The 55,077-nt window shown below is 70.6% G+C and carries 57 protein-coding genes (2 of these 57 only partly in view); 34 read left to right on the top strand and 23 right to left on the bottom strand.

The features are described from left to right. Both ACQEVJ_RS09075 and ACQEVJ_RS09080 read right to left on the bottom strand, forming a co-directional pair. Positions 1-1,615, bottom strand: partial view of an MFS transporter gene (locus ACQEVJ_RS09075; protein WP_433099109.1) — the 5' portion only. It extends 2 nt beyond the left edge of the window; only the first 1,615 of its 1,617 coding nucleotides appear in the window; its start codon is at positions 1,613-1,615; its stop codon straddles the left edge of the window (only 1 of its three bases is visible, at position 1). Between the two features lie 37 nt (positions 1,616-1,652). Continuing rightward, entirely contained in the window at positions 1,653-2,606 is a 954-nt protein-coding gene (locus tag ACQEVJ_RS09080) for a DNA polymerase domain-containing protein (protein WP_433099112.1), read from the bottom strand. A gap of 177 nt (positions 2,607-2,783) precedes the next feature. On the opposite strand from ACQEVJ_RS09080, the gene ACQEVJ_RS09085 reads away from it, so the two are divergent. The 5 genes from ACQEVJ_RS09085 (at position 2,784) to ACQEVJ_RS09105 (ending at position 7,193) form a co-directional block, all read left to right on the top strand. Next, a complete protein-coding gene (locus tag ACQEVJ_RS09085; protein WP_433099115.1) occupies positions 2,784-3,596 on the top strand; it encodes a methyltransferase domain-containing protein in 813 nt (270 codons plus the stop codon). Between the two features lie 158 nt (positions 3,597-3,754). Then, entirely contained in the window at positions 3,755-4,690 is a 936-nt protein-coding gene (locus ACQEVJ_RS09090) for a ribose-phosphate diphosphokinase (protein WP_433099116.1), read from the top strand. Between the two features lie 45 nt (positions 4,691-4,735). Further along, on the top strand, positions 4,736-5,449 hold the full coding sequence (locus tag ACQEVJ_RS09095) for a hypothetical protein (RefSeq protein WP_433099118.1): 714 nt from the start codon (positions 4,736-4,738) through the stop codon (positions 5,447-5,449). Between the two features lies 1 nt (position 5,450). Then, positions 5,451-6,575, top strand: coding sequence for a CapA family protein (locus ACQEVJ_RS09100; protein WP_433099121.1), 1,125 nt, complete (start codon positions 5,451-5,453; stop codon positions 6,573-6,575). 12 nt (positions 6,576-6,587) lie between these two features. Then, entirely contained in the window at positions 6,588-7,193 is a 606-nt protein-coding gene (locus tag ACQEVJ_RS09105; RefSeq protein ID WP_433099123.1) for a CBS domain-containing protein, read from the top strand. A gap of 10 nt (positions 7,194-7,203) precedes the next feature. On the opposite strand, the gene ACQEVJ_RS09110 is transcribed toward ACQEVJ_RS09105, so the two are convergent. Continuing rightward, entirely contained in the window at positions 7,204-7,656 is a 453-nt protein-coding gene (locus tag ACQEVJ_RS09110; protein ID WP_433099125.1) for a MarR family winged helix-turn-helix transcriptional regulator, read from the bottom strand. Positions 7,657-7,751: 95 nt separating this feature from the next. On the opposite strand from ACQEVJ_RS09110, the gene ACQEVJ_RS09115 reads away from it, so the two are divergent. From ACQEVJ_RS09115 to ACQEVJ_RS09125, 3 genes are read left to right on the top strand one after another with little or no spacing between them, the layout of a single operon-like run. Then, complete coding sequence (locus tag ACQEVJ_RS09115; RefSeq protein ID WP_433099127.1) at positions 7,752-8,522, top strand: pirin family protein; 771 nt, start codon at positions 7,752-7,754, stop codon at positions 8,520-8,522. A 23-nt stretch (positions 8,523-8,545) separates the two neighbouring features. Continuing rightward, positions 8,546-8,881, top strand: a complete 336-nt coding sequence (locus ACQEVJ_RS09120) for a GNAT family N-acetyltransferase (RefSeq protein ID WP_433099129.1) — start codon at positions 8,546-8,548, stop codon at positions 8,879-8,881. Then, positions 8,878-9,855: a pirin family protein gene (locus tag ACQEVJ_RS09125; RefSeq protein WP_433099132.1), complete on the top strand. Its 978-nt coding sequence runs from the start codon at positions 8,878-8,880 to the stop codon at positions 9,853-9,855. The genes ACQEVJ_RS09120 and ACQEVJ_RS09125 overlap by 4 nt, the downstream gene beginning before the upstream one ends. Here ACQEVJ_RS09125 and ACQEVJ_RS09130 read toward each other — a convergent pair. Continuing rightward, on the bottom strand, positions 9,848-11,311 hold the full coding sequence (locus tag ACQEVJ_RS09130) for an MFS transporter (protein WP_433099134.1): 1,464 nt from the start codon (positions 11,309-11,311) through the stop codon (positions 9,848-9,850). The genes ACQEVJ_RS09125 and ACQEVJ_RS09130 overlap by 8 nt on opposite strands. A gap of 118 nt (positions 11,312-11,429) precedes the next feature. Here ACQEVJ_RS09130 and ACQEVJ_RS09135 point away from each other — a divergent pair, with 118 nt between their 5' ends. Together ACQEVJ_RS09135 and ACQEVJ_RS09140 are read left to right on the top strand one after the other, a co-directional pair. Further along, a complete protein-coding gene (locus ACQEVJ_RS09135) occupies positions 11,430-12,353 on the top strand; it encodes an SDR family oxidoreductase (protein WP_433099137.1) in 924 nt (307 codons plus the stop codon). 1 nt (position 12,354) lies between these two features. Then, the gene (locus ACQEVJ_RS09140) at positions 12,355-13,200 is read left to right on the top strand and encodes a MaoC/PaaZ C-terminal domain-containing protein (RefSeq protein WP_433099139.1); all 846 of its coding nucleotides are present in this window, start codon (positions 12,355-12,357) and stop codon (positions 13,198-13,200) included. 2 nt (positions 13,201-13,202) lie between these two features. Here ACQEVJ_RS09140 and ACQEVJ_RS09145 read toward each other — a convergent pair whose 3' ends face one another. Further along, on the bottom strand, positions 13,203-13,853 hold the full coding sequence (locus ACQEVJ_RS09145; RefSeq protein ID WP_433099141.1) for a TetR/AcrR family transcriptional regulator: 651 nt from the start codon (positions 13,851-13,853) through the stop codon (positions 13,203-13,205). 141 nt (positions 13,854-13,994) lie between these two features. On the opposite strand from ACQEVJ_RS09145, the gene ACQEVJ_RS09150 reads away from it, so the two are divergent. The 4 genes from ACQEVJ_RS09150 (at position 13,995) to ACQEVJ_RS09165 (ending at position 20,151) form a co-directional block, all read left to right on the top strand. Next, a complete protein-coding gene (locus ACQEVJ_RS09150) occupies positions 13,995-15,164 on the top strand; it encodes an acyl-CoA dehydrogenase family protein (protein ID WP_433099143.1) in 1,170 nt (389 codons plus the stop codon). Between the two features lie 2 nt (positions 15,165-15,166). Then, on the top strand, positions 15,167-17,278 hold the full coding sequence (locus tag ACQEVJ_RS09155) for an acetate--CoA ligase family protein (protein ID WP_433099145.1): 2,112 nt from the start codon (positions 15,167-15,169) through the stop codon (positions 17,276-17,278). Positions 17,279-17,629: 351 nt separating this feature from the next. Continuing rightward, positions 17,630-18,058, top strand: coding sequence for a cellulose binding domain-containing protein (locus ACQEVJ_RS09160; protein WP_433099147.1), 429 nt, complete (start codon positions 17,630-17,632; stop codon positions 18,056-18,058). Positions 18,059-18,729: 671 nt separating this feature from the next. After that, positions 18,730-20,151 carry a recombinase family protein gene (locus tag ACQEVJ_RS09165; RefSeq protein ID WP_433099149.1) on the top strand — a complete coding sequence of 474 codons (1,422 nt, stop codon included), beginning with the start codon at positions 18,730-18,732 and terminating at the stop codon, positions 20,149-20,151. A 335-nt stretch (positions 20,152-20,486) separates the two neighbouring features. Here the strand turns inward: ACQEVJ_RS09165 and ACQEVJ_RS09170 are convergent, their stop codons facing one another. Continuing rightward, positions 20,487-21,473, bottom strand: a complete 987-nt coding sequence (locus tag ACQEVJ_RS09170; RefSeq protein WP_433099151.1) for an NAD-dependent epimerase/dehydratase family protein — start codon at positions 21,471-21,473, stop codon at positions 20,487-20,489. Between the two features lie 196 nt (positions 21,474-21,669). Here ACQEVJ_RS09170 and ACQEVJ_RS09175 point away from each other — a divergent pair, with 196 nt between their 5' ends. Together ACQEVJ_RS09175 and ACQEVJ_RS09180 are read left to right on the top strand one after the other, a co-directional pair. Beyond that, the gene (locus tag ACQEVJ_RS09175) at positions 21,670-22,101 is read left to right on the top strand and encodes a MarR family winged helix-turn-helix transcriptional regulator (protein ID WP_433099153.1); all 432 of its coding nucleotides are present in this window, start codon (positions 21,670-21,672) and stop codon (positions 22,099-22,101) included. Between the two features lie 151 nt (positions 22,102-22,252). Next, complete coding sequence (locus ACQEVJ_RS09180) at positions 22,253-22,453, top strand: GntR family transcriptional regulator (protein ID WP_433112616.1); 201 nt, start codon at positions 22,253-22,255, stop codon at positions 22,451-22,453. 331 nt (positions 22,454-22,784) lie between these two features. Here ACQEVJ_RS09180 and ACQEVJ_RS09185 read toward each other — a convergent pair whose 3' ends face one another. Together ACQEVJ_RS09185 and ACQEVJ_RS09190 are read right to left on the bottom strand one after the other, a co-directional pair. Continuing rightward, positions 22,785-23,186 (bottom strand): DUF3592 domain-containing protein, encoded by a 402-nt coding sequence (locus ACQEVJ_RS09185; RefSeq protein ID WP_433099155.1) that lies wholly within the window; start codon positions 23,184-23,186, stop codon positions 22,785-22,787. 629 nt (positions 23,187-23,815) lie between these two features. Then, complete coding sequence (locus tag ACQEVJ_RS09190; protein WP_433099157.1) at positions 23,816-24,430, bottom strand: TetR/AcrR family transcriptional regulator; 615 nt, start codon at positions 24,428-24,430, stop codon at positions 23,816-23,818. A 119-nt stretch (positions 24,431-24,549) separates the two neighbouring features. Here ACQEVJ_RS09190 and ACQEVJ_RS09195 point away from each other — a divergent pair, with 119 nt between their 5' ends. Together ACQEVJ_RS09195 and ACQEVJ_RS09200 are read left to right on the top strand one after the other, a co-directional pair. After that, on the top strand, positions 24,550-25,464 hold the full coding sequence (locus tag ACQEVJ_RS09195; protein ID WP_433099159.1) for an NmrA/HSCARG family protein: 915 nt from the start codon (positions 24,550-24,552) through the stop codon (positions 25,462-25,464). Continuing rightward, positions 25,461-26,327: a TIGR03620 family F420-dependent LLM class oxidoreductase gene (locus ACQEVJ_RS09200; RefSeq protein ID WP_433099161.1), complete on the top strand. Its 867-nt coding sequence runs from the start codon at positions 25,461-25,463 to the stop codon at positions 26,325-26,327. Before ACQEVJ_RS09195 ends, ACQEVJ_RS09200 begins: the two co-directional genes overlap by 4 nt. Positions 26,328-26,885: 558 nt before the next feature. On the opposite strand, the gene ACQEVJ_RS09205 is transcribed toward ACQEVJ_RS09200, so the two are convergent. The 3 genes from ACQEVJ_RS09205 to ACQEVJ_RS09215 form a co-directional block, all read right to left on the bottom strand. After that, entirely contained in the window at positions 26,886-27,302 is a 417-nt protein-coding gene (locus ACQEVJ_RS09205; RefSeq protein WP_433099163.1) for a PIN domain-containing protein, read from the bottom strand. Further along, on the bottom strand, positions 27,278-27,589 hold the full coding sequence (locus tag ACQEVJ_RS09210) for a hypothetical protein (RefSeq protein WP_433099165.1): 312 nt from the start codon (positions 27,587-27,589) through the stop codon (positions 27,278-27,280). Before ACQEVJ_RS09210 ends, ACQEVJ_RS09205 begins: the two co-directional genes overlap by 25 nt. Positions 27,590-27,811: 222 nt before the next feature. Next, positions 27,812-28,471, bottom strand: a complete 660-nt coding sequence (locus ACQEVJ_RS09215) for a hypothetical protein (protein WP_433099167.1) — start codon at positions 28,469-28,471, stop codon at positions 27,812-27,814. A gap of 41 nt (positions 28,472-28,512) precedes the next feature. Here ACQEVJ_RS09215 and ACQEVJ_RS09220 point away from each other — a divergent pair, with 41 nt between their 5' ends. Beyond that, positions 28,513-28,707 carry a MerR family DNA-binding transcriptional regulator gene (locus ACQEVJ_RS09220; RefSeq protein ID WP_433099169.1) on the top strand — a complete coding sequence of 65 codons (195 nt, stop codon included), beginning with the start codon at positions 28,513-28,515 and terminating at the stop codon, positions 28,705-28,707. Here the strand turns inward: ACQEVJ_RS09220 and ACQEVJ_RS09225 are convergent. The 4 genes from ACQEVJ_RS09225 to ACQEVJ_RS09240 all read right to left on the bottom strand — a co-directional run bounded on the left by ACQEVJ_RS09225 (position 28,619) and on the right by ACQEVJ_RS09240 (position 31,998). Next, complete coding sequence (locus tag ACQEVJ_RS09225) at positions 28,619-29,629, bottom strand: hypothetical protein (protein WP_433099171.1); 1,011 nt, start codon at positions 29,627-29,629, stop codon at positions 28,619-28,621. The genes ACQEVJ_RS09220 and ACQEVJ_RS09225 overlap by 89 nt on opposite strands. A 237-nt stretch (positions 29,630-29,866) precedes the next feature. Further along, on the bottom strand, positions 29,867-30,994 hold the full coding sequence (locus tag ACQEVJ_RS09230; RefSeq protein ID WP_433099173.1) for a thiolase C-terminal domain-containing protein: 1,128 nt from the start codon (positions 30,992-30,994) through the stop codon (positions 29,867-29,869). After that, complete coding sequence (locus tag ACQEVJ_RS09235) at positions 30,991-31,410, bottom strand: Zn-ribbon domain-containing OB-fold protein (RefSeq protein WP_433099175.1); 420 nt, start codon at positions 31,408-31,410, stop codon at positions 30,991-30,993. Before ACQEVJ_RS09235 ends, ACQEVJ_RS09230 begins: the two co-directional genes overlap by 4 nt. Before the next feature lie 75 nt (positions 31,411-31,485). Further along, positions 31,486-31,998, bottom strand: a complete 513-nt coding sequence (locus ACQEVJ_RS09240) for a VOC family protein (RefSeq protein WP_433099177.1) — start codon at positions 31,996-31,998, stop codon at positions 31,486-31,488. 177 nt (positions 31,999-32,175) lie between these two features. Here ACQEVJ_RS09240 and ACQEVJ_RS09245 point away from each other — a divergent pair, with 177 nt between their 5' ends. After that, positions 32,176-33,498: an MFS transporter gene (locus ACQEVJ_RS09245; RefSeq protein WP_433099179.1), complete on the top strand. Its 1,323-nt coding sequence runs from the start codon at positions 32,176-32,178 to the stop codon at positions 33,496-33,498. 3 nt (positions 33,499-33,501) lie between these two features. Here the strand turns inward: ACQEVJ_RS09245 and ACQEVJ_RS09250 are convergent, their stop codons facing one another. Beyond that, positions 33,502-34,137, bottom strand: a complete 636-nt coding sequence (locus ACQEVJ_RS09250) for a TetR/AcrR family transcriptional regulator (protein WP_433099181.1) — start codon at positions 34,135-34,137, stop codon at positions 33,502-33,504. Between the two features lie 72 nt (positions 34,138-34,209). On the opposite strand from ACQEVJ_RS09250, the gene ACQEVJ_RS09255 reads away from it, so the two are divergent. From ACQEVJ_RS09255 to ACQEVJ_RS09295, 9 genes are all read left to right on the top strand, one after another. Continuing rightward, positions 34,210-35,193: an ATP-binding cassette domain-containing protein gene (locus tag ACQEVJ_RS09255; RefSeq protein ID WP_433099183.1), complete on the top strand. Its 984-nt coding sequence runs from the start codon at positions 34,210-34,212 to the stop codon at positions 35,191-35,193. Further along, positions 35,193-36,047, top strand: a complete 855-nt coding sequence (locus tag ACQEVJ_RS09260; RefSeq protein WP_433099185.1) for an ABC transporter permease — start codon at positions 35,193-35,195, stop codon at positions 36,045-36,047. The genes ACQEVJ_RS09255 and ACQEVJ_RS09260 overlap by 1 nt, the downstream gene beginning before the upstream one ends. Before the next feature lie 177 nt (positions 36,048-36,224). Further along, on the top strand, positions 36,225-37,340 hold the full coding sequence (locus ACQEVJ_RS09265; RefSeq protein ID WP_433099187.1) for a polyprenyl synthetase family protein: 1,116 nt from the start codon (positions 36,225-36,227) through the stop codon (positions 37,338-37,340). A 264-nt stretch (positions 37,341-37,604) separates the two neighbouring features. Beyond that, positions 37,605-38,978: a family 2B encapsulin nanocompartment shell protein gene (locus ACQEVJ_RS09270; RefSeq protein ID WP_433112619.1), complete on the top strand. Its 1,374-nt coding sequence runs from the start codon at positions 37,605-37,607 to the stop codon at positions 38,976-38,978. After that, positions 38,978-41,254: a terpene synthase family protein gene (locus ACQEVJ_RS09275; RefSeq protein WP_433099189.1), complete on the top strand. Its 2,277-nt coding sequence runs from the start codon at positions 38,978-38,980 to the stop codon at positions 41,252-41,254. Before ACQEVJ_RS09270 ends, ACQEVJ_RS09275 begins: the two co-directional genes overlap by 1 nt. Next, positions 41,251-42,582, top strand: a complete 1,332-nt coding sequence (locus ACQEVJ_RS09280; protein ID WP_433099191.1) for a family 2B encapsulin nanocompartment shell protein — start codon at positions 41,251-41,253, stop codon at positions 42,580-42,582. The genes ACQEVJ_RS09275 and ACQEVJ_RS09280 overlap by 4 nt, the downstream gene beginning before the upstream one ends. Before the next feature lie 165 nt (positions 42,583-42,747). Then, positions 42,748-43,554 (top strand): IclR family transcriptional regulator, encoded by an 807-nt coding sequence (locus ACQEVJ_RS09285; RefSeq protein WP_433099192.1) that lies wholly within the window; start codon positions 42,748-42,750, stop codon positions 43,552-43,554. A gap of 111 nt (positions 43,555-43,665) precedes the next feature. Further along, positions 43,666-44,187 (top strand): hypothetical protein, encoded by a 522-nt coding sequence (locus tag ACQEVJ_RS09290; protein WP_433099194.1) that lies wholly within the window; start codon positions 43,666-43,668, stop codon positions 44,185-44,187. 110 nt (positions 44,188-44,297) lie between these two features. Continuing rightward, on the top strand, positions 44,298-45,152 hold the full coding sequence (locus ACQEVJ_RS09295; RefSeq protein ID WP_433099196.1) for a sulfotransferase family protein: 855 nt from the start codon (positions 44,298-44,300) through the stop codon (positions 45,150-45,152). Between the two features lie 7 nt (positions 45,153-45,159). On the opposite strand, the gene ACQEVJ_RS09300 is transcribed toward ACQEVJ_RS09295, so the two are convergent. Beyond that, positions 45,160-45,357 (bottom strand): hypothetical protein, encoded by a 198-nt coding sequence (locus ACQEVJ_RS09300; protein WP_433099198.1) that lies wholly within the window; start codon positions 45,355-45,357, stop codon positions 45,160-45,162. A gap of 461 nt (positions 45,358-45,818) precedes the next feature. Between ACQEVJ_RS09300 and ACQEVJ_RS09305 the strand changes: the two genes are divergently transcribed. Then, positions 45,819-46,451, top strand: coding sequence for a LysE family translocator (locus ACQEVJ_RS09305; RefSeq protein WP_433099200.1), 633 nt, complete (start codon positions 45,819-45,821; stop codon positions 46,449-46,451). Here ACQEVJ_RS09305 and ACQEVJ_RS09310 read toward each other — a convergent pair. Next, the gene (locus tag ACQEVJ_RS09310) at positions 46,411-47,823 is read right to left on the bottom strand and encodes a condensation domain-containing protein (RefSeq protein ID WP_433099202.1); all 1,413 of its coding nucleotides are present in this window, start codon (positions 47,821-47,823) and stop codon (positions 46,411-46,413) included. The genes ACQEVJ_RS09305 and ACQEVJ_RS09310 overlap by 41 nt on opposite strands. Before the next feature lie 324 nt (positions 47,824-48,147). Here ACQEVJ_RS09310 and ACQEVJ_RS09315 point away from each other — a divergent pair, with 324 nt between their 5' ends. The 4 genes from ACQEVJ_RS09315 (at position 48,148) to ACQEVJ_RS09330 (ending at position 51,086) form a co-directional block, all read left to right on the top strand. Continuing rightward, complete coding sequence (locus tag ACQEVJ_RS09315; protein WP_433099204.1) at positions 48,148-49,062, top strand: DNA-3-methyladenine glycosylase family protein; 915 nt, start codon at positions 48,148-48,150, stop codon at positions 49,060-49,062. Positions 49,063-49,550: 488 nt separating this feature from the next. Further along, a complete protein-coding gene (locus ACQEVJ_RS09320) occupies positions 49,551-50,114 on the top strand; it encodes a hypothetical protein (RefSeq protein ID WP_433099206.1) in 564 nt (187 codons plus the stop codon). Between the two features lie 142 nt (positions 50,115-50,256). Further along, positions 50,257-50,748 carry a VOC family protein gene (locus tag ACQEVJ_RS09325; RefSeq protein WP_433099208.1) on the top strand — a complete coding sequence of 164 codons (492 nt, stop codon included), beginning with the start codon at positions 50,257-50,259 and terminating at the stop codon, positions 50,746-50,748. A gap of 59 nt (positions 50,749-50,807) precedes the next feature. Continuing rightward, positions 50,808-51,086, top strand: coding sequence for a MerR family DNA-binding transcriptional regulator (locus ACQEVJ_RS09330; protein ID WP_433099210.1), 279 nt, complete (start codon positions 50,808-50,810; stop codon positions 51,084-51,086). A 25-nt stretch (positions 51,087-51,111) separates the two neighbouring features. On the opposite strand, the gene ACQEVJ_RS09335 is transcribed toward ACQEVJ_RS09330, so the two are convergent. The 5 genes from ACQEVJ_RS09335 to ACQEVJ_RS09355 form a co-directional block, all read right to left on the bottom strand. After that, positions 51,112-52,344 carry an FAD-dependent oxidoreductase gene (locus ACQEVJ_RS09335; protein WP_433099212.1) on the bottom strand — a complete coding sequence of 411 codons (1,233 nt, stop codon included), beginning with the start codon at positions 52,342-52,344 and terminating at the stop codon, positions 51,112-51,114. 122 nt (positions 52,345-52,466) lie between these two features. Continuing rightward, positions 52,467-53,102, bottom strand: a complete 636-nt coding sequence (locus tag ACQEVJ_RS09340) for a GNAT family N-acetyltransferase (protein ID WP_433099214.1) — start codon at positions 53,100-53,102, stop codon at positions 52,467-52,469. A 95-nt stretch (positions 53,103-53,197) separates the two neighbouring features. Beyond that, positions 53,198-53,512 (bottom strand): hypothetical protein, encoded by a 315-nt coding sequence (locus ACQEVJ_RS09345; protein WP_433099216.1) that lies wholly within the window; start codon positions 53,510-53,512, stop codon positions 53,198-53,200. Between the two features lie 169 nt (positions 53,513-53,681). Beyond that, entirely contained in the window at positions 53,682-54,236 is a 555-nt protein-coding gene (locus ACQEVJ_RS09350) for a GNAT family N-acetyltransferase (RefSeq protein ID WP_433099218.1), read from the bottom strand. Positions 54,237-54,714: 478 nt separating this feature from the next. Further along, positions 54,715-55,077, bottom strand: partial view of an amino acid adenylation domain-containing protein gene (locus ACQEVJ_RS09355; protein WP_433099220.1) — the final stretch only. It continues 2,511 nt past the right edge of the window; the window shows 363 of its 2,874 coding nt (coding positions 2,512-2,874); its start codon lies beyond the right edge, outside the window; the stop codon is at positions 54,715-54,717.

Below are 55,077 nucleotides of genomic sequence, written 5' to 3' on the forward strand. Positions count from 1 at the left end.
ACATGTCCGGGTCGCGACCTCCAGTATCCGGCCCGCCCGCCGCGACCCGCTCCGGTGACTCGTCCCTGACGGCCGGTGTGCGGGGGAGCAGGAAGGTGACACCGACTCCGGCCAGCAGCGCCAGCGCCGTGATGAACGTGACCCTGCGGGTCGCCTCGGCGGCGGCCTCGACCGCCGCCGCGTGGATCACCGGGTCGCGGAGGGCGGGGATGGCGGCGCCGGCGCTCTCCTCGACCGCGCGCGCCGCACTCGTGCGGACCTGCTCGGGCCGGTCGGCGAGCCCGCGCTCGACGGCCGAGCCGAGCCCGGCCACCAGCACCCCGCCCAGGATGGCGACCCCCAGCGCCGCGCCGAGCTGGCGGACCGTGCTCTGGAGTGCGGACGCGCCGCCGGAAAGGCGCGCCGGCACGTCGGCCATGAGGACGCCGGTGAGCTGCGCGGTGGCGAAGCCGATGCCCGCGCCGTAGAGGAGCAGCCACGGCACGGGCCGCAAGGCGGTCATGTCCGGCGCGAGGGAAAAGCCGATTCCGGCCGCGCCGACGGCCTCCATGCCCAGGCCGATCCGCACGATGGTCCGCGGGGACAGCGTCTTCGACAGCGGGGGGACCAGCCCGCCCGCGAAGAAGGTGCCGAGGGCCAGCGCGGCGATGACGAGGCCGGCCCGGAAGGCGGTGTAGTCGAGCGCGGACTGCAGGAAGAGCGGCAGCACGAGGATCATGCCGAACTCGCCGAGCGCCACGATCACCGCCGCCATCGAGCCGTAGCGGAAGCTCGGCAGCTCGAACAGCGTCAGGTCGACGAGCACGGGCCGGCCGGCGCGCTCGCGCCGCCGTTCGCGCACGACGAGGGCGACCAGCGCGAGGATGCCGACGCCGAAGGCGAACGGCACGGGGGAGATGCTCTCGAACCGCAGGCCGAAGAGGTCCGCGGTCCGCCGCGGCTCCAGCCAGCCGTACTTCTGGCCCTCGATCAGCGCGAAGACGACGCCGGTCGTGCCGAGTACGGCGAGGACGAGCCCGGCCAGGTCGCCACCCGCCGCGTGACCGTCCCGCGACTCGGGCACTCGCAGCGAGCCGAGCAGGAGCAGCGCGCCGATGGGCAGGTTGATCCAGAACGCGGCCCGCCAGCCGTGCTCGGTGACCAGCCAGCCCCCCACCAGTGGGCCGACGGCGGCCATGCCGCCGATGATGGACCCCCACACCGCGAAGGCGATCACCCGCTGACGGCCCACGTAGACGCGGTTGATGATCGCGAGGGTCATCGGGACGGCCATCGCCGCCCCCACGCCCTGCACGGCCCGTACGCCGATGAGCATGGGCCCGTTCACCGACGTCGCCGCCAGCACGCTCGCCAGCAGGAAGACCGCGACACCCAGGGCGAACAGGCGGCGCCTGCCGTACCGGTCGCCGGCCCTCCCGAACGGGATGAGCAGCGCCGCGAACATCAGCGAGTAGATCGAGTTGACCCACTCCACGTCGGTGGCGCCGAGGCCCAGGTCGGCGATGATCGCGGGCACCGCCACGTTCACGATCGTCGCGTCGATGACGACCATCGACACGCCCGTGGCGAGCACGACGAGGGGGATCCAGCTTTGGCGCGATGTTGGCGACGGCATGTCGCGAACTATAGCAACAGCATGTCGCCAACCTGCCTCACGAGGTGGCGCGACGGGCGCGGGCGCGGCGCTTGCCCTCGTGCATGGCCTGGACGCGGGCGACAGGGATCGTGTGGCCTTCCTCGATCAGGTCGCGGGGGAGTCGCTGGGGCTCCGGCATGAGCGCTGCCCAGGGGTCGCCGTCCCGCAGCAGCCCCGCCGCCGTGTGCACGGTGAAGTCGCCGGCGGTGATCCGGTCCAGGTCGTCCCAGGCCACCGGGAACGACACGGGAACGCCGGGCCGTACGCGCGGGCTGTAGGCCGCCACCACGGTCGCCCCGCCGGACCGGGTCGAGTCGATGAACACCCTGTCCCCGCGGTCCTCCCGGATGAACGCCGTCGTGGCGAGGGCGGGGTCGAGGCGTTCTGCGTGTACGCCGAGCGCGCGGGTGGCCGCGGCGACGTCCTCCGTCGTGTGCGCCTCCAGCGGCACGAACACGTGCAGGCCCTTGGCGCCGCTGGTCTTCACCGCCCCCGACAGGCCGGCGTCGGCCAGCGCCCGGCCGACCAGGCGGGCGGCGGCGACGGCCTGAGGGAACGCCTCGGCCGACGGCGGGTCGATGTCGAGCACGAGATGGGTGGGCCGGTCCCACTCCCCGGCGTGGACGAGGGCGGGGTGATACTCCACCGCCCTCTGGTTGGCGAACCACAGCAGCGTGCGCCGGTCGTCGCACAGGGCGTACGACACCCGCCGCTGTGACGACTCGGCCCAGAGGGTGACCGTCCGCACGAAATCCGGGGCGTAGGAGGGCACGTTCTTCTGCATGAACGGCGCCTGGCCCTGCCGCACCCGCACCACGGACAGCGGCCGGTCGCGCAGCACCGGGATGACACGGTCGTGGACGGCGTCCAGGTAGTCGACCAGGTCGCGCTTGGTCGCGCCCGCGCCGTCGAACAGGGGTTGGTCGAGGTTGGTCAGCGTGACTCCGTCGCGCGCCTCATCGCTGGTCATCCGATCAACATGCCCCCGCTCGGGCCGGAGAATCAACCTCCAGCGGGGCCGGGTAGTCGCGCAGGCCGGCGAACTGGTGGGCCTCGCAAGCGCCGCGCCGCCTGCGTCGAATTCCGGATATCTCAAATTGTGAAACATAATTGCTCAAATCGCGAGACGCGTGGAATCGTAACCGGCATGGCAAACGAAACGGCCGTCTACACCCACGGCCACCACGAGTCCGTCCTGCGCTCCCACCGCTGGCGCACGGCCGCCAACTCGGCTGCGTACCTGCTGGGCGCGCTGAAGCCCCACATGCGGATCCTCGACGTCGGCTGCGGTCCGGGCACGATCACCGCGGACCTGGCCGAACTGGTGCCGCAGGGCGAGGTGATCGGCCTCGACACCGAGCCCGGCATCCTGGAGCAGGCGCGCCGCGAAGTGGAGGGGCGCGGCCTGGGCAACGTGAGCTTCGCGACCGGCGACGTGCACGCACTCGGCTACCCCGATGCCTCCTTCTGCGTGGTGCACGCCCATCAGGTGCTCCAGCACGTCGGCGACCCGGTGGGCGCGCTGCGCGAGATGCGGCGGGTGACCAAGCCGGGCGGGATCGTCGCGGTGCGCGACTCCGACTACGCCGGCTTCGTGTGGTATCCGCTGATCCCGGCCCTGGACGACTGGCTGGACCTCTACCGCAGGGTGGCCCGCGCCAACGGCGGCGAGCCCGACGCCGGGCGCCGCCTGCGTGCCTGGGCCAGGGAGGCGGGGTTCACCGAGATCACCTCGTCGTCGTCCACCTGGTGCTACGCCACCCCGGAGGAGCGGGAGTGGTGGGGCGGGCTGTGGGCCGACCGCACGGTGCAGTCCTCCTACGCGGACCGCGCGGTCGAGGGCGGCCACGCCACGCGGGACGACCTGCGGCGCATCGCCGACGGCTGGCGGGAGTGGGCCGCGAGCGAGGACGGCTGGTTCAGCGTCCCGCACGGCGAGATCCTCTGCCGCGTCACCTGACGCGCGAACACGCGGGGAACGACCCCCAGACCCCCAGACCCCGAGACCCGCAGATTCCCGGACCCGGGTCGTGCCGCGCTTGCCGCCGGCGCCCACGGGGGACGGTGCCAGTGGGGCGCTTGAGGGGGACTTGAGGGGGGACTTGAGGGGGAACAGCCATGACGCTGCGGATCGTGGCCGGGACGGCCAACCGCCCGCTCGCCGCCGCCGTCGCGGCCGCGCTGGACCAGGAGCCGTCCGTCCCGGTGGCCGAGCGGTTCCCGGACGGCGAGTCGCGGCCGGTCGTCACCGGTGTCCGGGGCGCGGACGTCTACCTGGTCCAGCCCACCGGGCCGCCCGTCGACGAGCACGTCGTGGAGGCGCTGCTGCTCGCCGACGCCTGCCGGCGGGGCGGCGCGGCCCGGCTGACGGCGGTGGTGCCGTACGTGGGGTACGCCCGGCAGGACCGGCGCCGCCGCGAGGGGGAGGCGATCGGGCTGCGGGTGGTGGTGGCCGCGCTCGCCTCGGCCGGGGTCGAGCGCCTGATCGCGGTCGATCCGCACACGGCCGCGCTGGAGGCGGTGTGCCCGATGCCGGTGGAGACGCTGACGGCCGTGCCCGCCCTCGCCCGCGCCGCCGGGCGCGGCGTGCCGGAGGAGGCGGTGGTGGTCGCGCCCGACCTCGGCGCGGTCAAGCTCGCCCGCCACTACGCCCGCCTGCTGGCGCGGCCCGTCGCGCTGGTCCGCAAGACGCGGCTGACCGGAGCGGACGTGCGGGCCGAGCAGGTCTTCGGCGACGTGACCGGCCGCCCCGCGCTGGTCGTGGACGACATGATCAGCACGGGTGGGACGATCGAGGCGGCCGTCGAGGCCCTGCTCGGGCAGGGGGCGACGCCGCCGTTCGCCGTCGCCGCGACGCACGGCCTGTTCGCCGGGGACGCGCGGGAGCGGCTGCGCCGCACGGAGATCCGCAGCCTGGTCGTCACCGACACCCTGCCGCAGGACGGGGCGGCCCTGCCGTCGCTGGAGGTGTGCCCGGTCGCCCCGCTGCTGGCCGAGGCGATCGGCCGCCTCCACCGGGACGAGGGCGTGGACGACCTGCTGGCCCACACCTGACACGCCGCCCGGTGGCGACGGGCGGCCAGGGGGGAGGATGGGAGTGTGACGCCCAGGACGCGGAGCCGTACGGCGGCGGACAGGGACCTGACCCGCCTGCCGGACCGCGCGCGCCGTCTCGTCGAGACCCTGGGCGGCCGGTTCTCCCGTGAGATGGGCATCGACGCCGACCGGGGGGACCGCGAGGTCGAGCGGTGGCTGCTCGCGGCGACGCTGTTCGGCACCCGGATCTCCGCCGGGATCGCCGTACGGACCTACCGGGCGATGGCCGAGGCGGGGGTGCGCGGGCTCTCCGACGTCGAAGGCCGCACCTGGGAGGAACTGGTCGAGATCCTCGACCGCGGCGGCTACGCCCGTTACGACTACCGGACGGCGACGCGGCTGCTCCGCCTGGCCGAGGCGGTGGGCGGCGAGGTCGGCGCCCTGCGCGGGGGCGGCCTGGACGAGACCCGCGCCGCGCTCGACGCGCTGCCCGGCTGGGGCCCGGTGACGGTCGCGCTGTTCCTGCGCGAGCTGCGCGGTGTCTGGCCGGGGGTGGACCCGCCGCCGGACGACCGGGCGGTGGAGGCCGGGCGGCACGCCGGGCTGCTCGGCGCGGGACACCACCCCCTTGAGCGGCTGCGGGAGATCGCCGGCGAGGCGGGGCTGGACGTGCGCGATCTCGAAACCGCTCTCGTCCGCCTGTGGCTGGCCCACCACAAGGACTTCCCTCACTGTCCGGGCGGCGCCCGCTGCGCCACGCTGACCGAGGAGGAGTGAGATGCGGTCGGCGGCGGGGGACCCGGTGACGCTGTTCCTGTGCGGCGACGTGATGCTGGGCCGCGGGGTCGACCAGATCCTCCAGCATCCCGGCGATCCCGTGCTGGAGGAGCCGTACGCCCGGGATGCCCGCGCGTACGTCGAGCTGGCGGAGGAGGCGAACGGCCCGATCCCGCGGCCGGCCGGCTACTCCTGGCCCTGGGGCGACGCCCTGGAGGTGCTGGACGAGGCCGCGCCCGACGTACGCGTGCTGAACCTGGAGACGAGCGTCACCCGCAGCCGCGACTTCGCGCCGGGCAAGGAAGTGCACTATCGGATGAACCCGGCCAATATCCCCGTCCTGGCCGCGGCCCGGCCCGACGTGTGCGTGCTTGCCAACAACCACGTGCTCGACTTCGGCGTACGCGGGCTCACGGAGACGCTGGACGCGCTGGCGGGGGCGGGACTCGATTATGCGGGCGCGGGACGGGACGAGGACGAGGCGCGGCGGCCCGCGGTCGTGGCGCTCCCCGGCGGCGGGCGGGTCCTGGTGTTCGCGGTCGCGATGCCGTCCAGCGGCGTCCCCGGCGAATGGGCGGCGGCCCGTGACCGGCCCGGGGTGGCCTTCCTGCCCGGGCCGTCCCGCGAGGCCGCGGCGGAGACGGTCCACCGTGTCCGGCAGGCCAAGCGGCCGGGGGACATCGCAGTCGTCTCCGTCCACTGGGGGTCCAACTGGGGCTACGAGGTCGAGGACGACCAGGTCGAGTTCGCCCACGCGCTGGTCGAGGGCGGCGTCGATCTCGTCCACGGCCACTCCTCCCACCATCCCCGTCCGGTCGAGGTGTACCGGGACCGGCTGATCCTCTACGGCTGCGGGGACTTCATCGACGACTACGAGGGCATCGCCGGTTACGAGGAGTACCGCGACGACCTGCGGCTGCTGTACTTCGCGACGGCCGAGGCGGCGTCGGGGCGGCTGCTTGAGCTGCGGATGGCGCCGATGCGGGCCGTACGCATGCGGCTGCGGCACGCCTGCGGCGAAGACCGCGAGTGGCTGCGGGCGACGCTCGACGGGATCAGCCGGGAGTTCGGCGCGCGGGTCGCCCCGGCGCCCGGCGGCACGCTCGCCCTCGCACCGGCCGCGTAGGAGGTGGTCACGATGCTGGTCCACGAGATCATGACGACGCCGGTGGTGACGGTCCGGCGCACGGCGACGATCAAGCAGGCCGTCCGCCTGCTGTACGAGCAGGACATCACGGCCGCGCCGGTGGTCGCCACGGACGGACGGATGGTCGGCATCGTCAGCGAGATGGACCTGCTGCGCGGCGAGTTCGGGGCCAACCCCCGGGCCTTCCTGCGCCCCGAGGCCCCGCCCACCGGCAGGACGCCCGCACTCGTCGAGGAGGTCATGACGCCGCGCGTCGCCACTGTCGGGGACGGCGCCGACACCATGGATCTGGTCGAACTGATGATCACGACGGGGGTGAAGAGCGTCCCCGTCCTGCGCGACGACGAACTCGTGGGGATCGTCAGCCGCCGCGACCTGATGGGCCTGCTGGCCCAGGGGGACGAGCGGATCCGCGACGACGTGCTCGCGGCGCTGCGCGACTGCGCCGACACGGCGTCCTTCGGCGCGGCCGTGCGGGACGGCGTCGTCGAACTGTACGGCCCCGGCGACGAGCGGTCGGCCCGCATCGCCGAGCTGGTCGCCAGGACCGTCCCCGGGGTGGCCGACGTCGTCTTCCCCGAGGGATTGGTGAGCTAGGGTCGCGTCCCTAGTCGAGCCGGTCGAGCACGTCTGCTGCGAGCCGTTCGAGCGCGGCGACCTGTTCGCGGGTGAGGCCGGCGAAGAACAGGCGGCGCACGGTCTCCACGTGTCCGGGGGCCGCGGCGGTGATGGCCCGGCGGCCCTCCTCGCTGATCACGACGTACGCGCCGCGGCCGTCGTCCGCGCACTCCTCCCGCCTGACGAGCCCCCGGCGCTGCATCCGGGTCAGGTGGTGGGACAGCCGGCTCTGCTCCCACTGGAGGTCGCGCTGCAGCTCGTACGGCCGCAGCCGCCCCTCCTCCCTGTCGGTGAGCTGCACGAGGACCTCGTAGTCCGCCAGGGACAGACCCGAGTCCGCCTGGAGCTGCCGGTTGAGCCGGGCCGTGAGGCGGCCCTGCATGCGCACGTACGCCCGCCAGGCGCGCTGCTCGTCCGCGTCGAGCCACCGTGGGCTGTCCATGTCCCCAGGCTAGCGGGAATCAATGACTCGTCATGTATGTTGTGGGGCACCAGTAGATGACGCATCATCTACATGGCGACGAGGAAAGGGCACCCATGACCACGACCAGGCTGACCCCTCGTGTGGACGTCCGCCGGGCGGGCGAGCGCTTCGCCACCCGCATCTCCTGGCTGGATTCCAAGCATTCGTTCTCGTTCGGCGGCCACTACGACGCCGGCAACACCCACCACGGCCTGCTGCTGGTCAACAACGACGACGTCGTCCACCCGGGCACCGGCTTCGAGACCCACCCGCACCGCGACATGGAGATCGTCACCTGGGTGCTCCAGGGTTCCCTGGTCCACCAGGACTCCGAGGGCCACTCCGGCGTCATCTACCCGGGCCTGGCCCAGCGCATGAGCGCCGGCACCGGCATCCTGCACTCGGAGAAGAACGACTCCTGGCGGCTGACCGGCGGCGACACCCACGACGAGGCCGTGCACTTCGTCCAGATGTGGGTGGTCCCCGACGAGCCCGGCATCACCCCCGGCTACGAGCAGCTGGAGATCGAGAACGATCTGCTGGCCGGCGGCCTGGTGCCGGTCGCCAGCGGCATGGACAAGCACGCCGGAGAGGCGGCCATCCGGATCAAGAACCGGTACGCCGCGCTGTACGCCGCCCGTCTTCAGCCGGGCCAGAGCGTGGAGCTGCCCGAGGCGCCGTTCCTGCACCTGTTCGTACCCCGGGGGACCGTCGCCCTGGAGGGTGCGGGCACTCTGGAGACCGGTGACGCGGTGCGCTTCACCGCCACCGGCGGGCAGAAGGTCACCGCGACGGAGCCCGCCGAGATCCTCGTGTGGGAGATGCACGCGACGATCGCCGCCTGACGACGATTTTGGAAGGAATCCCGATGGAACAGACAGAACCGCAGGTCGCCGACAACCCGGCCGAGAGCCGCTTCGAGATCACCCTCGACGGCGCCATCGCCGGTTTCGCCGAATACCGGCTCAAGGGGCCGACGATCTCCTTCACCCACACCGAGATCGACCCGGCCTTCGAAGGCCGGGGCCTCGGCTCGACGCTGGTCCGGGCGGCGCTCGACGCCGCCCGGGACGCCGGGCTGTCGGTCCTGCCGTTCTGCCCGTTCGTGCAGAGGTACATCGAGCGGCACCCGGAGTACCTCGACCTGGTGCCGGCCGACCGGCGGGCCCGGTTCTCCCTCGACGGCGGGGAGGCGGCCGAGTGAGCGGCGGGCCCCTCAACCACGGGGAGCCGGCGTTGTACGGCTGCACGGTCGCGACCGAGGCGGAGCCGGAGAGCGTGCTCCTGCCCGGCCACGACGTGCCGCTCGGCCGCTACACGACCGTGCGCAGGCTGCTCCCGCAGCGCCCGCGCCGGATGGTCGGCGCGTGGTGCTTCGTGGACCACTTCGGACCCGACGACGTGAGCGGCCGGCCGGGCATGCAGGTGCCGCCGCACCCCCACACCGGCCTGCAGACGGTCACGTGGCTCGCCGAGGGCGAGATCCTGCACCGCGACAGCCTCGGCAACGTCCAGGCGATCGTGCCCGGGCAGCTCAATCTGATGACCGCCGCCCACGGGATCGCCCATTCCGAGCAGTCGCCGCCGGAGCACCCGCCGGGCATGCACGGGCTGCAGCTGTGGGTCGCGCTGCCGGAGGAGGCGCGGCACGGCGAGGCGCGGTTCGAGCACCACGCCGCGCTGCCCGTGCTGTGCGACGGGGACGTCACCGTGACCGTCGTGGTGGGCGAGGCCGGGCCGCTGCGCTCGCCCGCCCGCGTGCACACCCCGCTGCTCGGGGCCGAGGTGCTGTTCGCCGGCCCAGGGGAACACCGGCTGCCGGTCGATCCCGCGTACGAGACGGCGGTGCTGGCCATGTCGGGCACGGCCGACGTGGCCGGGGTCGCGCTCGAGCCGGGCTCGCTGCTCTATCTCGGGCAGGGCCGTACGGCGGTGCCGATGGAGACGGCCGGCCCGGCCCGGCTGTTCGTGCTGGGTGGCACGCCGTTCGAGGAGCCCCTGGTGATGTGGTGGAACTTCGTCGGCCGTTCGCACGAGGAGATCGCGCGGGCACGCGACGAATGGATGCGTGGCGACCGCTTCGGCGTCGTCCCGGGCGGGGAGCGGCCGCTCCCCGCGCCCGAGATGCCGACCGTGCGGCTGAAGGCCCGCGACCGGCACGGCCGCGTCCTCAGCTGACGGGCGAGCCCGCCCGCCTTCTGGTGAAGCAGGTGAAGACGGCGAGCGCGGAGACGACGGTCATGCAGGCCAGCGCCCAGCGGTAGCCGGTGACGAGCTGCTCGACCGCCGCAGGTGAGACGTGGGACAGCGTTCCCGCGAAGACGGCGTCGTGCAGCCCGGCCGGCAGCGGCACCGTGATGATCGACAGGACCAGCGCGGTGCCGACCACCACCCCGGTGTTCTGCAGCATCAGGCGCATGGCGTTGACGATCCCCAGCCGGTGCGACGGCACCCCGTCCAGGATCGCGGTGGTGTTGGAGGGCAGGAACATGCCCGAGCCGACGCCGATCAGCACGAGGGCGGCCGTGAGCGCCGCCGGCGACACGTCGGGGGAGATCAGCCACAGCAGGACGGCCAGGCCCGCCGTCGTCAGCGAGGTCGCGGCGACCGCCACCGTGCGCGGACCCAGGCGGCGCAGCAGGAAGCCCGACGCGACCGACGCCGCCATCGCCGCGATCGAGAGCGGCAGCACCTTCACCGCCGCATGCACCGGGTCCTCCCCGCGGACGGCCTGGAAGAACAGCGACACGAGGAGCACCACCCCGACCCGCGCGGTCGAGTTGAGGAACGACGCCAGCGTCCCGAGGGCGAACGTGAGATCGCGGAACATCCGGATGTCCACCGCCGGATGACGGGCCCGCAGCTCCCGCACGACGAACAGCGGGAGCGTCACCGCGAACACGACGAGGCCGGACACCACCATCGGATGGCCCCAGCCGAGCCTGGTCACCTCCGACAGCGCGAGCAGCAGGCCGCCGAGACAGGCGAGCACGAGCGCGTTGCCGGACAGGTCGAGCCCCCGGTCGCGGCCCTGCGGCGGTCCCGGACGGAGGGCCACCGCGCCCCAGACCAGGCACGCGATGCCGAGGGGCACGTTGTACCAGAACACCCAGCGCCAGCCGAGGTGCTCGGTGAACAGGCCGCCGAGCGCCGGGCCGGCGAGCTGGGCGATGGAGAACGACGCGGTGTAGACGCCCATCCCCTCGCCGAGCCGCGACTTGGGGAAGGCGTCGGTCACCAGCGCGGCGCTGTTGGTCAGCAGCATGGCACCGCCCGCCGCCTGCACCACCCGCAGCGCCACGATGACCCACGCGTCCGGGGCGAATCCGGCCAGCAGGCTGGCGACGGTGTAGGTGGCAAGGCCGCCGAGGTACATCGCCCGCCGCCCGAACAGGTCGGCGAGCCGGCCGAACACCACCATGAGCACGGTCGTCGTGAGCTGGAAGGCGAGCAGGATCCAGCTCGCGGCGTCCGCGCTCGCGTGCGTCTGCCGTACGACCTGGGGGAGCGCCACGTTGAGCGCGCTGCCGCCGAGCGCGGTCAGGACACTGGCCATGCTCACGACCGACAGCGTCCGCCAGGCGCGGCGCAGCCGCTCCCGCTCGCCGGGGTCAGCCGCGATGGTCTGCGGCACGGCCGTCATCGTGCGGCGAGCTGGATCATGACCGGCTCCTCCCTACCGAATTCTAGATTCCATTACTAGAATCCCGTTCACACGAGGTCGGGTCAAGGCCGGGTCAAGGGAGCTGCGCATGGGCGGAATCGTGGAAGGCCGTGTCGTGATCGTCACCGGTGCCGCGCGAGGCATCGGGCGGGGACACGCGCTGGAGTTCGCGCGTCAGGGCGCCAAGGTCGTCGTCAACGACCTGGGCGCCGAGGTCGACGGCACCGGGTCGTCCACCGGCGCCGCGGGCGAGGTGGTCGAGGAGATCAGGGCCATGGGCGGCGAGGCCGTGGTCGACGGCGAGGACGTCTCCGACTTCGACGGCGCGCGGCGCATGGTCGAAAGGGCCGTGGAGACCTTCGGCGACCTGCACGTGCTGGTCAACAACGCGGGCATCCTGCGCGACCGGATGCTCGTCAACATGTCGGCGGACGAGTGGGACGCGGTCATCCGGGTGCACCTGCGCGGCACCTTCGCCCCGCTGCGGCACGCCGCCGCCTACTGGAGGTCCAGGTCCAAGGCGGGCGAGGCGGTGGACGCCCGGGTGATCAACACCACGTCGTCGTCCGGTATCTACGGCAACGCGGGCCAGGGAAACTACGGCGCGGCCAAGGCGGGGATCGCGTCGCTGACGATCATCGCGGCCAAGGAGCTGGCGCGTTACGGCGTGACGGTCAACGCGGTCGCCCCCGCCGCGCTCACGCGGATGACCGAGAACCTCATCCCGGGCGGGCGGCGGCCCGCCGAGGGCGGGTTCGATCCGGCGGCGCCGGACAACATCGCGCCGCTGGTGGTGTGGCTGGCGAGCGTCCAGTCGCGGGGGATCACGGGCCGGGTCTTCAACGTGCGCGGCGGGCACATCAGCGTGGCCGAGGGCTGGCACGCGGGGCCCGGCGTGGACAAGGGCGCCCGGTGGGAGCCGGCCGAGCTGGGCGACGCGATCCCCGCCCTGGTGGAGAAGGCCGCGCCGAACGCCCTCACCAGCGGGCGCATCCCGGACGGGGAGGAGTGACATGCCGCTCGACCACAGTCTGATCGGCGTGGAGAGCGCGCCACACGAGCGGTCGTGGACGTCCGCCGACACCCTGCTGTACGCGCTGGGCGTCGGGGCGGGAACCGAGGAGCTCGCCTTCACCACGGAGAACTCGGCGGGGGTCCGGCAGCGGGTGCTGCCGACCTTCGCGGTGCTGGCCGCCCAGGCCCCCACCGGGCGGCGGCTCGGCGACTTCGACCCGGCCATGCTCGTGCACGCCGAGCAGGCCTTCGAACTGCACTGCGAGCTGCCGCCCGCCGGCCGTGTGCGGACGACCTCGACGGTGACCGGCATCTACGACAAGGGCTCGGGGGCGCTGGTGACGACCGAGGCCAGGGCGGCGGACGCGGAGAGCGGCGAGTTGCTGATCACGAGCCGTAGCTCGGTGTTCATCCGGGGCGAGGGCGGCTTCGGCGGCGAGCGCGGCCCACGCGACGAGTGGGCCGAGCCCGGCAGGCCGCCGGACCACACAGTGACCTACGAGACCCGCCAGGACCAGGCGCTGCTTTACCGCCTGTCCGGAGACCGCAACCCGCTGCACTCCGACCCCGCCTTCGCCGCCCGCGCCGGTTTCGACCGGCCGATCCTGCACGGGCTGTGCACGTACGGGATCAGCGGGCGGGCGCTGCTGCACGCGGTGGCGGGGTCCGACCCGGCCCGGTTCGCGGCCATGTCGGGACGGTTCAGCAAACCGGTCTACCCGGGCGAGGCGCTGACCGTGTCGATCTGGACGTCCCACGACGGTGCGACGGCCCTGTTCCGCACGGCGAAGGAGGACGGCACCGTCGTGATCGACCGGGGCAGGGCCGCCTTCCGTCCCGCCTGACGTCACACGGCGCCGGCGTCTCCGGCCGGGGCGTCGTGGGTGGCCAGGGGGTCGCCGAAGCGGCGGATCAGCGCGATCGCCGCCTCGACGACCTCCCCGGCCTCCTCCTCGGTCTCGCTCGTCGCGACCTCGCGGCCGGCCTCACCGATCACGCTGGTGAGGACCGAGACCGTGAGGCGGTCGGTCGGCGTGTTCGCCGCGCCGAGCAGGACGGCGTTCTGCCGGACCCACTCCCGGCCGCGGGTGCGCCGCATCAGCTCGAACCCCGGCGGGCCGTCGCCGTCCATGAACAGCCGGGCCAGGTCGCGCCGCTGCCAGGACCCTTCGAGGAACGCCCTGGCCCCCGCGATGAACAGCTCGACGGGGTCCTTCACGCCCGCCTGCTTCGCCGTGGCGACGCTGGACGCGGCGGCCTCCTCGTGGGCGGCCTGGTGCTCCTCCCACAGCGCGAGGAACAGCTCGGTCTTGCCCCCGAAGTGGTGGTAGAGGCTGCCGACGCTGGAGCCCGCGCGCTCGACGACGTCCGCGACGTTGGCGTCGGCGAAGCCGTGCTCGGAGAAGACCTCGCGGGCGGCCTGAAGCATGCTCTTACGCGTCTGGGCGGTGCGGCTCCACTCCCACGAGCCGCTCCTTCCGCCGGGCTTGCGTGCCATCTGGGCTCCTCGTTTCCAGGGACGACGCCATCGTAGCCGGTCGAATTCTAGAAAGTGATTCCAAGCCTCTTGACACCAACCTGGCGCGGAACCAGGCTGGAGCCGATTCCTAGAGAGCAATTCTAGAAAAGAGTCGCGTCGATGGACTTCTCCCTGAGCCCAGAGGAACTGCAGATCCGTGACACCATCCGCGCGTTCGTGGAGCGGGAGGTCATGCCGCTCGAACCCGAGGTGCTGCGCAGCGAGCGCGGCGACGGCCCGGGGCTCGATCCCGAGGTCCTGAGTGACCTGCGGCTCAAGGCGAAGAAGATGGGCTTCTGGGGCATCAACACCCCCGAGGAGTACGGCGGGGCCGCCCTGGGCCCGGTCATGTCCGCGATCATCGCCATGGAGATGGGCCGCACGTTCGTCCCGTTCAGCTTCGGCGGGTCGGCCGACAACATCCTCTACGCCGGCACTGAGGAGCAGAAGCGGCGCTACCTGATCCCCACGATCGAGGGCGAACGCCGTTCCTGCTTCGCCATCACCGAGCCCGGCGCCGGCTCGGACGCCCGCAGCATCCGTACGCGTGCCGTCAAGGACGGCGGAGACTGGGTCATCAACGGCGAGAAGACCTTCATCACCGGCGGCAACGAGGCCGACTTCGTGATGGTGTTCGCGGTGACCGACGCCGAGAAGGGCGCGAACGGCGGCGTCACCTGCTTCCTGGCCGACCGTGACATGGGCTGGAAGTCCGAGCCGATCCCGACGATGGGGCAGTGGGGCCCGGCCTCGCTGGTGTTCGAGGACGTCAGGGTGCCGGAGGAGAACATCCTCGGCGAGCTCGGCAGGGGCTTCGAGCTGGCGATGCAGTGGATCGGCCAGGGCCGTTACATGATCCCCGCACGGGCCGTCGGCTCGGCCGAGCGCATGCTCCAGATGGCGGTCGACTACGCCAAGATCCGCGTGTCGATGGGCAAGCCGATCGCCGAATACCAGGCGATCCAGTGGATGATCGCCGACTCGCAGGTGGAGATCGAGGCGGCCAAGTGGCTCACGCTGCACGCCGCCTGGCGCGTGCAGCAGGGGATGGACGCCCGGCACGCCTCCTCGATCGCCAAGCTGAACGGCGCGGTCATGGCCAACCAGGTCGTCGACCGCGTGCTGCAGATCCACGGAGGCATGGGCTACACCAAGGAACTGCCCATCGAGCGGTGGTATCGCGAGCTGCGCCTGTTGCGGATCTTCGAGGGCACCGACGAGATCCAGCGCAGGACGATCGCCCGCAACCTGCTCAGGGGTCACGCCCGCCTCGGCACGATCGGGGAGTGAGGATGCCGGTAGGAGAGCTTTTCAACCCCCGGTCGATCGCTCTGGTCGGGGCGACGGACAAGTCCGGCTGGTCGATCAGCACGTTGACCAACCTCCGTACGCACGGCTTCCGAGGGCCCGTGCACCTGGTCAACCCGCGCGGCGGCGTGGTGCACGGCGAGCAGGCGTACAGCAGCCTGTCCGACATCCCGGGCCAGGTCGACCTCGCGTACGTGATGGTGCCGACCACGGCCGTGCTGTCCGTGCTGCGCGAGGGCACCAAGCTCGGCATCCGCGACTACGTGATCCTCACCGCGGGCTTCGGCGAGACCGGCCCGGAGGGCGCCGCCCTGGAGGCGGAGATCGTCGACTTCGCCCGCGAGAACGACCTCACCGTGCTCGGCCCCAACGGCAACGGCTTCATCAACGCCGCCGCCGACGTCACGCCGTACGGCCTGCCGATCCCGTCCCCACTGCTGCGCGGGTCGGTCGGCGTGGTGTTGCAGAGCGGCGCGCTGGCCAGCTCGGTGCTCGGCTTCGCCCAGGCCCGCAACGTCGGGATCAGCCTGCTCACCTCGATGGGCAACGAGTCGCTCGTCACCGTCACCGACGTGATCGACTACCTGGTGGACGACCCGGCGACCAAGGCCATCGCGCTGTTCCTCGAGTCGGTCCGCGACCCGGCCGCGTTCTCCCGGGCGGCGCGCCGGGCGCTGCTCGCGGGCAAGCCGATCGTCGCGCTGAAGATCGGGCGCAGCCGGCTCGCCTCGCGCACCGCCCAGGCCCACACCGGCGCGCTCGTCGGCGACGACAACGTGATCGACGCGGTGTTCCGGCAGCTCGGGGTGGTGCGGGTGCGGTCGCTTGAGGACCTCATCATCACCGCCGGCCTGCTGGCGGAGGTGGGCCCGCTGCCAGGACCGCGGATCGGCGTCGTCACGCCCTCGGGCGGCGCGTCGGAGATCATCGCCGACCGGGCCGAAGACGAAGGGCTGGAGCTGCCGGCGTTCGCCCCGGACACCGTCGCCCGGCTGCGGGAGATCGTGCCCGCCTTCGGGACCGTGCAGAACCCCCTCGACGTCACCGGCTATGTGCTCATCGACCGTACGCTGCTCGGCCGCGCGCTGGAGGCCGTCACCGCCGACCCCGGCGTGGACGCGGTCATGCTGCTGTCGGACCTCCCGCGCGTCGCCCCGCCCGACCCCGCGCCGGTGCACGCCATGTTCGCGGCGAGCGCCCGGCGCATCGCCGAGGCCCCGATGCCGGTCGTCGTCGTGAGCAACGTGCTGACCGACGTCACCGAGTTCGGCCGCGAGGTGCAGCGGGAGAGCGGATTCCCGTACGTCGCGGGCGGCATCGAGCACGGCATGCACGCCATCGGCGCGGCCGTCCGATGGGGGCAGGCGTACCGCGCCGCCGTCGAGGCGGCGGACGGAGCCGTCCCGGCGAAGGCCGTGGTGAGCGCCCCGGCGGTCGAGCCAGGGACGGGTGTGTGGGCCGAGCACCGGGCCGCCGCCCTGCTGTCGTCCGCCGGGATCCCGGTCGTGCCCGGCGAGCTGGTGTACGACGAGGAGTCGGCGGTGGCGGCGGCGGTCGGGTTCGGCTACCCGGTCGTCCTCAAGGTCGCCGCAGAAGGGCTCGGGCACAAGAGCGACGTCGGCGGGGTCCGGCTGGGCCTGTCCGACGCGCGGGACGTCGAGCGGGCCTACCGCGAGGTCGTGGCCGCCGCGGCGGTCCCCGGCACCGGCCGGGTGGGCGCGCTCGTCCAGCCGCAGCGTGGCGGCGGCGTGGAGCTCCTGGTCGGCGTCGTACGGGACCCGGCGTGGGGGCTCACCCTGGCCGTCGGCCTGGGCGGGATCTGGGTGGAGGCACTGCGCGACACGGCGCTGCGCGTCCTTCCGGTGGACGCGGCCGAGGTGCGGCGGGCGCTGGACGAGCTGCGCGGCGCCGCGCTGCTGCGGGGCGCACGCGGCGCCGAGCCCGCCGACCTCGACGCCGTCGCCGAGGTCGTGGCCCGCGTCGCCGCCTTCGCCGAGAGCCTCGGCGACGACCTGGAGTCGCTGGAGATCAACCCGCTGCTGGTCCGCGGCTCGCACGTGGAAGCCCTGGACGCCCTGGTCACCTGGCGCGGCTGAACCCCCGCCTCGTCGTCCGTCCGTCCCGGTCTGTCGCGCACGGACGGACGACGAGGCCGCCGCGGTGCCGAATTCTCCGGGTATCCGAGCGCCGGGTGGATCGGGATATTCTTACGCGTCCCAAAAGCGGAATTCGTGAAGCCGGTCAGGGCCGCTCCGCCGGCCTCGATCAGTGACCGGTATATCGCCACCGGTGAAACTCCCAGCTCTGCCGGTCTTGATTGGCGTACGTCCGCGCGATAGTGCCGAGAACCGTGGAACGTACCTCCGGGAATTGTTTGACAGCGGATTTCGAGTGGCTCACGATCACATCGAAATCGGTTTCACGGAACGCCATCCGGAGGGGGATCGATGCGTTTTCTACGGGCTTCGTCGGGTATCGGTGCGGCCGGGCTTCTCCTGGCCGCGTTGTTCACGAGTCCCGCCCAGGCGGCGCCCGCGGACGTGCCGGCTGGTTACGACTGCGCGGTGACCTACGCCAGCTTCGGGTGGAGCACCGGTTTCACGACCAGAGTGACGATCACCAACACCGGGACCCGGGTGTTCAGCCCCTGGATCCTGCAGTTCGTCTTCCCCGGAAGCCAGACGATCATGCAAGGATGGAACGCGACCTTCTCCGAGACTCCGCCGAGCGTCCAGGCCGCCAATCCGGTCTGGCAGGAGAGTATCGATCCCGGCACAAGTTTCTGGATCGGCTTCAACGCCAACGGAGCCGACGACCACCCCACCGGCTTCACGCTCAACGGCGTCCCCTGCGCGGTGACCTACGGGCCTTACTGATGGCGGCGCGGTTCGGCGTCCACGGCGGACGGCCGGTCTCCTTCATGTAGCCGGCGCGCGGCCAGCGTGGACATGGTGGGCGGCCCGAGCACGCCGTACGGGACTTCCGGTTGGGTCAAGACCACCTGAGGTCCCCGTCCGCCCGCATACACCGGGTCGCGGGCGATCAACGAGTGGCCTGGCCTTTGCCTGCCGTCGAGACCGGAGTGAGGGATCGCCGTGATCGGTTCTGCTCGGAACTGCAGTTCGGTCCAGTCGATGGTGATGGGGATCGGGTTGCTGACGACGGGAGCCTCACCGGGCTCGAGCGGACTGCGGATCTCATTGAGGAGCCTTGGAATGCCCAGGTCTGTATCCGGGGCGTAGGGATTACAGGCAGGCCACCTTCGGGAACCTCGGACTGATTCATTTCCATGCCGACGAAGATGCTGAGGTGATTACTATTTATGAGCTGGTATGGGCAGGGTGACGATGTGTTCTCTCCGCTGACCTTTATCTCGCTCATCATTCGACGACCACGTAGCGGGGCGCTTGGACAGGAGTTCGGCTCTCGATAACTCGCTATTCGGCCGGCAGGGCGGCCAGGGGCTGACCACTGGTCAGGCCTCGCCCGACGTGAGGTCGATGGGGCAGGAGACTCCGGTTCCACCGAGCGTGTATCTATGTGACCCATGGGCAGAGCTGCGATCTACTGTCGGATCAGCCAGGACCGCGCGGGTGCCGGGCTCGGTGTCGCCCGTCAGGAAGCCGACTGCCGAGCGCTGGTCGAGCGCCGAGGGTGGGACGTGGTGGACGTCTACTCCGACAACGACGTCAGCGCGTACTCCGGAAGCCCACGCCCGGCATGGCAACGACTTCTCGGCGACGTCGAGGCCGGGACCGTCGACGCCATCGTGTGCTGGCACGTGGACAGGCTGACACGATCCCCTCGCGAGCTGGAAGACGTCATCGACCTGGCCGACCGGCGCGGCATCGAACTCGCCACGGTCACCGGGGAGATCGACCTGGCCACTCCGACCGGGCGACTGATCGCGCGCATGCTGGGGGCCGCAGCCCGCCACGAGGCAGAGCACAAAGCCGAACGTCAAAAGCGCCAGCGACGCCAGAACGCCGAGGCGGGCAAGGTCTCCGGTGGCGGGATGCGCCCCTACGGCTACGCCGAAGACCGCATCACCGTCATCGACGAAGAGGCCGAGGTAATCCGCGAGGCTGCCCGCCGCGTGCTGGCCGGCGAATCCTTGGCGAGCGTGTGCAAGGACTTCCAGCGGCGGGACGTGAAGACGCCTTCCGGGCGTCACTGGGTTCCGACGACGCTGCGGCGTCTGCTCGCCTCAGCCCGCATCAGTGGGCGAAGAGAGCACACCCCTCGCAGCAGCTTCCAGACCACCCGCCCTCTGCTGGGTGAGATCGTCGCCGACGCCGTCTGGCCTGCGATCATTACTCCCGTCGACTCCGACCGGCTGCGCGCATTACTCAGCGATTCCACACGCGACTACCGCCGCCAGTCCGCCACCGGACGCTCCTACCTTCTGTCCGGCATCCTGCGCTGCGGCCGATGCGGACACCGAATGAACGGCCGCCCACGGCAAGGCGTCCCCCGGTACGTCTGCCCGAACGTGCCCGGCAGCGGCTCATGCGGCGGGATCGCCACCAACACCGCCCGCACCGACGACCACATCCGCGACATGCTACTGACCGCCCTCGACTCCCCCGCCCTCGCCGAACGCATCCGCCACCAAGGCGGCGACGATGACGACCTCGCCGAGGCCGTACGTGCCGACGAGGAGCTACTGGAAGAACTCGCCGAAGCCTGGGCCAGCCGGGAGATCAGCCGCAGGGAATGGATGGCCGCCCGCGCCCCGATCGAACTACGCCTGGACAAAAGCAGGGCACAACTGGCCGGCCTCTCCCGAACCTCACCCCTGATCCCCTTCATCGGCACCGCCCAGGACATGCTCACCAGGTGGCAGGCCATGAACATCTCCCAGCGACGCGCCATCGTCACCGCGGTCATCCGCACCATCACCGTCGCCACCGCCAACCTACGCAAGAAGTGGGACCCCGACCGATTCACCATCGAATGGATCGCCTAAGCCGCCACCGGGCGGCGCTCCGACTGCTGTTCCCCCACCGGCCGGAACACCGACGCCACCCGCTCCATCACCGCCAGATCCTCAACCACCGGCGCAAGCCCCTGCGCCGCCCGAGACGCCGCCACCCGCGCGGGGCAGCACGTCCCCAGCGTCCCCACCTGAAGCGCCTCAGCCGAGGGCGTTCACGCGGATAAAAGGCAGCGGGTTGCCGGGTGGGGCCAAATCACGTTCGCAGAACCTACGCGCAAGATCACAAACTGGGGCCAGATCAGACGCGAAACTGGGGCCGTATCCATGGCGAGGGCGGTGAGACAGCGGCGCGCGAGGTCGTCACCTCACGAGAAGCTCATCTCCGCCAGACCTTTCTCCACCGTCACGTCAGGCGAGTAGCCCAGTTCCCTCCGCGCGGCGGTGATGTCGTAGGAACGGTCACGGCCGGTGAAGCTCACCAGCCAGTTCGTCAGCGGGGGCGCCGTCTTGCGGCGAAGCAGGCGTGTTGTGCGGTCCATCATCGCGGCCATGGGCGCCGCCATCGCCAGAGGGACGCTGCGGCTCTTGGACAGATCCACGCCGCGGGTCGCCAGCAAGGGGATGAGGAAGTCTCGAATGGGCATCGGCGTGCCGTCCGTCACGTAGTACACCCCGCGGTGGCGGCCCCGTGTGAGCGCGAGGATCGCGGCACCGGCCAGGTTTTCGACGTGCACGAAGTCGACGATGTGCTTACCGTGATCGATCCAGGCGAACCGTCCCGCCTCGGCGACCTTGACCATTTCGTTGATCGTCGTCATTCCGCGACCCCAGATGAACGGCGGGCGGAGCACGATCAGCTCGGTCTTCTCGCTGTGGGCTTTCAACAGTGCGCGCTCGGTGGCCAGCTTGACCCGGCTGTAGGCGATGTTCGGCCGGCCTTCCGGCGTCGACTCGTCGACGACGGGACGACGTTGACTGCCCGTGGAGACGGACGCGGCGCTGATGAGCACGAAGCGTCGCACCCCGGCCGCGACGCTCGCGGCGTGCAGGGCGACGGTCGGCATGTGATTGGCCTGTTCGAAGAGCGAGTCGGGCCCCCAGAACTCCATGTGAGCCGCGACGTGCACGACCGCGTCGGCCTCGCGCAGCTTGGCGAGCCAGATCGGCGCCGGGGAACCGGCCCGGCCGAGCTCGGCGAGATCGCCAGGAACGGCATCGGCTCCGGCCGCCCGTACCCGCTGAATGCTCGAGCCCGATCTGGCAAGCGCCATGACTTCATGTCCTGCGGCGACGAGGCGATGGACGAGAGCGCCGCCGACGAAACCGCTGCCGCCAGTGACAAAGACCTTCATGCTTGCACTCCTTGTGATTGAGTACGCACTTCTCGTGCGCATCCGGTTGTCCGTGCCGCTCGGCACGCGATCCTGACCGCCCCTTCCAGATGCATAGCCATCAAATAGTTTGGTATCAATGCATCTACGTCTATGCAACCTCCCGTACGATGGATGTGTCAAGTGGAGGTGGGCGATGCCGCACGCAAGGAAGAGCGTGACCGCAGCACAGGTCGCCGACGAGTTCAGTCGTACGGCGAAGGTGCTCGTACGTCACTTCAACGAGCGTCTGGGCGAGCATGGGGTGTCGACACCGAGGTCGCGCCTGGTGGTGGAGGTGGCACGTTCGCAGCCGCTTCGGCTCACCGAGCTCGCTCTCGCGGTCGGTATCGCCCAGGGGACCGCCTCCACCCTGGTCGACGCGCTCGTCCGTGACGGACTGCTCGAACGCCAGACCAGCACGGACGACCGCCGGTCCGTACTCCTTCGAGTGACGGCGCAAGGGGCCGCACTGGCCCAGGACTGGACGGCCAGCTATGAACTGGCGGCGGAAGAGCTGTTCAGGCCACTCACCCCCGAGCAGCTGTCGACGCTGGTCGACTTATTGCGGACCCTCAGCGCCGACGAGGCGTCGCCCGCCGGCGGCTGAAGAAGACATCGCCAGCGCGTGGATTGCCGGAGCGTCGCTCGCCACCGATGACCTGCGATCGCGAAGTCGCAGGTTGTCCAGGTCCTCCCTGAACCTGAGTCATCCCTTCGTTATTTGCCTATGAGTCGGTCGCGAAGTTTGTCATCGTCGTATCGGCCCCCGCTCCGAGTCGGGCGAGTACCCGCCTCGTTACCTCATCTCCGAGGTCCAGTTGGAGGGCGAGTTCGGCGTCGCCCGCGTGACCATCCGCAAGGTGACCGCCAAGCTCCGCGAAGACGGCCTCATCGTCACCACCCCGGGCATGGGCTCCTTCGTGGCCCAGGACAAGAACGAGACCTCCGAGCAGGCCTGAACCGCCACCCGGAGGTCTCAGCAATACCGGCTACTCCTCCGAAGAGGCCGTCAGCCCAGTCGGGCACCAGGCGGAAGGGTCACCTGCGTTGACACCGGTGCCGCCGATGCCGCAGTAGCCGTTGAGGACTTCGAAGCTGATTCTCCGCCGCCGCGTTGGCCCGGGTCGTGTACCGCACTACATGCGTCTCGCCCATCTGAACGACACCTCCTGATCTCCGTGGATGCGACCTGCACAGTCCGCGTCGTTCCAGGCCGTCTACAGATATGGAGGCGCCATGCCGCGAAAACTCATCGGCCCGAACGGATGCCGACGATGCCCGCTCCCGTCCTCACAGCCAGGAGCTGATCGCGAAGACCAGGGAGACCACCAGCGCGACCGCCCCGACGACCAGGAACAGCACGCCGTGAATTAGACCCGTGCCGCCCGCCCCGTCCAGACGGACGTGCTGGGGTCGTTTGGGGGCGTAGACCACCATGACTTGCTGGCCCGGACGGACTGGCGACGGTTTGAAGCCCAGATCCGACTCGGTCTTCACCACGGGGCCCTGCACCGTCTGGAACTGCAGTGTGGGGTAGTACACGCCGTTGCGGCCGGCCCGGCGCAGGCCCACGACGACGCCTGGCACCCGTATCCCGTGCCGCCGCAGCCGCTGTCCGACGATGATGTCATGGATGCTGGACCCGATGGACACCACTCCGAACACGATCCCAAACAATGGCACGATGCTCATGTCCATTGCCCCCTTCTCATCTCATTCAAGGGCCACCGTCGCAATCCCGTTCGAGGGCCTGTACCGCCGAAGCCCGACCCGGTCGATCACCTGCCGGTGATCGCATCATCAGAAGTCATCAGAAGGAGCAACGGGAACGCGGTAGCTTGCCGGACGCCTTACGGTCCTTGCGACTCCCCGACACGAACCGCACCGGCGCTCTCCTGTCCCCGCGCATCACGCCTCTCCGTGACAGCCCGGTGTGATTCACGGCAGTAGGATTCCGGGCCGCGATTGCAAACAGCTTGGATCTTGCTGCAGGGCGCACGACTGCGCAGTGCTCAGGCTGCAGGGCGGCGACCGGATGGTGCGGGCCGGTGGCCGCGGTCAGCCGGTTGAGGGTCTGGGCGTAGCCGGCGCGGGTGGTGGCCGCAGCGAGGGAGTCGAGGAAATGCTCGACCGCGGCCGTGACCGTCACGCCAGCGGTCGCAGGGTCGGGCTGGCTGGGGAACGCCACGATGGACACGGAGCCGCCTCCCGAAAGGCGATGTGACACATGATGTAGCCGAGTCGCCTGCGCGGCGGCGGGCGCCGAGCTGGGCGGAGGTGACCCGTCGGCAGCCGGTGTGACAGATAATGCACATTCTGTTTCACATCTCCCGCCCCGCTGGTTCTCCTGCAGGGTGCACTCCGGTCAGCGCGAGGGTGAGCAGCCGGTCGGCCTGGGCCGCGCCGTCGGGTTCCTGCTCGACGGCCAGGCAGATGGCGTTAACGAGTTTGAGCAGGTCTGTGATGGCGACGTCGGGTCGTGCGGCCTTCGCCTCGCGGGCGTGGGCCAGCAGGTCCGCTCCGGCGTTGCTGATCATGGTGTGGCAGGTGGCGCCCAGGGTGGGATCGCCGTCATGGGCGCCCCGCATCAGGGCGGTGGCCAGGCCTCGGTTGGACACGGCGTGCCTGGCGACGGCTCCGAGCCAGGTCGCCAGCGCGTGTCCGGGATCGGGGTCGGCTGCCAGGTCGGCGGCGGTGGCGCACAGGGCCTCGACCTTGTTGCGGAAGACCGCCTCCAGCAGTTGCTGCCGGGAGGGGAAGTGCCGGTGCAGCGTGGCCGAGCCGACACCGGCGCGCCGGGCAATCTCCTCCAGGGACGCCTCGGCCCCGTGCTCGGCGATGGCCTCGGCGGCCGCGGTCAGGATGCGGTCGTAGTTGCGGCGCGCGTCCGCGCGCATCGGCCGCGCGGGCGAGGTCCTACGGCTGTCGGGCGGCATGCGATCTCCGGGTGGCCTTGCAAAAACGGGGTGGCCCTCCATATCGTACTCACCCAGAACCGGAGGGTCACCCCAGTTAGGTGGGTGGCCGCCGCATGCCTACCGTCGGGAGACACATCGTGAAGACCATCGTGGTGGTGGGGGCGACAGGCCTGCAGGGCCAGGCCGTGACGGCGCAGCTGCTCGCCGACGGCTGGCGGGTTCGGGCGGTGACGCGCGATCCGGACGCCGCGCCAGCCCGGGCGCTGGCGCAGACGGGCGCCGAGTTCGTCCGCGCCGAGATGGACGACGTCGCCTCGCTCGTCGCCGCCGCCGAGGGCGCCTACGGCCTGTTCAGCGTGCAGCCCACCGTCGGCTCCCCGGGCACCCCGGCGGGCTTCTCGGCCGAGGACGAGGTCCGCTGGGGCTGCAACGTCGCCGACGCGGCGCATGCCGCCGGCGTGCGGCACCTGGTCTACGCCTCGCTCGCCGGCGCGGGCCGCCACAACACCGAGAAGCTGCCGCAGAACACCATCAACAAGTGGCGGATTGAACAGCACATCACCCGGCTGGGCCTGCCCGCGACCTTCCTGCGCCCAGTCTCCTTCATGGAGAACTACACCGGCGCCTACCACCTGCACGACGGCACCGTGGCCACTGTGTTCGCCGCCGACGTACCCCAGCAGATCATGGCCGTCGACGACGTCGGCGCCTTCGCCGCGCTGGCCTTCGCCCAGCCGGGCGAGTGGATCGGCCGCGTGGTCGACCTGGCCGGGGACGAACTGACCCCACGCCAGATCGCCGCGGTCATCTCCGAGGCGATCGGCCGGCCGCTGCCGTACGTCCAGATCCCGATCGAGGTGATCGCGCAGGTCGGCGAGGAGTTCGCCTTCGCCTACACCTGGCTCAACGAACGCGGTTATCGCGCCGACGTCGCCTTCACCCGCGCCCTCCACCCGGGCCTGATGGACCTGCGCACCTGGCTGGAGCGCACCGGAGCGGTCCAGATCGCCGGCTTCCTGGCCGCCCAGGACACCGCCGAGCAGGAGCGATGAACGCGCTCGGCCTCGGACGGGTCGGCATCTGGGCGGGCGAGATGGACCGCTTTCCCGCCTTCGCTTTACGTCAGGCAGCTGCCGCCATCGAGGATCTCGGTTATCCGGCCCTGTGGTTTCCCGAGACGACCGGCCGCGAGGCGATGGCCCAGGCCGCCCTGCTGCTGTCGGTCACCCGGCAGGCGGTCATCGCCACCGGCACCGCCAGCATCTACGCCCGCGACGCCATCAGTGCCGCGGCTGCGCAGCGCACGCTTGCCGAGGCCTTCCCCGGGCGGTTCCTGCTCGGCCTCGGCGTCAGCCATCCCGCCCTGGTCACCGAGGTGCGCGGCCATCGCTTCGGCCCGCCGGTGGCGACCATGCGCGCCTACCTGGACGCGATGGACACCTCCCCGTTCGGCCCGCCGGTCCCGGCACCGCCCAGGGTCCTGGCCGCGCTGGGCCCGAAGATGCTCCAGCTCGCCGCCGAACGCGCCTGCGGCGCCCACCCGCTGGGCATGCCGGTCGAGCACACCCGCCAGGCCAGAAGCCTGCTCGGGCCGCAAGCGCTGCTGGCGGTCACCCAGCTTGTCGTCCTGGACTCATCCCGCGCCCGCACGGCCGAGTTGGCCCGTGCCCACGCGGCCGCCGCCCTGCCCAACCGGCTCGCGCTGCTACGCGACCTGGGATTCGACGACGTCGAATCCCTCGACGGACGGCTGGTCGATGCCCTGGTTGCCACCGGCGGCCCCGAGGACGTCGCCCGGCGGGTTGAGGAGCATCTCGACGCCGGTGCGGATCACGTCAGCCTGCACCTGCTGACGGCCACACCAGATGAGCCGCCATTGCGTCAATGGCAAGAGCTTGCTGCGCAGTTGCTGTGAGCGGGCTCCTGATCAGGCCATCCAGGCACGTGCTGGGACGTGCTGGTCCGCCATCATGCCATCCCCGGAACGGGAATCAGGCCAGGGCCGCGGCGAACAACACTCGTGGTTCCAGATCCAACCGGGTGTTGGGGATGTCGTCCGGCGGGGTGAGGTTGAGGGTCCGGTTGCCGAACAGGCGGACGGTGTGGGTGATGTAGGGAGAAACGGTCGCCAGATCGTCCAGATCGCCAAGCTGGCCCTCGGCGGCGATGTCGTTGGCGGCGTCGGTGATGTCCAGGGCTGTTGAGTACAGAACTGGAGGCGATCTCGGCCCTGAGAAGCGGAAGGCCCGCGAGTTCCCCCGTTAAGACCTTCAGCGTGGCTGAACATGAGGCGTTCCGTACAGCGAGATCTGCGGAAACTACTCCTCGGCCGGAACCAGGCCCGTCTGGCAGGCAGCCCACTCGGACGGGTCACCTAGCTTGACGTTAGTACCGCCGAGGCCGCAGTAGCCGTTTGGCACCTTAAAGAGGTATTGCTGGTGGTAGTCCTATCGCTGGGGCAATAACTCAGCACCTACACGCGTACGAGGCGGACCGCCTTGCCGCAGAGCTTGCTCATGTCATCCTCGTCCGAGGTGAGGATGATGACGGGGTTGGTGGAGCGAAGAGCAGTAGCGGCCACGACAGCGTCGATCGCGTATCTATGGCCGTGAAGACCGCTCTCACGGAGCAGGTCCAGCGCGTGGACGGAAACATCCTCGGTCACCGGTTCGACACGCAACCGGGACAGGTGCCAGCGCAACCGATCGTCTGTCACCCGGCCGTCGAAGGCCTCGATAGGCGTCAGGGCACTGATGGCAACACGGAAGTCGTTGTTCTGCGCCTCACGGACGATCGCCGTAACGCGCTGGTCGGCCGTACACCACTTCGAGAGTCCCTCGGAATCAAGGATGACCGTCCCTGCACTCAGCTTGCTTCGTGCGCGTGCCATCCACGCTCCTCCTGCAGCTCGGGAGCGGACTTCACGCTGCGGAACAACTGCTCAGCTTCGTCCCGAAGGGACTGCGGGATGGGACCGCTCTCGTTCTCGTTCGCCTGCAGGGCCTCCTCCAACAGATCCCGCTCGATCTGCCGCTCCACAGCGGCATCCACATAGGCCGAGAACCCGCGCGCGCCGACACGTTCCTTGATGGCTCGGATGTTGCCGGCCCGCAAGGAGACACTGACCTTGGTCGCGGGCCCTTCTCCTGGCGGGAAGGCTCGTTCAGGCAGACTCATAGAGGTAGTTTACTACTTCAAGTAGCAAAATCACGTCCCGCAAACACGAATCTCCGAGCAGCGCGACGCCACCCGGAGGTCTCACGATCCCGCTACTCCCCGCTGGAGGTCGCCAGGCCGACGGGGCAGGAGACGCCCGGTGCCGCCGATAGCGCAGCGGCACCTTCGGCGCTTCGCTCAGAGCCGCCCAGGCAGAAGGACGTACAGGTTCACAGGCGCCGGTCACCGGTTACGCAGGTACCGCCAGCCCAGCACCCCGTACCAGATCATGATCGGCAGGTGGAGGGCGTACCCGAGCTGTTCCAGTGCCACCGTCGGCCCATCGGTCCCGGTCGTCCACGGAAGCGCGACCGCGGCCAAACCTGAGATCGCGGCGACCGCACCGGCGATGCGGAGCCCGGTCGGCATCGGGACGCCGACCGCCGCGGCGGTGGCGGCGACCCACAGCAGCCCGGCCAGGTTGACCGCCCACTTGGCGGTGAGCAGTACCGCCCAGGCCACGGTGGCGACCGCCGGGGCGGTGGGGTCAGCGGCCAACTGGGTCAGCGCCAGGTTCCCGGCGTCATGAAGCAGGCCTGCCAGCCCGGCGGCGGCCAGCAGTCCGCCGGCCAGCGTCACCAGGTGCGGTCTGGGTGCCTGGGCGGAGCGAGCGGACATCACGAGCCCAGCCGCGGTCAGTGCCAGCCAGCCCAGCACGTCGAAGACCAGCTCGGTCAGATGCAGCCCGAACTGCTCACCCACCGCGACCAGCACAGCATCGGGGTCGGCTGAATTCAGGGTCAACCCCGATGGCACCACGATGGCCGCACCGGCGATCATGGCCACGAACGAGGTCAACAGCAGGACACCGGTAAGCCGGGTCCGAGGGTTCGAATCGGTCATGGACGGTGACGGTAGGACCTTGCCGCAGGGACAAAGTCAACATGCCGGGGAGAGGAGCCAGGGTGTGGCGGATCGGACAACTGGCGCGCATGGTCGGCGTATCCGAACGGACCCTGCGCCATTACGACAAGATCGGACTGCTGCCTCCTAGTGCAGCAGGATTCGATCGTCGTCGTACGAGTAGTTGGACGCGCCGAGCCACACGCCGCCGCGGCCGTCCGATGCCACGGCGTTGAACGAGATCGCCCCTGCCGGAAGGTCGCGCGCCAGGGTCCACCGGTCGCCGTCCCAGTGCATCAGCAGCGCGGCCTGGCGCGAGCCGGGCAACTGGATCGAACCGGCCACCCAGACCTCCCGTTCCGACTCCGTCGCGAGGTCCCTGAACTCGACCTTTGCGTCTTCCGGCCATGAAGGCGTGGGCACGTCCGTCCAGCGGCGCCCGTCCCAGTGCAGGACCGTGGATCCCGTGTCCCCATCACCGGCGAGCGCCCACAGGTCCCCGGAGGCCGTGGCGCCGAGGTGGTGGATGCCCGGCCAGGTGGATCGGGGGGAGGACACGGTGGACCAGCCGGAAGGGGACCAGTGTGCGAGCGCGGGGCGCCAGGAAGGATCTCCGGAAGTGCCGTCGTCCTGGCCTCCGGCGACCCACACGTCCCCGGGCCGGGTGACCACGGCGCCCTCCAGGAGGACCGGGAGCTTCCAGGGGGGTCGTCCCCGGGCCGACCACCGTCGGCCGTCCCACCGCCATGCGTTCGCGCCCTTGTCGAAGATCCACACGTTGCCGGCGGACGTCCCGGACACCACTTGTGGATACCGCAGGCCAGGCGGTAGCGGCAGGGGCCGCCAGGCGCGGCCGTCCCAGCGCAGGACCAGGCCGCTCCGTCTGCTCTCTCCAGGGCTGCCCACCGCCCAGGCCTGGCCGCGCCCGGTCGCGGCGACACTCAGCATCACGGCGCCGGCTCCGGCCGTTGCCGTCTCCGTCCAGGTTCCGCCGGACAGAGACGGGACCACCTCGGGCCGGGCGGCCGCCGTCGGTGTGCCAGGCCCGGAGGCGGGGGAGTCGCGTGCGTCCACGCCGCCGCCCGAGCATCCGATCGCGGCGGCGCTCAGCAAACCGATCGCGGCGAGCCGTCCAATCCCGGTGATTTCCGGTCGCATTTCCCAATGATCGAGGCGGGGCAGTGAAATGTCCCCCGGAATCGATGAAGTCATCGGGAACCGGAAAGGCACGATCTCCACGACGAGCAGCGCGTGCTCGGCACGAAGACGCTCACCCTACTCGCGGTCCAGGTACCGACGCTCCCCGGATTTGTTCGGCTGGACGCATTTATCTGTACCGAACAACTTACTCGCCGTCCGGCGCCTCCTGCGGGGCGCCGGAGGGGCACGGGCGGGTCAGGGGCGGTGGTTGGACAGGACGAGGGTGGCGGCGGAGGCGAACATGCCGCCGTTGCCGAGGACCACACCGACCTCGACGTCGGGCACCTGGGCGGCGGCCTCGCCGCGCAACTGCCGTACGGACTCCTGGATGGCGAACATCCCGTACATGCCGGTGTGGGTGTAGGAGAGTCCGCCGCCGTTGGTGTTGAGCGGCAGGCGGCCGCCGGGGGAGGTGTGGCCCTCCGCGATGAACGGGCCGGCCTCGCCGCGCTTGACGAATCCGAGGTCCTCCAGCCCGTAGATGGGCACGTGCGCGAAGGCGTCGTAGATCATGAGGTGGTCCACGTCGTCGTGGGAGATGCCCGCCTCGGCGAAGGCGGCCTCGCCGGAGCGGCGGAAGGCGGCGGAGCTGGTGAAGTCCTCCATCTGGGAGATGATCGGCGACTCTGCGGACTCGCCGGAGCCGAGCAGATGGACCGGCGACCTGCGGGCACGCTCCTCGGTCGTCACGATCAACGCCCCGCCGCCGTCGGTGACGAGGCAGCACTCCAGCAGGTGGAAGGGGTAGGCGACCATCCGGGAGGCGAGCACGTCCTCGACGGTGATCAGGTCCTGGTACATGGCCCGGGGGTTGAGGTGCGCCCACCGGCGCTGCGCGACCGCGACCTCCGCGAGCTGCTCGTGCGTGAGCCCGGTCTCCTTCATGTAGCGCAGCGCCGTCAGCGTGAACATGGTGGGCGGGCCGAGCACGCCGTACGGCAGCTCGAACTGGCCGATCAGCGAGTCGGGGCCGAGGGCCGGCCGGGGCGCGCCGACCCGCGACCGCCCGGACTCGCCGTGCGTGATGAGCACGGTGGTGCACAGCCCGGCCCGGATGGCCGCCGCGGCGTGCCGTACGTGGAAGAGGAAGGACGAGCCGCCCACCCCGGTGCCGTCGAGCCAGGCCGGGGTGATCCCGAGCTCGTGCGCGATCTGGATCGGGCCGGGCATGCCGACGGTGGCGACGCCGTCGATGTCGTCCTTGGACATCCCGGCGTCGGCGAGGGCGTTGCGCGCGGCCTGGAGGTGGAGCTGCGCGGTGGACATGTGGGGCAGTTTGCCGAGCTCGTCGGTCTCGGCCGCGCCCGCGATGACGATGTTCACGCGGCGGCTCCGGCGGGGGTGAAGAGAGGGACGTGCACGTCGCCGCGCTGCTCGAACACCACGCGCAGCTCCATGTCCAGGGGCAGGTTCTCCGGGGTGATCTCGACGCCGACGATGTTCGTCATCATCCGCACGCCCTCCTCCAGCTCCACGACCGCGATCGCGTACGGCCCGTCCTGCTCGAAGCCGGGAGCCGGGCGATGGCTGATGACGTACGAGTAGAGAGTGGCCCTGCCGCCGGCCGTCACCCACGTGACGTCGTCCGAGCCGCAGTGCGGGCAGGCGGGCCGTGGATAGAAGTAGTGCCGCGAGCAGGCGCGGCAGCGCTGGATCCGCAGCCGCCCCTCCGCCGTGCCGTCCCAGAACGGCTGGGTCTCCGGCGTCGGCTTCGGGACGGGCTTGTGCGATGCGGTCATCGTTCTCCTACAAGGCGGAGGAAGTCTTAGAGCCGGATTCTAGAACTCCAATCTAGAGTTGGCGAGGGTCCGTTGTCAGGGACTCGGGACGCCGTTGCCGCGCCGGCCGCGACCGGCCAGCAGGTCATCGAGGGACGGCAGCGGCTCGGGGCCGCGCGGCCCCGGCTGCGCGAGCTGGACCAGCACGCCGTGCGCCTCCTTCGGGTGGAGGAAGACCTCGCGCCAGCGGGGTTCGGCGAGGTTGAGGCCGAACAGCCGGTAGCCGCGCCCGCGCAGCGCGGCCACGGCCGCCTCGATGTCGGTGACGTGGAAGTTGAGGTGGTGGACCCCGCCTCTGCCGCGGGTGAGGTCGAAGAAGCTGTCGAAGAACGAGGATCCGGCCAGCGGCTCCATCAGCTCGATCTTGCTGCCGTTGGCGTACCTGAGCTGGAGCGTCCGGTAGCCGTTCACCATGTTGTCGCCCCCGCCGAGGTAGACGCCTCCCAGCAGGTCGCGGTAGATCGGCAGCAGGTCCCTGATGCGCGGCGCGGCGACGGCCGTGTGGTCGAAGGCCGCGTCCAGTCCGGCCAGTTCCTCGGCGATGTCCACCCGTCCTCCTTCGATCGAAATCCTAGAATCTCATTCTAGTCATCCGATGTCGAGGAAGCACATGCTCACCGCCCCTTGACTCTGGACGTGAGAGGGCGCAGCATTCGTGGAAATGAATTCTAGAGCTGGCTTCTAGAACTCATCGCTGGGACGGGGGCTGACGAGAAAGGCGTGTCAATGGGCCTGTCCTACGTACGCGAGCTCGACGAGTACCCCACAGGTGCCCGTCGCATGAAGATCCTCACGATGGCCGTGCTGGCCGTCCTCATCGGCTCCTATGAGGCGCAGATCGCCCCCGTGGTCCCGCTGCTCCTCAAGGACCTCGACATGTCCCTCGCGACGTACGGCGCGGTGTCCGGGGCGGCGGCGGTCGCGGGGGCCGTCGCGTCGGCGATCGGCGGCAGGCTCACCGACCGGCTCGGCAGGGTGCGCCTGCTGGTTCCGCTGATGCTGCTGACCGCCCTGTGCTGCTTCGCCATGACGCTCGTCCACAGCTCAAGGGACCTGCTGATCGCCAGGATCGTGCTGGCCTTCGTCGACGGGGTGGCGATGGCGAGCACGGCGCCGCTGGTCCGCGACTTCTCGCCGCGTCTCGGCCGGGCCCAGGCGTTCGGCTTCTGGACGTGGGGTCCGGTGGGGGCCAACTTCCTCGCCGCCGCCGTCGCGGGCTGGACGCTGCCGATCTTCGATGACTCCTGGCGGTCGCAGTTCGTCATCATGGGCTGCTTCTCGCTGGTCATCTCCATCGTCATCGCCCTCAACATCGCCGACCTGTCGCCCGAGCTGCGCGCGCAGATCCAGCACAGCGAGCGTCAGGCCAGCAGCGTCGTCGACCTGACCAGGCCGGCCAGGGTCACCTCGCTGTTCGTCCGGCGCAACATCTGGGCCCACGTGGTCGGCATCTCGCTGTGGCTGGTGCTCTACATCACGCTCACGCTCTTCGGCCAGACCATGCTGGTCGGCGCGCTCGGCATCACGGCGGCCGAGGCGTCCACGATCATGGCGTGCTTCTGGAGCCTCAACCTGATCACCCTGATCGTCTCCGGCCGCCTCTCGGACCGCACCCAGCTGCGCAAGCCGTTCACGCTGGGCGGCACCGTGGCGGCCGTGCTCGTCACCGCGTACCTGGCCTCGCTCCTCGGCGGCCAGGAGGTCTCCAGCGGCATGCTCATGATCGTCGGTGCGCTGCTCGGCGGCTCGCTCGGCGTGGCGTACGGGCCGTGGATGGCCAACTACTCCGAGGACGCCGAGGACGTCGACCCCCGGCTGCAGGGCACGGCCTGGGGCCTGTTCGGCTTCCTCACCAAGGCGATCGCCGTGGTCGGCCTGCTGGTCATCCCGCACGTGGTCGAGGCCACGAGCTGGCAGACCTGGCTGGTGGTCTCCCTGGTGTGCCTGGCGCTGTTCGGGCCCGCCGTCTTCCTGTTCCACGGCCCCTGGCGGCGCGAGCGCACCGAGACCGTGGACGGCCAGGAGGCCAGGGTCGCGGTGGCCGAATAGAAGTCAGGCCGGCGGGTAGCCGCCCAGGCCCTTGCCGAGCAGGTCGAAGACCCGTTCGACGTCCGCGTGGTGGGCGCGCTCGATCTCCTCGTCGGGCCCGCCCTCCCGGACTCGCTGACGCAGCCGCCGGTAGAGCGCCCGCTGCGCGCCGACCAGCGTCGAGGCGACGATGCGGGGCAGCGGGTCGCCGGGCTCGGCGCCCGCCTCGGCCGCCAGCGCGTCGGCGAGGACCCGGGTGATCCGCTCGTTGACCTCGTGCATCTTCCGCTCCAGGGACGGGTTGCCGCTGACGAGGTCGAAGAAGCTGCGCGGATGGACGAGGTCGCGCCGCATGCCCGGGACGAACCGGGTCTGCGCCAGGCACAGCGCGCGGAAGGAGTCGAGGATGGAGACCCCGGCCGGGCGCTCGGTGACCGCCGCCAGCGACATGGCCTCCCGGTTCTCTGCCCGGTAGAAGACCAGGTCCTCCTTGGTCGGGAAGTGGTTGAACACCGTCTTCTTCGACACCTGCGCGGCCGCCGCGATCTCGTCGACGGTGACCTCGTCGAACCCCCGGGCTCGGAAGAGCGCGTTCGCGGTGTCGGCGATGAGCTGCCGGGTCCGGTTCTTCTTCAGCTCCCGCAGTCCGCCCGCACTCATGGGCACAGCGTATCGGCCTCCTTGGTTACACCTGGTGTACTGTTACACCAAGTGTAATGAATGGGAGGCGGGATGACACATCCGGCGGTGGAAACCATCGGCCTGGCCAAGCATTACGGCGACGTCGAGGCCGTACGCGGCATCGACCTGACCGTGCGCAGAGGGGAGATCTTCGGCTTCCTCGGCCCGAACGGCGCCGGGAAGTCCACGACGATCAGCATGCTCTGCACCCTGACCACTCCCACGGCCGGCGAGGCGCGCGTGGGCGGATACGACGTGGTGCGCGAACGCGACAGCGTGCGGCGCTCGATCGGGCTGGTGTTCCAGGACCCGACGCTGGACGGCTATCTGACGGCCGAGCGCAACCTGCGTTTCCACGCCGAGCTGTACGGCGTGCCCCGCGCGGACGTCGGTCCACGGCTGCGGGGAGTGCTCGAGATGGTGGGGCTGTGGGACAGGCGCGGAGCCAAGGTCGCCACGTTCTCGGGCGGGATGAGACGAAGACTGGAGATCGCCCGCGGCCTGCTGCACTCGCCGAGGGTGCTGTTCCTCGACGAGCCCACCGTGGGCCTGGACCCGCAGACCAGGAGCTCCATCTGGTCCTACATCCGGGAGCTCAAGGAGGCCGAGGACATCACGGTCTTCCTGACCACCCACTACATGGACGAGGCCGAGTACTGCGACCGCATCGCCATCATGGACGGCGGCCGGATCATCGCGCTCGACACCCCCGCCGCGCTGAAGGCCGGTGTCGGTAAGGACCGCGTCCAGATCGAGACCGACGACGGCGCGGCGGCCGTCGCCGCTCTGGACGAGCGGTTCGGCATCCGGGCCGTCGCGTCCGGGGACGTGGTCGTCTTCCACGTGGACGAGGGGGAGCGGTTCGTGCCGGAGCTGTTCTCCCGGTCGGGGCTGCCGATCCGGTCGGTCAGCGTGGCCCGGCCCAGCCTCGACGACGTGTTCATGTCGTACACCGGCCGGTCGATCCGCGACGCGGAGGCGACCGGCGGCGCACGCGGTCCGGCCGCGCTCGCCGCGGCCCGGGGAGGCCGGTGATGACGTTGCCCGTCACGGCGGTCCGGGTGCCCGGGCGCAGTGCGATGAGCGAGCTGCGCGCCGTCAAGGTGGTCTGGCAGCGCGAGATCATCCGGTTCTTCAACGGCCCGCTGCGCATCCTCACCTCTCTCGTGCAGCCGTTCCTGTTCCTGTTCGTCCTCGGCACCGGTCTGTCGCAGCTCACCTCGGGCGGCACCGGCGGGCTCGGCCTGCGAACCTTCCTCTACCCGGGCATCCTCGCCATGGCCGTCCTGTTCACCGCCATGTCCTCGGCCGCCTCGATCGTCTGGGACCGGGAGTTCGGCTTCCTGCGGGAGATGCTGGTCGCGCCGGTGTCCCGCGGGGCCATCGTCCTCGGCAAGTGCCTGGGCGGGGCCACCGTCGCGGCCTTCCAGGGCCTCGTCGTCATCTGCATCGCGGGCCCTGTCGGCGTGCCGTACGCGCCGGGCCTGATGCTCGGCGTTTTCGGCATCCAGGTGCTGCTGGCCTTCACCATCACGGCTTTCGGGGTCGCGATGTCCGTGCGGGTCAGGCAGATGCAGTCGTTCATGGCGCTCAACCAGCTGCTGATCATGCCGCTGTACTTCATGTCGGGCGCGATGTTCCCCGCGTCGAACCTGCCCGCGTGGCTGACCGTGCTCAACCGGATCGACCCGCTCTCGTACGCCGTGGACCCCATCAGGCGGCTGGTCTTCGCCCATCTGGACCTGGCTCCGGCCGTACGCGCCCGGCTCGCGCCGGGGCTGACATGGGGCGGGTGGCATGTCCCCATCCCCGTCGAGGTGGCCGTCCTCGCGGTCCTCGGGCTCGCCCTGCTCGCCACCGCGATCGCACAGTTCGGCAAAGCCGACTAAGCAGCGCAGTTCGGCAAAGCCGACTAGACAGCGCAGTTCGGCAAAGCCGACTGAGCTGCGTGGCTCCTGCGCGGCTCGGCGAGAAGTTCCGACTATCGGAACGGACGGTTCTACTTTGCGTGTTCATTAAGTAACTTTCCGCAGGGGATACCGGCTCGCCGAGCGAGGAGGCCGAGCATGACCGCGGACACCGTGGACACGTCCATCAAGGGGATCACCGGCGTCGACGACACCGGCGGCATCGCCGCCGTCACGAGCGCCGTCCGGGGACGGGTCGACGAGCTGCTGGCCGGCTTCCTCGACGCGCGGCGTCCTCCCGTCGGCGATCCGGATGTCGCCGAGGGCTACCGGCTGCTGCGCGAGTTCGTCGTCGAGGGCGGCAAGCGCATCCGGCCGCTGCTGTGCTACTGGGGCTGGCGGGGCGCCGGCGGCGAGGAGCGGCACGAGGACCGGGCCGTCATCACCGGCGCGGCGCTGGAGCTCTATCACGCCGGTCTGCTGATCCACGACGACGTCATGGACGGCAGCGAGCTGCGCCGCGGGCGTCCGACCATCCACAGAGGGCTCGCCGGGACCCCGCGGTGGAGGGGCGCGGAGACCTTCGGCCAGTCCGCCGCCATCCTGCTCGGCGTGCTCGCGCAGGCGTGGGCGGACGAACTGCTCGCGGACGCCGCCGCCGCCGGCGACGTGCGGGGACGCGCGGCGCGCGAGCTGTTCAACCGGATGCGCACGGAGGTCGTCACCGGGCAGTACCTCGACATCCTGGCGCACGCCCGCGCGGACGCGGACGTCGAACAGGCGCTGACGGTGATTCGCTACAAGACGGCCCGATACACCGTGGAGCGCCCGCTGCAGATCGGCGGGGCGCTCGCCGGGGCCCCGCCCGCCCTGCTGGAGGCGTACTCCCGGTTCGGCCTGCCGCTCGGAGAGGCGTTCCAGCTGCGCGACGACGTCCTCGGCGTCTTCGGCGACCCCGCCGTCACCGGCAAGCCGGTCCTCGACGACCTGCGTGAGGGAAAGCGGACCGTGCTCATGGCGTACGCGTACGCGCGGGCGCGAGGACCCGAACGCGACCGGCTGCGGACCTGGCACGGCGCTCCCGACCTGGACGAACGGCGGGCGGCCGAGCTCCGGCGGATCATCGTGGACACCGGCGCCCTCGGCGCGGTCGAGGACCTCATCGCCCTGCGGGCCGGGCAGGCGCTCGACGCGCTGCGCGACTGCGCGATCGCCCCGGAGGCGGCGCGGGCGCTCACGGTGCTCACCGAGCGGCTCACCCGCCGCGTGCGGTGAGGCGCTCGATCGCTACGCCCGTCTCTCGCACGACTCCCGCCGCCGGAACACTCCGGCCGGCTCCGCGTGCGGCCGTACGGGCACTCCCCGCCACCCCCGGCGCACCTGGCGCATGCGGTGAACGCGGCGCGGCCCTGTCCGGGCCGGTACGACCCTGATCTTTCTTCCTCCTCTCCGCCGCTCGGCAACGAGCGTGACCAGTCACCGAACAACCGGCCGCCGTGCCGATCACAGATGGGGTGATGTGCTGTGACCGAAAACACCATGCCGACCGACAACCGGTTGAGCCTCAGCACCAGGGCCGCGCGCAACCTGGCCACGACGACCAAGACCCAGCCGCAGATGCAGGAGATCACCTCCCGTCATCTGCTGCGCGTGCTGCCCTGGGTCGAGGCGGTGGGCGGCGCCTACCGGGTCAACCGGCGGCTGACCTACCAGATGGCCGACGGGAGGGTGACGTTCGTCTCGACCGGGGCGGACGTGCGGGTCATCTCCGCAGAGTTGTGCGAGCTTCCCGCCCTGCGCGGCTTCGGCGACGCCGACGTGCTCGCCGCCATGGCCGACCTGTTCACCCAGCGGGAGTACGAGGCCGGCCAGGTCATCGCGCGGGCCGGCACTCCGATGGACGAGGTCGTGCTCCTCGCCCACGGCAAGGTCGACAGGCTCGGCGAGGGGGCGTACGGCAACGAGACGCGGCTCGGGGTGCTGGCCGACGGCGAGTACGTCGGCGAGCAGATGCTGGTGAACGCGGACGCGCGGTGGGAGTGGACGGCCAAGGCCGTGACGTCGTGCACCGTGCTCGCCCTCGGCAGGGAGGAGTTCGAACGGCTGCTCACCCTGTCGGACAGCCTGCGTGAGCACGTGCAGGCCTACCGGGAGGACCCGGACCGGCCGGTGAACCGGCATGGCGAGGCGGAGATCGCGCTGGCGGCGGGGCATGAGGGTGAGGCGACGCTGCCGGGGACGTTCGTGGACTACGAGCTGGGGCCGCGTGAGTACGAGCTGAGTGTGGCGCAGACGATTTTGCGGGTGCATACGCGGGTGGCGGATCTGTACAACGAGCCGATGAACCAGACCGAGCAGCAGTTGCGGCTGACGATCGAGGCGTTGCGGGAGCGTCAGGAGCACGAGCTGGTCAACAACCGCGACTTCGGGTTGCTGCACAACGCCGATCTCAAGCAGCGCGTCCACACCCGCTCGGGCCCGCCCACCCCGGACGACCTCGACGAGCTGCTCACCACGGTCTGGAAGAACCCGAGCGTCATGTTCGCCCACCCCAAGGCGATCGCGGCCTTCGCCCGGCAGTGCAATGCCCGGGGCATCTACCCGCAGACCGTGGAGTTCAACGGCCAGAAGGCGCCGGCCTGGCGCGGGGTGCCGATGCTGCCGTGCAACAAGATCCCGGTGAACGACAAGGGCATCAGCTCGATCATGGTCATGCGCCTGGGGGAGAAGGACCAGGGCGTCGTCGGCCTGCGCCGCACCGGCCTGGTGGACGAGTACGAGCCCGGCCTGTCGGTGCGCTTCATGAGCATCGACGACAAGGCGATCCTCTCCTACCTGGTGACCACCTACTATTCGGCGGCCGTCCTGGTCCCCGACGCCCTCGGCATCCTGGAGAGCGTCGAGGTCCTGTGATGTCCTCCTACCGGCTGCCGGACTTCTACCTCCCTTATCCGCCCCGGCTGAATCCGCATGTGGAGACCGCCCGGGCACACACGCGGGGGTGGGCGGCGGACATGGGCATGCTCGACGATCCGGACATCTGGACCGAGGAGTCGCTCGACGCGATGGACTACGGCCTGATGTGCGCCTACACCCATCCCGACTGCTCCGCCCCCGAACTGGACCTGGTCACGGACTGGTACGTGTGGGTCTTCTACTTCGACGACCACTTCCTGGAGACCTTCAAACGCAGCAGGGACCTGGACGGCGCCCAGGACTACCTGGACCGGCTCGACGCGTTCATGACGGACGACCCGCCCGAGCCGTCCAACCCGGTGGAGCGGGGCCTGGCCGACCTGTGGCCCCGGACCGTGCCCGCCATGTCCGAGGCGTGGCGCCGCCGGTTCGTCCGGGTCACCCGCGACCTCCTGCAGGAGTCGATGTGGGAGTTGTTCCACATCGAGCGGGAGGCCGTCTCCAACCCGATCGAGTACATCGAGGAACGCAGGAAGGTCGGCGGCGCCCCGTGGTCGGCCGCGCTGGTGGAGCACGCGGCCGGGGCGGAGCTGCCGGCCCGGCTGGCGGATTCCCGGCCGATCCGGGTGCTGACGGAGTCGTTCGCCGACGCCGTGCACCTGCGCAACGACCTGTTCTCCTACGAGCGGGAGGTGTTGCAGGAGGGCGAGCTGTCCAACTGCGTCCTGGTGTGCGAGCGTTTCTTCGGCTGCGACACCGAGCGGGCCGTGGAGATCACCAACGACCTGCTCACCTCCCGGCTGCACCAGTTCGAGCACACCGCGCTGACCGAGCTTCCGGCGCTCTTCACCGACGAAGGGGTCCTGCCGCCCGAGCGGGCGCTGGTCCTGAGCTACGTGAAGGGGCTGCAGGACTGGCAGGCGGGCGGACACGCCTGGCACACCGCCTCCAGCCGCTACACCAAGTCCGCCGGGGACGCCGGACTCCTGGGGATGAACGTCTCCCGCGCCCACCTCACGGGCGCGGGCGGCCTGCGCAACCACACCTACCGGCCCTTCTCCGAGGCCGCGGTGCGGCTGCCGCAGCCGTACATGCCGTTCGAGGTGCGCGACAATCCGCACGTGGACGCGGCGCGAGCGGCGGACGTCGAATGGTGCGCCGCCATGGGCTTCTTCGACGGGGTCCCCGGCATCCCGGCGACCGCCGTGTGGAACGAACCGCAACTCGTCGGCTTCGACCTCGCCCTGTGCGCGTCCGGCATCAACCCGGACGCCCCGGCCGACGAGCTGATCCTGGCCACCAACTGGCTGGCCTGGGGGACGTACGGCGACGACTACTATCCCCGGGTCTATGGTCCGGCGCGCGACCTGGTCGGCGCGAAGCTCTGCAACCGGCGGCTCAAGGAGTTCATGCCCCTGGACCTCGTCCCGCGCCTGACCCCGGTGACGGGGCTGGAACGCGGGCTGGCCGACCTGTGGCCGCGCACCGCCGGGCCGCTGCCGGAGGGCTCCCGCCGGGCCTTCCGCATCACCGTCGAAGAGATGATCGACAGCTGGGTGTGGGAGCTGGCCAACCAGGCCCAGCACCGCGTGCCCGACCCGGTCGACTACATCGAGATGCGGCGCAGGACGTTCGGCTCGCAGATGACGATGAGCCTGGCCAGGCTGGCGCCGGGCCGGGTCATCCCCACCGAGATCCACCGGACCCGCGAGTTCCTCGGCATGACCGACGCCGCGCAGGACTACGCGTGCCTGCTGAACGACCTGTTCTCCTACCAGAAGGAGACCCAGTTCGAGGGCGAGCTGCACAACGCCGTCGTGGTGCTGGGCACCTTCCTCGACTGCGCGCCCGACGAGGCAGTGACCGTGGTGGACGCGCTCATGACCAGCAGGATGAGGCAGTTCGAGCACATCACCACCGTCGACCTGCCCGCCCTGCTCGACCGCATCGAGGCGGGGGAGGTCGTACGGGAGTCGGTGGAGGGATACGTGTCCGACCTGCGCAACTGGATGGCCGCGATCCTGCGCTGGCATCAGCGGTCGCGGCGCTACTTCGAGGAGGAGTTGCGCGCGGGTCCTGCGGCCCGGTGGTCCCAGGGTCCGACGGGGCTCGGCACGGCCACCGCGCGCATCCTCTCCCTGGCGCCGCCAGCACACAGCGCGCCGCCGGCTCACGGGTCGCCGGCGCCCACGGCGTCGTCCGTGACGGCGCCCGCTCTCGCGCCGTCTGATCTCGCGGCGCCGGCTCACTCGCTGCCGGTGGGGGCGCCATGACCGCGACGCGCCTGACCCTGAGCACGGCCGCCGCGCGGAACCTGGCGACGACCACCAAGACGCCGCCGCAGATGCGGGAGATCACTCCCCGGCACCTGCTGCGGGTGCTCCCGTGGACGGAGGTCCAGGGCGGCGCCTATCGGGTCAACCGCCGGCTCACCTGCACGGTGGGGGACGGGCGGGTGAGCTTCGTCTCGACCGGGGCCCGGGTGCGGGTCATCCCGGCCGAGCTGTGCGAACTGCCGTCCCTGCGCGACTACGGGGACCTGCACACCCTCGGGGCGCTGGCGGACCGGTTCGTCCAGCACGACCTGCGCCCGGACGAGCCGGTGCCGCCGGGACAGGTGGTGCTCGTCGCGCACGGCAAGATCGCACGCGTCGGCGCCGGCGCGTACGGCGGTGAGGCCCTGCTCCAGGTCCTGGCCGACGGAGATCATCTGGGCGACCTCACCGGCCCGGGGGCGGCGCGCGCCAAGGCCCTCACCTCCTGCATCGTCCTCGTCCTCGACCGGTCGGCGCTGGACAATCTGACCGCGCTCGCCGGCGGCCTGCGCGAGCATCTCGCCCGTCCTCCCGCGGCACGGCCGGTGAACCGGTATGGCGAGGCGGAGATCGCGCTGGCGGCGGGGCATGAGGGTGAGGCGACGCTGCCGGGGACGTTCGTGGACTACGAGCTGGGGCCGCGTGAGTACGAGCTGAGTGTGGCGCAGACGATTTTGCGGGTGCATACGCGGGTGGCGGATCTGTACAACGAGCCGATGAACCAGACCGAGCAGCAGTTGCGGCTGACGATCGAGGCGTTGCGGGAGCGTCAGGAGCACGAGCTGGTCAACAACCGCGACTTCGGGTTGCTGCACAACGCCGATCTCAAGCAGCGCGTCCACACCCGCTCGGGCCCGCCCACCCCCGACGACCTCGACGAGCTGCTGGCCCGCCGGCGCAGCTCGCACTACTTCCTCGCCCATCCCCGGGCCATCGCCGCCTTCGGGCGGCAGTGCACCCGGCGCAAGGTCTATCCGGACGTCACCGAGGTGAACGGGGCGACGGTCATGGCCTGGCGGGGGGTGCCGATACTGCCCTGCGACAAGATCCCGATCACCGAGGGCGGGCTCAGCTCGATCGTGGTGATGCGCACCGGGGCCGAGAAACAGGGCGTCGTCGGCCTGCGCCGCACGGGGCTGGTGGACGAGTACGAGCCCGGCCTGTCGGTGCGCTTCATGGACGTCGACGACAAGGCGATCATCTCCTACCTGGTGACCACCTACTATTCGGCGGCCGTCCTGGTCCCCGACGCCCTCGGCGTACTGGAGAGCGTCGAGGTGAACTGACCCCACGTGCAGCCGGCCGGGGTGCTCAGGGAGCACCCCGGCCGGCTGCGGTTTTCCCGGGTCAGTGGAGACGCATACTTGCCCCCGCGTTCGCCCCTCATGCGCGGCGCCGTGCGGCTAAGGTGACCGCTGGCCGGTCAGAATCTGGTTCACGAGCGTCGCGGGGTGGGGTTGTTCGTACCGTTGGATCGTGCCCGCCGGGCGGAGGCGGCCTCCGCCCTGGGCAGCTTGGAACGTGGGATAGAGATCCTCCTGTGCCTGGCCGTAGGCATGAGGCCGATGAACCTCACCCAGGTGCACCGGTCCACCGGGTTCTCCAAGACCACCACCCACCGCCTGCTCGGGACCCTGCAGCGGCGGGGCCTGGTCACGCGTACGGGCGGTGACTACACGGTCGGCGGACGCCTCGCCGACCTCGTGGCGCCGCGCGGCTGGGCGGTGCAGGGCCGTCGCCTCCCCGGCACCCGCAGGGCGGTCCTGCCGCACCTGCTCCAGCTGTACGAGGCCACTCGGCAGACGGTCAACCTGGCTGTGCCGGACGGGTTCGAGGTCGCGTACGTCGAGCGGTTGTACGGGCACAACCGGGTCAAGTCGCCGTCGGACGGCGTGGACCGGGCGCCGCTGCACTGCACGGCCACGGGCAAGGTGTTGCTCGCCTACGACGCCGGTCTGCGCGCCGCGTTCCTCGCCGCCCCGGCCCTGCGGCGGATGACCGGCCGTACGGTGACCGCGCCGGGCGCGCTGGAACGCGAACTCGCGGCCATCCGCGGTGAGGGCGTGGGGTACGCGCGGGAGGAGTTCGCCGAAGGGGTGTGCTGCGCCGCCGCGCCCGTCTTCGGCCCGAACGGCGGGGTGTGCATGGCCGTCGCGGTCGCGGCCCCGATGGGAGCGGTGGGGGCGGCGGGGCTGCCGCGCCTGGGCGTGGCGGTACGCAGAACCGCCCACCAGATCACCGGCGCCCTCCTCCTGTGATCCCCGTTCTCCGGGTTGGGGCCGCCGGGTTCGGGGAAGGCTCGACCGAGTCGAGCGCCGGGGCCTGGGCCGCTCCGGCCACCGGTGCCCGTCGTGCTCTCAGGGAGAGTCATGCGTCCAGGACCGTACGCGTCCCGCTTGATCGGCCGGGCCGGCCTCGTCGCCGTCCCGGTGACCGTGCTGCTCACGGCGTGCGGGGCGCCGGAACCGGAGATGCGGCCGCGCTCCGTGGCCACGGGCGGCCCGGCGTCCACCGCGGTCCCCGCATCGCCCTCGCCCACCCCGTCGGTCGTCTCGGCCGCGGGCCATCCGGACGCGTGCCGGGACGCCCACTGTGAGGTGGCGGTCCGCCCGGGGGACCGGCTGCGGCTCGACCGGAAGACGGGCCTCGACGCGATCACGATCGCCTCACTCGACCGGGGCGAGTTGCGGCTGCGTTTCGAAGCGGGCGCGGGCGCCTTCCGCGTCGAGGGCATGAACACCGACGTCAGTCAGAACTGCGTCAACGGCAGCTGCCGGACGGAGGGCGGGCTGACGCTGGCCATGGGACGGCCCGGCAAGATCGGCGACGTCCGCTTCCGGCTCGCGAGCGTGGCGCCCGACCACGCGGTCCTGGTCCTGTCGCCGACCTGACCGTCGCTCCGACCGGGCCCGCAGGCCCGAAGGCGCCCGGCGGTCTCGACTTCGGAAATCCCCAGCCTCCGTTAACCACGAGGCCACCACGCCTCCCTACGGTCGCGGCCATGGCATGGAAGAGCAGGGTCAACGCCGCCGTCGAAGGGATGACCGGATACGTCATCACACGAGCCAGGCCACGGGCCACACCGGCTCAGGAGCCGCGAGACGAGCCGCGCCCGCCCGCCGATCCCGCCGCCGACCGCCTGCTGCGCGCGCCCGTTTTCGTGCTCTCACCGGTCAGGTCCGGCTCCACGCTCCTGCGCGTCCTGCTGAACAGCCACAGCAGGATCCACGCGCCGCACGAACTGCACGTCCGGCGGATCGCCGTGACCCTCACCACCGATCCCGTACGGCAGGCCATGGCGGCGGCCGGCCACCGTGCGAGCGACATCGAGCACATCCTGTGGGACCGCCTGCTGCACCGGGAGCTGGTCAGGAGCGGCAAGGAGGTCATCGTGGACAAGACGCCCAGCAACGTGTTCGCCTACCGCCGCATCACGACGTGCTGGCCGGATGCCCGATTCGTCTTCCTCCTGCGCCATCCCGCGTCGATCGCCCGGTCCTGGCACGAGGCCGATCCGCAGGAGCGGCCCATGGACGAGGCCGTACGGCACACGCTGCAGTACATGCGCTACCTGGAGGAGGCCAGGCGCCGGCACGAAGGGATCGACATCCGGTACGAGCGGCTCGTGGACGACACGGAAGGCGAGCTGCGGCGGATCTGCGCCTGGCTGGGCGTGGAGTACGAGCCCGGGATGGTCCGGTATGGCGACAAGGACCACGGCGACTTCGTGAAGGGCATCGGCGACTGGCGCGACAAGATCCGGAGCGGGCGGGTCCAGCCCGGCCGTCCGCTGCCCGTCCCCGATGAGGTGCCCGAGGCACTGCGAGAGATCGCAACCGCCTGGCGCTACCTCTGACCTCTGATCACCAGTGGAACCAGTGAATGCGACGGCAACTGCTGCACACGAAGCAGGTGGCGTCGCGGTTGGCCCAGTCGAGATTCATGAACGTCATGCCCGTGGTCTGGAGTTTCCACCGGCGCTGCTCGAACAGCTCGTTCTCACACGTGTCGCATTTCAGATTGCGGCCGTTCGGAAGCGTGACCGGCAGTGGTTCGTCCATGCCTTCGATGCTATGTCGCGATTTCTATATCTCCCGTTATCCGCGAAACCCTGGTGCGGCCGGAGTCACGTCACACCGATGATGGCGGTGCGATTGCGTGTCGTTGTTCCGGTAGCTCAACCGGATAGAGCGGCCGAAAACGTAAGGGCGTCATGCCAGAGGGTTGCGGATGCACCGGGACCGGGCCCGTGCGGGTAACCGTAGGGGTTGGGGAACCTCAGCCCCCGGCAGGGAAGCGCGTTTTCCTCACCTGGCTACGTCGGTGCGGGTTCGAATCCCGCCAGGAACACTCGGTCGCCCCGGCCTTTCCCGGCGAAGCACGGGCATGTGGTCATCCGGTGGGCTGGACGCGGTCTGCGTCGCGATCGGGTGAATCGGGTGATCGGGTGGGTGCCGATGCGGAAAGGGGCAAGCCGGGTTGGGCGTCGATTGAGCGTGGATGTGGGCTACGGTGACCGTTCGTGGACGTCTATGGTGCGATCGCCTCGTTCGCCGTCATCGTGGCGCTGCTCACGCTTACACCCGGTCTGGACACGGCGCTGATCCTGCGCACGTCGCTGCTCGCCGGCAGGAGGTCGGCCTGGGCCGTGGTGCTCGGCATCCAGGTCGGCACCCTGCTGTGGGGCCTGCTCACGGCCGCCGGCCTGTCCGCTCTCCTCACCGCCTCCCACGTGGCGTACGAGGTGCTGCGGTGGGCGGGTGTCGCATACCTGATCTGGATGGGCGGCAGGATGCTCTGGCACAGCCGCACGAGCCAGGTGGACGACGCGGCGCCGCCCGGCCCGCCGGAGACCGGATGGGGACGGGCGTTCCGGCGGGGCCTGCTGACCAACCTGCTCAACCCGAAGGTGGGCGCTTTCTACGTCGCGGTGCTGCCGCAGTTCATGCCCCAAGGCGTGCCGCACGCGGTGATGGGCGTACTGCTGGCGGGCGTCCACGTCTGCGAGGCGCTGGTGTGGAGCGCCGTGCTCATCGGCTTCACCGGGATGATGCGCGGTTGGCTGCGCAGGCCGTCGGTCAAGCGAGCCCTGGACCGGCTCACCGGCCTCATCGTCATCGGGTTCGGTCTGCGCCTGGCGGTCCAGCAGTCCTGAGCCGTCCGTCGTAGGGGCCGATCCCGCACACCTCGGGGACGGCGGTCATCGGGACGTCCTCGGTGAGGGCGCGGACCAGCAGGGCCTCGACGCCGCGCAGCATCGCCTCGGCGGTGTCCGAGGGCAGGTAGGCGGTGTCCACGATGAGGCTGAGCCACCCGGTGTCGGGGGCCGAGACGACCGTGAAGAACGCCTTGAACCGGACACCCGGCCAGGCGTTCGTGACGTACGTCCTGGTCTTCTCGGTGAGGCGGGCCACGTCCTCGTCGGGGCCGATGGGAGGCAGGCCCGGCCAGGTGCCGATGGTCCGCCTGTCGTTGAAGAACGCGTCGAGGTCCGGTTCCCGGCCGCGGCGGCGGCCGATCTCCTCCCGCATGGCCTGCATCTCGAACGGGTCGTAGTGCGCGTTGCGGTACGCCGTGAGCGCCCCGCGCTGCGCGGCCCGGCAGGCGGCGGCGAAGTCGGTGGCGGGCAGGTCGAGCACGAACAGGCCGTCCTGTTCCACGGTGCCGACCATCGTGCGGGTGCGCGCGTCGCGGCGGTTGCTGTGCACGAGCTGCATGACCGCACGCGGGCGACCGCTCACCGTGGCCAGCACGGTGGCGCAGGCGGCGAGCAGCACGCTGGTCGTGCTCATCGTCCAGCGCTCGGCCAGCCGTTGCGCCGCGGCGGCGAGCGCCACCGACTCCATGCCGACCTCGATGAACCGCGGGTCCTCCGCCTCGCGCGGTGGATGGTCGAACACGTCCAGCGGCCCCTCCGCCAGCACGGAGTGCCAGTATCGGACGGACTTGGCCGAGCGGACGAGGTACGGCTCCTCGCGCTCCGCGGCCACCTGCTCCATCGGCTGCCATTCGGCGGGCGGCAGTTCCTCGCCGCGCAGCAGGGCCTTCCACTCCTGCGACAGCGTGTTCAGCGCCTGGAAGTCCACCGCCAGATGGGAGAAGGCGCACGCCAGCGCCATCGGGCGGCCGTTCTTGACGACGACGGCGCAGCGCAGCGGCAGGTCCCTGTCGTGCGCGAAGGCCGTCCGGCCCAGCTCGCCCGCGAGCCGCTCGGCGACGCGCAGCGCCCGGTCCTGTCCCGCATCCACCAGGTCCACGGTCAGCTCGCCGCCGCGTCCGACCCGCTGCACCGGCCCTTCCGGCGTGAGGGCGAAGGTCGTACGCAGGCTCTCGTGGCGTTCGAGCAGCACGCGCAGCGCGTCAAGGACGCTGCCGAGGTCACGCCTGCCGTACACCGGGAGCACCCACGGGCAGCTCAGGAACGTCTGGCTGTCGCCCATCAGGTGGACCGCCCGCCATATCAGCCGCTGTCCCCAGGTCAGCGGCGCCTGGCCGTCCCGCGCGCCGCTGAACCGCACCGTCACCACGAGCCCGTCGTCCCTCGAAAGGCAGGCTCGTCGCCGAGGTCGATCTCCACGCCGTCACCGAAAAGTTTCGACACGATGCCCACTCCATGATTGGCACGGAAGTGCCAGTTGGTCCGGTTTTGGTCACTCCGGAGGTCTCCGTGCAACGGAAGAATAGGCAACAGGGGCGGAAGGTGACAGTGAAAATCACAGGTCTATTTCCGAAAACTTTCGCGAGGGACCTTCCGGGACTCGGCGCCACCTCGTGTCCGGTATGCCCGGCGGGGGCACGGCCAGGCCGGCCGGGAAGATCGTTTGTCTGTCCGGCCTCGTACGATGTCGCCTATGACCAGGCACGGTTTCACGCTCACGGCAGAAGGTCCGTTCGACTTCGGCGCCACGTTGCGCTTCGTCGAGGAGTGGCCGGCCACCAGCGGGCTGCCCTCCGACGGGCGGGCGCTGCGCTTTGCCTACTGCGCGGAGTCCGACTGGCTGCCGATCGGCGTGACCGTGACCGCCGCACCGGACGGGGTCGCCGTCGCCACGACGCGGGCCGCCGGGCCCCGGATCCGGGCCGAGGTGGCGCGCATCCTGTCCCTCGACGTGGACGGCTCCGGCTTCGCCGAGGTCGGCGAGGCCGACCCGGTGCTCGGCGACCTGCAGCAGAAGAGTCCCGGCCTGCGTCCGCTGTGCTTCTGGAGCCCCTGGGAAGCGGCCTGCTGGGCCGTGATCGTGCAGCGTTCGTCGATGCTCATCGCCGCCCGGCTCAAAGAGCGCATCGCGGAGCGATACGGCGCGAAGGTCGTCGTGGACGGGGAGACGTACGCCGCCTTCCCTCCGCCCATGACGCTGCTGCAGGCCGGCGGCCTCGGCCTGCCCGCGCAGAAGGAGGAGTGGCTGCGCGGGCTGGCCCAGGCGGCGCTCGACGGCGTGCTCACCACCGAGCACCTGCGCGCGCTGGACCCCCAGGAGGCGCTGGCCGAGCTCCGTGCCCTGCCCGGCGTGGGGCCGTTCTCCGCCGGTCTGATCCTGATCCGCGGCGCGGGCGCGCCGGACGCGTTCCCGGGCGACGAACCACGCCTGTTCGCGATCCTGCGCGAGGCGTACGGTCTGCCGGATGACGCTCCGCCTGCCGTGTACCGGAAGGCGGCCGAGGCGTGGCGGCCCTACCGCTCCTGGGCCTCCTTCCTGTTCCGGGCGTCCGGCTACGGCGCCGTGGACGACGACCGGCCCCCGAGCCGACCCGCGCGAGGCCGCTAGACCCCCATGCTTCTCGACCCCGTGCTTCGGACCGCTTCCCAACCGGCACGCGTGTGCAGAGCGTCGTCCGTCCATGCTGGCGGGCCCTCGTCGGTGAGGTCGATCAACATCTGGTCGATGTCGCGCGATATGCCGCCGAGCGCCGCGGGATGGAAACAGCCGAAGTCGACGAGGTCGTCTCGCGGCGTCTGAGAAGACGATGAACGGGCCGGGGCGTCGTCTCATAGGATTCTCATGCGGGCTGAACATCGGATGAGACTTTATCGTCCGGGCGGCTTCTGCCGCATTGGGCCGATCGCCGTCCGTGCGCCTGCCCTGAGCTGGTGTCATAAGAATCGCGTAAGCGGGCCGCCGTGGTCGTGCGGATATTTAAGGATCGTCTCGGCCGCGAAAAGGGCCGATACGTTCTTCGGTGAAGGCGAAATCCGGTGCGGGCACCCTCTCTGTCCATTGAATCCCGCGCCGGTGGTTTTCCCGAGGAGGAAGTAATGCGTGCAAAAGTGACCGCCGGACTGCTGACCGCCACCGTCGGTGCCTGCGTGCTCGTCCCGACGGCGTCGGCCTTCGCGGCGACCGGTGAGCCGGGCGCTCCGCGACCCGTGGCCACCACGACCCCCAAGCAGACCCCCAAGCAGACCCCCAAGCAGACCCCCAAGCAGGACACGAAGCAGACTCCCAAGCAGGACCCGAAGCAGGACCCCAAGCGGAATGACGGCAAGAAGGACTCCCGGCCCGCCGCGGCCACCTCGCTGACCATCACCGCCTCGGCGGGGGAGGAGACGGCGAAGCGGTCCCGGTACGACCGGCGTGCCAAGCAGTTGACGCTCTCGGGCTCGCTGACCTCCGGCCGGTCGGGCCTGGCCGCCCAGACCATCGCCGTCTACTTCCGCAAGACCGGCTCGGCCCGCTACACCTACGTCACCTCGACGCGTACGGAGTCGCGCGGGCAGTACAGCGTGAAGGTGAACAACGGCGGGACGGGCACGTGGAAGGCCGCCTTCGCCGGCACGTCGGCCACGCAGCAGAGCTCGGCCACGGTGAACGTCGCCTGATATCGACGCCATGACTGGGGGCGCGCTCCTGAGAAGCGGGAACGCGCCCCCTCTTTTCCGCCTGTGCGGCGGTCGCGTCCCGGGCATGGCTGTCCGCCGTCGGCCTTGACCCTGACGCAACAGGAGGCTCGACGATCAGGGCATGAGCGAGTACGTCAGTCCTGTTCCCATGCCCGCGCTCGACGCGACCGCCCCCGAGATCTACCGGGATTACTACGGCATGCCGATGTTCGTCACCATCCCGACCCGCGACCTCGCGGCGTCGAAGGACTTCTGGATCCGCGGGCTCGGGTTCATCGACCTGTTCTCCGCACCGGATCGGCTGACCCACCTGCGGCGCTGGGCCTTCCAGGACGTCCTGCTCGTGCCCGCGGAAAACGTGGGCGAGGTTCCGGCGATGAGCGTCAGCTTCGCCTGCGTCCTCAGCCAGCTCGACCAGATCGCCGCCCGCTGCGAGGAACTCGTGCCGGGATGCACCAGCGGCCCGAGGGAGATGCCGTGGAACTCCATCGAGCTGACGGTCGTCACGCCGGAGAACGCCCGGGTGGTGATGACGGCCGCTCAGCCGCTCGATCCGCGCAGTACGCGGGCGGACGACCTGCGGGCGATAGGCATCGAGATCCCAACCGAGTGAGCACCCCGTACGCCCGCCTCAGCCCTTGGGCCTTCGGTGAGGTCGGTGATACTGGGCCGGTGACGAGCGACGCCCACGCATGGGAACCGGCCGCCACCGGACCGGCCGGTTCCGACGGCCTCACCGTCGGCCGGGCGGCCGCGCTCGTCGGGGTCAGCGTGAAGACGCTGCACCACTGGGACGCGATCGACCTCGTACGCCCGAGCGGGCGCACCTGGGCCGGATACGCCGGCCACTACGACGCGGTCGTTCCTGGCCTGGCCGTATGGCTGCGCGACACGATCTGCGCGAACGCCGCGGGCCACGGAGTCGACCCGGAGTCCGCGACCTGGCAGTAGCCCCGGGCGTCATCGGGGAAACGGCCTAGCGGAGCAACCGCCCGAGCCGGGCGAACATCCTGGCCAGAGGGCCGCTCCTCGCCATCGCTGCCCGCTCCGACGCGCGCACCGCGGCGAAGCCGTAGTCGGTCATCCGCCGTTCGTAGTCGCCGATCGCGCCGGAGAGCGGCAGACCCGCGGTGACGGCGCCGGACAGGGCGCGGCACAGTACGGCCGCGTCAAGCAACGCGCAGTTGGCCCCCGAGCCCTGGGCCGGGCTCATCGCATGAACGGCGTCGCCCAGCACGGTGACGTTGGAAGGTCTCCAGGGCCCGACGGGGACGGAGCTCCTGATCGCTACGCAGAACGTCTGGTCCACCTCGGCGGCGGCCACCAGGGCCACCAGGTCGGGGTGCCAGGTCGCGATGCGCCGCTTCACGAACTCATGCAGCCCGGCGCCGCCGTCGGCCGGCAGCTCGGTGTCGGTGCCCGGCAGCTCGCGCGCGTCCACCGTCAGCGCCCACATCACGTAGTCGCCCGGCCAGTGCGGACGCATCCCCGGCCAGAGCCTGGCGGCCGCCTCCACCGGATCCTCGCGCAGCCGTACCAGACCGAGCGCCAGGCTGGCCCGGCCCGAGCGTACCGACATGAAGCCCTCGTGAAGCCGGGAAGGGAGCAGACCGGCCACCTGCTCGTCGAGCACGGTCCTGCCGTAGACACACCTGGTGCCCAGATCCTTGATCCGCGCGTGCGGCAGTAGCTGCCCGCGTACCCGTGAACCGATGCCGTCGGCGCCCACCAGCACGTCACCCGTGACGCTGCCGCCATCGGCGAACCAGGCACGCACACGCTCGCCCTCGTGCTCGTAGCGCGTGAACTCGGCGCCATATCTGACCACGCCGTCCAGCCCGGCCAGGAGAACCTGGCGCAGCACCATCCGGTCGACCGGGGCGCTGAACGTCGAAGGGTCGGTCCCCGCCGACACGCCGTCGAACGTGACGCTGTGCAGTTCCCGCAGGCGTTCGTCGACGACGGTGACCCGCCTGCTCGGCAGCCCGGCCGTGGCGGTGAACAGCTCGTACAGGCGGGGCGGCAGGCACTGGCGCAGCGCGCCCGCGCCCCGCGAGTCCAGGTGGAGGCGGTAACCCTGCGGCCGGTGGCCGGGGGAGGGATCGCGCTCGTGGACCGTCACGCCGATCCCGGCCATGCGCAGGCCGTGGGCCGCGCACAGCCCGCCCAGGCCTCCTCCGATGATGACGACCTGTGGTGCTTCCGGCATCGGCACACACTCCTGTCAAGCGGCGCGAGATCTGGAATCCGCGTCTCTTCCATCCTGCGTGAGCCGTGGTTGCAGAAGCCCCGTCGGACGATGCGGTGACGTACTCCTGCCCGGCCAGGTCCTCAGCGCAGGCCGAAATGAGGCAGGCAGGGCTCCAGACCGTGGATGTCGACGGGGATCGGGCTGGTGAACGCGGCATGGTCCAACCGCAGGCGTCGGGCGACGGTCCGCCTGCCGCGCACGTTGTGGACCGACAGGCCATCGGGTCGGTATCCGAGCTTGCGGGAGACGGCCAGTGAGGAGCCGTTGTGCTCGAATGCGGCGGAGATGGCTGAGAGAGCGCCAAGACCGGTGAAGGCCAGGTGGAGGACGGCGGCGCGCATCTCGGTGCCAAGGCCGCGTCCCTGGTAGAGACGGCCGAGCCAGGAGCCGGTGTGCACCTCCCGGGTGACGGCGAAGTCGGTCGCGGACAAGTCCTGGACACCGATGGCCTGCCCGTCATGGATGACGGCGAAATTGCAGCACCAGCGTTCGGGCCGCCATCGGGCGATCTCGCCGAGGTTGGACAGGACGACGTTCCTGGGGAGCTCGTCGCTCGGGACATCGGTCCATGGCGGGATGAAGGGCATGACGTCGGGGTCGTGGATGCCCTCAACCGCTCGGTCGGCCAGTTGGTCGAGGTCCTCCAGCGTGGGCAGGCGCAGTTCCAGCCGGGGCGTGCTCAAGCGCAGCTTGAACAGGGGCCAGTGATCGGGCATGGCCCCAGAGTGTCCAAGACGCTGCCGCGGCTGACAAGCAGCTTCGTCGAGAACCGCGCGGTGACATCGTGCGTGGGTGGAGCAAGTGCCAGTCGTCAGGCGAGCGCCAGGCACAGCGCGAACGGGACGGGGATGAGCACAGCCGCGCCGAGCCATGCCGCCGGCCTCCGTCCGCTCTCGAGCGGGAACATCACATCGATCACCACCACCAATGCCAACATGAAGACACCGGTCGCAGCCAGGAGAAACATGACGATGCTCGCGTGATCGAGAGTCGTGTAGTTGCAGTTGGTGAGATCCGGCTTGACGACGTCTTCCGGGCTCTTGCAGTCCATCGGCATGTACTCGGTCAGCAGCCACCACGCCAGATAAAGCGGCACGATCGCGGGCACACCGAGCCCCAGGTTCACCAGAACGGGACCCCAGAGGCCACCCCGTGTTCCTCCTTCACGCCGGGCACGCGCATCAGTCCTGTTCCGGGTCATCGCCACGCTCTTTCTCGTGCTCCTGCCGGCTTCCGTCGCATGGCACGCGGTGATCGGCCACGTTACTCGGGTGAGCCCGGGTGAGGAACGAGCGTCAGGTCTGCCTCGGCCGCTGAGGATCCGCGCGCTTGCGGTACAGCACGCACCGGCGCAGCGGACCGTCGTCCACCTCGGGGTCGTCGAAGTCCTTAGCAGGGTCCGTGGTCATGCCGATCCGGCGCATCACGGCCTGCGAGCGCACGTTCGTCTTCGTGGTCACCGCCAAGATCTCGGTCAACCCGAGCTTGTCGAAGCCGTACTGCACCACGGGAGCGCCGCCTCCGTGGCGTACCCGTGCCCCCAGGCCGATCGCGACATCGACCAGGACCTGCCCACGGTCATGCCCGGGGTGGAACCCGGGCACGAGCAGCGCCGTGGAGACGCGGCCGCGTACGCCGGACTCCTCGGCGAACAGCCGGAGCAGAGGGACACCGGCCGCGGGAACCAGCCCGGTGGCGCCGTCGGTGATCTCCAGCCCGGTCGACCACGCTGACGTGCGCTTTTCCAGTTTTCGGCGGCAGCGCTGTTCCCTAACACGCTTGATCTTCCGCCGCAACCCGGCGGGTGTCGTACGCTTCACTTCCGAGGTGCCGTTCTCCTGCAGGATCAAGATCTAGACAATCCAGATCATGCCAGGTCAGAGCGGCACCTCTTGCCGCATGTGACGCTACGTGACGATCATTGGCCTACCGGTGAATTCATGAGGCTGATGTTTCAGCTCACCATGATGATGGTTCGCCTCACGGTGCAAATGATCAGCGCTTTCAGCCGTCGCTGACGGCACGTCTCCTGATCGTCCCGTCGCCATCGTCCCACCCGTCAGGGGAGCGGGCCGGGGCCAGGGGGGGCAAGGTGGAGCGCCCCACTGAACGAACGACCTTGACCCCATGGCCCGGTCTGCTCTGCTTGTCCTGGGCCATGGCGGGACGATCAACACCGGATCATGCGCGGCGAGTACGAACTCGTGCCCGCCAACCTCTTGCCCTGCTGATGTTCGCTCCGACCTGGTGCACGACGACCGACGTGCGATTCTGGTCAGCCTGGTCCGTCGGCAGCGTGATCGGCTTGTCCGTCGCGTCGGCCGCACCTCAGCGGCCCGCGCGTAACGCTGCCACGTCCACCTTCCCGTTGCGGGTAAGCGGCACCGCCTCGACGAAGGCCCACGCCGTGGGCACGGCGTAGCGGGCAAGGCGCTGGCCGGCGAACTCCCGTAGCTCCTCCTCCGACACCTCGGAGGCCACCACTCCCGCCAGGAGCCGCTTGCCGAAGCCGGGCGAGTCGTCCACCACGACCACCACGTCCGCGACAGCGGGATGCTCGCGCAGCACGCGCTCGACGGCCACCGGCTCCACGCGATGCCCGGCGATCTTCACCTGGCGGTCGCGCCGCCCCAGGAAGCGCAGCCGGCCTAGTTCGTCCCAGCGGACGAGGTCTCCGGTCCGGTACATCAT

It is taken from the genome of Microbispora sp. CA-102843 (assembly GCF_050936215.1).
Lineage (GTDB): Bacteria > Actinomycetota > Actinomycetes > Streptosporangiales > Streptosporangiaceae > Microbispora.

Bases quoted from the DNA above. Each gene is read 5' to 3' on its own strand.
- ACQEVJ_RS09080 (WP_433099112.1), bottom strand. From the start codon at position 2,606: ATGACCAGCGATGAGGCGCGCGACGGAGTCACGCTGACCAACCTCGAC.
- ACQEVJ_RS09085 (WP_433099115.1), top strand. From the start codon at position 2,784: ATGGCAAACGAAACGGCCGTCTACACCCACGGCCACCACGAGTCCGTC.
- ACQEVJ_RS09090 (WP_433099116.1), top strand. From the start codon at position 3,755: ATGACGCTGCGGATCGTGGCCGGGACGGCCAACCGCCCGCTCGCCGCC.
- ACQEVJ_RS09100 (WP_433099121.1), top strand. From the start codon at position 5,451: ATGCGGTCGGCGGCGGGGGACCCGGTGACGCTGTTCCTGTGCGGCGAC.
- ACQEVJ_RS09105 (WP_433099123.1), top strand. From the start codon at position 6,588: ATGCTGGTCCACGAGATCATGACGACGCCGGTGGTGACGGTCCGGCGC.
- ACQEVJ_RS09110 (WP_433099125.1), bottom strand. From the start codon at position 7,656: ATGGACAGCCCACGGTGGCTCGACGCGGACGAGCAGCGCGCCTGGCGG.
- ACQEVJ_RS09115 (WP_433099127.1), top strand. From the start codon at position 7,752: ATGACCACGACCAGGCTGACCCCTCGTGTGGACGTCCGCCGGGCGGGC.
- ACQEVJ_RS09120 (WP_433099129.1), top strand. From the start codon at position 8,546: ATGGAACAGACAGAACCGCAGGTCGCCGACAACCCGGCCGAGAGCCGC.
- ACQEVJ_RS09135 (WP_433099137.1), top strand. From the start codon at position 11,430: ATGGGCGGAATCGTGGAAGGCCGTGTCGTGATCGTCACCGGTGCCGCG.
- ACQEVJ_RS09140 (WP_433099139.1), top strand. From the start codon at position 12,355: ATGCCGCTCGACCACAGTCTGATCGGCGTGGAGAGCGCGCCACACGAG.
- ACQEVJ_RS09145 (WP_433099141.1), bottom strand. From the start codon at position 13,853: ATGGCACGCAAGCCCGGCGGAAGGAGCGGCTCGTGGGAGTGGAGCCGC.
- ACQEVJ_RS09150 (WP_433099143.1), top strand. From the start codon at position 13,995: ATGGACTTCTCCCTGAGCCCAGAGGAACTGCAGATCCGTGACACCATC.
- ACQEVJ_RS09155 (WP_433099145.1), top strand. From the start codon at position 15,167: ATGCCGGTAGGAGAGCTTTTCAACCCCCGGTCGATCGCTCTGGTCGGG.
- ACQEVJ_RS09160 (WP_433099147.1), top strand. From the start codon at position 17,630: ATGCGTTTTCTACGGGCTTCGTCGGGTATCGGTGCGGCCGGGCTTCTC.
- ACQEVJ_RS09165 (WP_433099149.1), top strand. From the start codon at position 18,730: ATGGGCAGAGCTGCGATCTACTGTCGGATCAGCCAGGACCGCGCGGGT.
- ACQEVJ_RS09170 (WP_433099151.1), bottom strand. From the start codon at position 21,473: ATGAAGGTCTTTGTCACTGGCGGCAGCGGTTTCGTCGGCGGCGCTCTC.
- ACQEVJ_RS09185 (WP_433099155.1), bottom strand. From the start codon at position 23,186: ATGAGCATCGTGCCATTGTTTGGGATCGTGTTCGGAGTGGTGTCCATC.
- ACQEVJ_RS09190 (WP_433099157.1), bottom strand. From the start codon at position 24,430: ATGCCGCCCGACAGCCGTAGGACCTCGCCCGCGCGGCCGATGCGCGCG.
- ACQEVJ_RS09200 (WP_433099161.1), top strand. From the start codon at position 25,461: ATGAACGCGCTCGGCCTCGGACGGGTCGGCATCTGGGCGGGCGAGATG.
- ACQEVJ_RS09205 (WP_433099163.1), bottom strand. From the start codon at position 27,302: ATGGCACGCGCACGAAGCAAGCTGAGTGCAGGGACGGTCATCCTTGAT.
- ACQEVJ_RS09210 (WP_433099165.1), bottom strand. From the start codon at position 27,589: ATGAGTCTGCCTGAACGAGCCTTCCCGCCAGGAGAAGGGCCCGCGACC.
- ACQEVJ_RS09215 (WP_433099167.1), bottom strand. From the start codon at position 28,471: ATGACCGATTCGAACCCTCGGACCCGGCTTACCGGTGTCCTGCTGTTG.
- ACQEVJ_RS09220 (WP_433099169.1), top strand. From the start codon at position 28,513: ATGCCGGGGAGAGGAGCCAGGGTGTGGCGGATCGGACAACTGGCGCGC.
- ACQEVJ_RS09225 (WP_433099171.1), bottom strand. From the start codon at position 29,629: ATGCGACCGGAAATCACCGGGATTGGACGGCTCGCCGCGATCGGTTTG.
- ACQEVJ_RS09235 (WP_433099175.1), bottom strand. From the start codon at position 31,410: ATGACCGCATCGCACAAGCCCGTCCCGAAGCCGACGCCGGAGACCCAG.
- ACQEVJ_RS09245 (WP_433099179.1), top strand. From the start codon at position 32,176: ATGGGCCTGTCCTACGTACGCGAGCTCGACGAGTACCCCACAGGTGCC.
- ACQEVJ_RS09250 (WP_433099181.1), bottom strand. From the start codon at position 34,137: ATGAGTGCGGGCGGACTGCGGGAGCTGAAGAAGAACCGGACCCGGCAG.
- ACQEVJ_RS09255 (WP_433099183.1), top strand. From the start codon at position 34,210: ATGACACATCCGGCGGTGGAAACCATCGGCCTGGCCAAGCATTACGGC.
- ACQEVJ_RS09260 (WP_433099185.1), top strand. From the start codon at position 35,193: ATGACGTTGCCCGTCACGGCGGTCCGGGTGCCCGGGCGCAGTGCGATG.
- ACQEVJ_RS09265 (WP_433099187.1), top strand. From the start codon at position 36,225: ATGACCGCGGACACCGTGGACACGTCCATCAAGGGGATCACCGGCGTC.
- ACQEVJ_RS09270 (WP_433112619.1), top strand. From the start codon at position 37,605: ATGCCGACCGACAACCGGTTGAGCCTCAGCACCAGGGCCGCGCGCAAC.
- ACQEVJ_RS09275 (WP_433099189.1), top strand. From the start codon at position 38,978: ATGTCCTCCTACCGGCTGCCGGACTTCTACCTCCCTTATCCGCCCCGG.
- ACQEVJ_RS09280 (WP_433099191.1), top strand. From the start codon at position 41,251: ATGACCGCGACGCGCCTGACCCTGAGCACGGCCGCCGCGCGGAACCTG.
- ACQEVJ_RS09290 (WP_433099194.1), top strand. From the start codon at position 43,666: ATGCGTCCAGGACCGTACGCGTCCCGCTTGATCGGCCGGGCCGGCCTC.
- ACQEVJ_RS09295 (WP_433099196.1), top strand. From the start codon at position 44,298: ATGGCATGGAAGAGCAGGGTCAACGCCGCCGTCGAAGGGATGACCGGA.
- ACQEVJ_RS09300 (WP_433099198.1), bottom strand. From the start codon at position 45,357: ATGGACGAACCACTGCCGGTCACGCTTCCGAACGGCCGCAATCTGAAA.
- ACQEVJ_RS09315 (WP_433099204.1), top strand. From the start codon at position 48,148: ATGACCAGGCACGGTTTCACGCTCACGGCAGAAGGTCCGTTCGACTTC.
- ACQEVJ_RS09320 (WP_433099206.1), top strand. From the start codon at position 49,551: ATGCGTGCAAAAGTGACCGCCGGACTGCTGACCGCCACCGTCGGTGCC.
- ACQEVJ_RS09325 (WP_433099208.1), top strand. From the start codon at position 50,257: ATGAGCGAGTACGTCAGTCCTGTTCCCATGCCCGCGCTCGACGCGACC.
- ACQEVJ_RS09335 (WP_433099212.1), bottom strand. From the start codon at position 52,344: ATGCCGGAAGCACCACAGGTCGTCATCATCGGAGGAGGCCTGGGCGGG.
- ACQEVJ_RS09340 (WP_433099214.1), bottom strand. From the start codon at position 53,102: ATGCCCGATCACTGGCCCCTGTTCAAGCTGCGCTTGAGCACGCCCCGG.